59 protein-coding genes and 1 pseudogene (2 of these 60 only partly in view) are annotated in these 54,673 nt (G+C 59.0%); 23 read left to right on the top strand and 37 right to left on the bottom strand.

Features of this window, described 5'->3' with window-relative positions; genetic code table 11:
• Together AC0NIH_RS23840 and AC0NIH_RS23835 are read right to left on the bottom strand one after the other, a co-directional pair.
• Window positions 1-345 carry the 5' portion of a hypothetical protein gene (locus tag AC0NIH_RS23840; protein ID WP_473466764.1) on the bottom strand. 471 nt of this gene lie to the left of the window's left edge, so 345 of the gene's 816 nt are visible here — the first part of the coding sequence; its start codon is at window positions 343-345; its stop codon lies beyond the left edge, outside the window.
• Between the two features lie 86 nt (window positions 346-431).
• Window positions 432-1,127 carry a MarR family transcriptional regulator gene (locus AC0NIH_RS23835; RefSeq protein ID WP_473466766.1) on the bottom strand — a complete coding sequence of 232 codons (696 nt, stop codon included), beginning with the start codon at window positions 1,125-1,127 and terminating at the stop codon, window positions 432-434.
• 268 nt (window positions 1,128-1,395) lie between these two features.
• Here AC0NIH_RS23835 and AC0NIH_RS23830 point away from each other — a divergent pair, with 268 nt between their 5' ends.
• From AC0NIH_RS23830 to AC0NIH_RS23805, 6 genes are all read left to right on the top strand, one after another.
• A complete protein-coding gene (locus AC0NIH_RS23830) occupies window positions 1,396-1,656 on the top strand; it encodes a hypothetical protein (RefSeq protein WP_473466768.1) in 261 nt (86 codons plus the stop codon).
• On the top strand, window positions 1,656-1,988 hold the full coding sequence (hxsD, locus tag AC0NIH_RS23825; protein WP_473466770.1) for a His-Xaa-Ser system protein HxsD: 333 nt from the start codon (window positions 1,656-1,658) through the stop codon (window positions 1,986-1,988). The genes AC0NIH_RS23830 and hxsD overlap by 1 nt, the downstream gene beginning before the upstream one ends.
• Before the next feature lie 91 nt (window positions 1,989-2,079).
• A complete protein-coding gene (gene hxsB / locus AC0NIH_RS23820; RefSeq protein WP_474025076.1) occupies window positions 2,080-3,438 on the top strand; it encodes a His-Xaa-Ser system radical SAM maturase HxsB in 1,359 nt (452 codons plus the stop codon).
• Window positions 3,439-3,511: 73 nt separating this feature from the next.
• On the top strand, window positions 3,512-4,639 hold the full coding sequence (gene hxsC / locus AC0NIH_RS23815; protein WP_473466774.1) for a His-Xaa-Ser system radical SAM maturase HxsC: 1,128 nt from the start codon (window positions 3,512-3,514) through the stop codon (window positions 4,637-4,639).
• Between the two features lie 38 nt (window positions 4,640-4,677).
• Complete coding sequence (locus AC0NIH_RS23810) at window positions 4,678-6,432, top strand: hypothetical protein (protein ID WP_473466776.1); 1,755 nt, start codon at window positions 4,678-4,680, stop codon at window positions 6,430-6,432.
• A gap of 128 nt (window positions 6,433-6,560) precedes the next feature.
• A complete protein-coding gene (locus AC0NIH_RS23805) occupies window positions 6,561-7,136 on the top strand; it encodes a recombinase family protein (RefSeq protein WP_473466778.1) in 576 nt (191 codons plus the stop codon).
• Between the two features lie 35 nt (window positions 7,137-7,171).
• Here the strand turns inward: AC0NIH_RS23805 and AC0NIH_RS23800 are convergent, their stop codons facing one another.
• Complete coding sequence (locus tag AC0NIH_RS23800; protein WP_473466780.1) at window positions 7,172-10,477, bottom strand: N-6 DNA methylase; 3,306 nt, start codon at window positions 10,475-10,477, stop codon at window positions 7,172-7,174.
• A gap of 92 nt (window positions 10,478-10,569) precedes the next feature.
• On the opposite strand from AC0NIH_RS23800, the gene AC0NIH_RS23795 reads away from it, so the two are divergent.
• A complete protein-coding gene (locus AC0NIH_RS23795) occupies window positions 10,570-11,346 on the top strand; it encodes a hypothetical protein (protein WP_473466782.1) in 777 nt (258 codons plus the stop codon).
• 19 nt (window positions 11,347-11,365) lie between these two features.
• Here AC0NIH_RS23795 and AC0NIH_RS23790 read toward each other — a convergent pair whose 3' ends face one another.
• Together AC0NIH_RS23790 and AC0NIH_RS23785 are read right to left on the bottom strand one after the other, a co-directional pair.
• Entirely contained in the window at window positions 11,366-11,725 is a 360-nt protein-coding gene (locus tag AC0NIH_RS23790; RefSeq protein WP_473466783.1) for a sunset domain-containing protein, read from the bottom strand.
• Between the two features lie 717 nt (window positions 11,726-12,442).
• Window positions 12,443-12,652, bottom strand: coding sequence for a DUF3072 domain-containing protein (locus tag AC0NIH_RS23785; RefSeq protein ID WP_473466785.1), 210 nt, complete (start codon window positions 12,650-12,652; stop codon window positions 12,443-12,445).
• Between the two features lie 459 nt (window positions 12,653-13,111).
• Here AC0NIH_RS23785 and AC0NIH_RS23780 point away from each other — a divergent pair, with 459 nt between their 5' ends.
• Both AC0NIH_RS23780 and AC0NIH_RS23775 read left to right on the top strand, forming a co-directional pair.
• A complete protein-coding gene (locus AC0NIH_RS23780; protein ID WP_474025075.1) occupies window positions 13,112-13,507 on the top strand; it encodes a hypothetical protein in 396 nt (131 codons plus the stop codon).
• 231 nt (window positions 13,508-13,738) lie between these two features.
• The gene (locus tag AC0NIH_RS23775) at window positions 13,739-13,894 is read left to right on the top strand and encodes a hypothetical protein (protein WP_473466062.1); all 156 of its coding nucleotides are present in this window, start codon (window positions 13,739-13,741) and stop codon (window positions 13,892-13,894) included.
• Window positions 13,895-14,261: 367 nt separating this feature from the next.
• Here the strand turns inward: AC0NIH_RS23775 and AC0NIH_RS23770 are convergent, their stop codons facing one another.
• The 4 genes from AC0NIH_RS23770 to AC0NIH_RS23755 all read right to left on the bottom strand — a co-directional run bounded on the left by AC0NIH_RS23770 (window position 14,262) and on the right by AC0NIH_RS23755 (window position 18,653).
• Window positions 14,262-14,501 carry a DUF6894 family protein gene (locus AC0NIH_RS23770; protein ID WP_473466059.1) on the bottom strand — a complete coding sequence of 80 codons (240 nt, stop codon included), beginning with the start codon at window positions 14,499-14,501 and terminating at the stop codon, window positions 14,262-14,264.
• Between the two features lie 25 nt (window positions 14,502-14,526).
• Window positions 14,527-15,255, bottom strand: a complete 729-nt coding sequence (locus AC0NIH_RS23765; RefSeq protein ID WP_473466056.1) for a Crp/Fnr family transcriptional regulator — start codon at window positions 15,253-15,255, stop codon at window positions 14,527-14,529.
• A gap of 1,714 nt (window positions 15,256-16,969) precedes the next feature.
• The gene (locus tag AC0NIH_RS23760) at window positions 16,970-17,191 is read right to left on the bottom strand and encodes a DUF768 domain-containing protein (RefSeq protein WP_127808029.1); all 222 of its coding nucleotides are present in this window, start codon (window positions 17,189-17,191) and stop codon (window positions 16,970-16,972) included.
• 1,222 nt (window positions 17,192-18,413) lie between these two features.
• Complete coding sequence (locus tag AC0NIH_RS23755; protein WP_127808030.1) at window positions 18,414-18,653, bottom strand: hypothetical protein; 240 nt, start codon at window positions 18,651-18,653, stop codon at window positions 18,414-18,416.
• Between the two features lie 192 nt (window positions 18,654-18,845).
• Here AC0NIH_RS23755 and AC0NIH_RS23750 point away from each other — a divergent pair, with 192 nt between their 5' ends.
• The 4 genes from AC0NIH_RS23750 to AC0NIH_RS23735 all read left to right on the top strand — a co-directional run bounded on the left by AC0NIH_RS23750 (window position 18,846) and on the right by AC0NIH_RS23735 (window position 20,213).
• Window positions 18,846-19,064, top strand: a complete 219-nt coding sequence (locus AC0NIH_RS23750; protein ID WP_473466053.1) for a hypothetical protein — start codon at window positions 18,846-18,848, stop codon at window positions 19,062-19,064.
• A gap of 51 nt (window positions 19,065-19,115) precedes the next feature.
• Window positions 19,116-19,424 (top strand): DUF1236 domain-containing protein, encoded by a 309-nt coding sequence (locus AC0NIH_RS23745; protein ID WP_127808032.1) that lies wholly within the window; start codon window positions 19,116-19,118, stop codon window positions 19,422-19,424.
• Window positions 19,425-19,642: 218 nt separating this feature from the next.
• Complete coding sequence (locus AC0NIH_RS23740; RefSeq protein WP_473466050.1) at window positions 19,643-19,942, top strand: DUF1236 domain-containing protein; 300 nt, start codon at window positions 19,643-19,645, stop codon at window positions 19,940-19,942.
• A gap of 82 nt (window positions 19,943-20,024) precedes the next feature.
• Window positions 20,025-20,213, top strand: coding sequence for a hypothetical protein (locus tag AC0NIH_RS23735; RefSeq protein WP_473466047.1), 189 nt, complete (start codon window positions 20,025-20,027; stop codon window positions 20,211-20,213).
• Window positions 20,214-20,567: 354 nt separating this feature from the next.
• Here the strand turns inward: AC0NIH_RS23735 and AC0NIH_RS23730 are convergent, their stop codons facing one another.
• The 3 genes from AC0NIH_RS23730 to AC0NIH_RS23720 form a co-directional block, all read right to left on the bottom strand.
• On the bottom strand, window positions 20,568-20,912 hold the full coding sequence (locus AC0NIH_RS23730) for a hypothetical protein (protein ID WP_473466044.1): 345 nt from the start codon (window positions 20,910-20,912) through the stop codon (window positions 20,568-20,570).
• A gap of 1,422 nt (window positions 20,913-22,334) precedes the next feature.
• Window positions 22,335-23,339: a hypothetical protein gene (locus AC0NIH_RS23725; RefSeq protein WP_473466041.1), complete on the bottom strand. Its 1,005-nt coding sequence runs from the start codon at window positions 23,337-23,339 to the stop codon at window positions 22,335-22,337.
• Window positions 23,340-23,347: 8 nt separating this feature from the next.
• Entirely contained in the window at window positions 23,348-23,707 is a 360-nt protein-coding gene (locus AC0NIH_RS23720) for a hypothetical protein (RefSeq protein WP_473466038.1), read from the bottom strand.
• Window positions 23,708-23,814: 107 nt separating this feature from the next.
• Between AC0NIH_RS23720 and AC0NIH_RS23715 the strand changes: the two genes are divergently transcribed.
• Entirely contained in the window at window positions 23,815-24,081 is a 267-nt protein-coding gene (locus AC0NIH_RS23715) for a helix-turn-helix domain-containing protein (RefSeq protein ID WP_127808036.1), read from the top strand.
• Between the two features lie 44 nt (window positions 24,082-24,125).
• Here the strand turns inward: AC0NIH_RS23715 and AC0NIH_RS23710 are convergent, their stop codons facing one another.
• The 15 genes and pseudogenes from AC0NIH_RS23710 to AC0NIH_RS23640 all read right to left on the bottom strand — a co-directional run bounded on the left by AC0NIH_RS23710 (window position 24,126) and on the right by AC0NIH_RS23640 (window position 36,063).
• On the bottom strand, window positions 24,126-24,386 hold the full coding sequence (locus AC0NIH_RS23710) for a DUF3768 domain-containing protein (protein ID WP_473466035.1): 261 nt from the start codon (window positions 24,384-24,386) through the stop codon (window positions 24,126-24,128).
• Window positions 24,387-24,567: 181 nt separating this feature from the next.
• Entirely contained in the window at window positions 24,568-25,182 is a 615-nt protein-coding gene (locus AC0NIH_RS23705; protein ID WP_473466033.1) for a hypothetical protein, read from the bottom strand.
• A gap of 257 nt (window positions 25,183-25,439) precedes the next feature.
• A complete protein-coding gene (locus tag AC0NIH_RS23700; RefSeq protein ID WP_473466030.1) occupies window positions 25,440-26,126 on the bottom strand; it encodes a hypothetical protein in 687 nt (228 codons plus the stop codon).
• On the bottom strand, window positions 26,104-26,682 hold the full coding sequence (locus tag AC0NIH_RS23695) for a hypothetical protein (RefSeq protein ID WP_473466027.1): 579 nt from the start codon (window positions 26,680-26,682) through the stop codon (window positions 26,104-26,106). The genes AC0NIH_RS23700 and AC0NIH_RS23695 overlap by 23 nt, the downstream gene beginning before the upstream one ends.
• Window positions 26,683-27,041: 359 nt before the next feature.
• A complete protein-coding gene (locus tag AC0NIH_RS23690) occupies window positions 27,042-27,788 on the bottom strand; it encodes a hypothetical protein (protein WP_474025072.1) in 747 nt (248 codons plus the stop codon).
• A 169-nt stretch (window positions 27,789-27,957) separates the two neighbouring features.
• Entirely contained in the window at window positions 27,958-28,503 is a 546-nt protein-coding gene (locus tag AC0NIH_RS23685) for a hypothetical protein (protein WP_473466022.1), read from the bottom strand.
• The gene (locus AC0NIH_RS23680) at window positions 28,500-28,748 is read right to left on the bottom strand and encodes a helix-turn-helix transcriptional regulator (RefSeq protein ID WP_473466020.1); all 249 of its coding nucleotides are present in this window, start codon (window positions 28,746-28,748) and stop codon (window positions 28,500-28,502) included. The genes AC0NIH_RS23685 and AC0NIH_RS23680 overlap by 4 nt, the downstream gene beginning before the upstream one ends.
• Window positions 28,749-29,058: 310 nt before the next feature.
• Complete coding sequence (locus tag AC0NIH_RS23675; RefSeq protein WP_473466076.1) at window positions 29,059-30,039, bottom strand: tyrosine-type recombinase/integrase; 981 nt, start codon at window positions 30,037-30,039, stop codon at window positions 29,059-29,061.
• Between the two features lie 54 nt (window positions 30,040-30,093).
• Window positions 30,094-30,345: pseudogene (locus AC0NIH_RS23670) on the bottom strand (Arm DNA-binding domain-containing protein); the annotation flags it as partial.
• A 286-nt stretch (window positions 30,346-30,631) separates the two neighbouring features.
• Window positions 30,632-30,898, bottom strand: coding sequence for a hypothetical protein (locus tag AC0NIH_RS23665; protein WP_224686680.1), 267 nt, complete (start codon window positions 30,896-30,898; stop codon window positions 30,632-30,634).
• A 240-nt stretch (window positions 30,899-31,138) separates the two neighbouring features.
• Window positions 31,139-31,909, bottom strand: coding sequence for an SDR family oxidoreductase (locus AC0NIH_RS23660; RefSeq protein WP_473466017.1), 771 nt, complete (start codon window positions 31,907-31,909; stop codon window positions 31,139-31,141).
• A 30-nt stretch (window positions 31,910-31,939) separates the two neighbouring features.
• The gene (locus AC0NIH_RS23655) at window positions 31,940-32,935 is read right to left on the bottom strand and encodes an ABC transporter permease (RefSeq protein ID WP_473466014.1); all 996 of its coding nucleotides are present in this window, start codon (window positions 32,933-32,935) and stop codon (window positions 31,940-31,942) included.
• 120 nt (window positions 32,936-33,055) lie between these two features.
• Window positions 33,056-34,096: a sugar ABC transporter substrate-binding protein gene (locus tag AC0NIH_RS23650; RefSeq protein WP_013895921.1), complete on the bottom strand. Its 1,041-nt coding sequence runs from the start codon at window positions 34,094-34,096 to the stop codon at window positions 33,056-33,058.
• Between the two features lie 39 nt (window positions 34,097-34,135).
• Window positions 34,136-34,900, bottom strand: a complete 765-nt coding sequence (locus AC0NIH_RS23645; protein ID WP_473466011.1) for an ATP-binding cassette domain-containing protein — start codon at window positions 34,898-34,900, stop codon at window positions 34,136-34,138.
• A complete protein-coding gene (locus AC0NIH_RS23640; RefSeq protein ID WP_224686682.1) occupies window positions 34,897-36,063 on the bottom strand; it encodes an ROK family transcriptional regulator in 1,167 nt (388 codons plus the stop codon). Before AC0NIH_RS23640 ends, AC0NIH_RS23645 begins: the two co-directional genes overlap by 4 nt.
• 222 nt (window positions 36,064-36,285) lie before the next feature.
• Here AC0NIH_RS23640 and AC0NIH_RS23635 point away from each other — a divergent pair, with 222 nt between their 5' ends.
• Window positions 36,286-37,464 carry a M24 family metallopeptidase gene (locus tag AC0NIH_RS23635; protein ID WP_473466008.1) on the top strand — a complete coding sequence of 393 codons (1,179 nt, stop codon included), beginning with the start codon at window positions 36,286-36,288 and terminating at the stop codon, window positions 37,462-37,464.
• Here AC0NIH_RS23635 and AC0NIH_RS23630 read toward each other — a convergent pair.
• The gene (locus AC0NIH_RS23630; protein WP_352715193.1) at window positions 37,454-37,810 is read right to left on the bottom strand and encodes a hypothetical protein; all 357 of its coding nucleotides are present in this window, start codon (window positions 37,808-37,810) and stop codon (window positions 37,454-37,456) included. The genes AC0NIH_RS23635 and AC0NIH_RS23630 overlap by 11 nt on opposite strands.
• Here AC0NIH_RS23630 and AC0NIH_RS23625 point away from each other — a divergent pair.
• Window positions 37,722-38,285 carry a M20 metallopeptidase family protein gene (locus AC0NIH_RS23625; protein ID WP_473466074.1) on the top strand — a complete coding sequence of 188 codons (564 nt, stop codon included), beginning with the start codon at window positions 37,722-37,724 and terminating at the stop codon, window positions 38,283-38,285. The genes AC0NIH_RS23630 and AC0NIH_RS23625 overlap by 89 nt on opposite strands.
• Before the next feature lie 60 nt (window positions 38,286-38,345).
• On the opposite strand, the gene AC0NIH_RS23620 is transcribed toward AC0NIH_RS23625, so the two are convergent.
• The 6 genes from AC0NIH_RS23620 to AC0NIH_RS23595 all read right to left on the bottom strand — a co-directional run bounded on the left by AC0NIH_RS23620 (window position 38,346) and on the right by AC0NIH_RS23595 (window position 43,610).
• Complete coding sequence (locus AC0NIH_RS23620; protein WP_473466005.1) at window positions 38,346-39,101, bottom strand: ABC transporter permease; 756 nt, start codon at window positions 39,099-39,101, stop codon at window positions 38,346-38,348.
• Window positions 39,098-39,871 carry an ABC transporter ATP-binding protein gene (locus AC0NIH_RS23615; RefSeq protein WP_023776312.1) on the bottom strand — a complete coding sequence of 258 codons (774 nt, stop codon included), beginning with the start codon at window positions 39,869-39,871 and terminating at the stop codon, window positions 39,098-39,100. The genes AC0NIH_RS23620 and AC0NIH_RS23615 overlap by 4 nt, the downstream gene beginning before the upstream one ends.
• Window positions 39,871-40,899, bottom strand: coding sequence for an ABC transporter substrate-binding protein (locus AC0NIH_RS23610; RefSeq protein WP_473466071.1), 1,029 nt, complete (start codon window positions 40,897-40,899; stop codon window positions 39,871-39,873). The genes AC0NIH_RS23615 and AC0NIH_RS23610 overlap by 1 nt, the downstream gene beginning before the upstream one ends.
• Before the next feature lie 91 nt (window positions 40,900-40,990).
• Window positions 40,991-41,434 (bottom strand): VOC family protein, encoded by a 444-nt coding sequence (locus AC0NIH_RS23605; RefSeq protein ID WP_032927439.1) that lies wholly within the window; start codon window positions 41,432-41,434, stop codon window positions 40,991-40,993.
• On the bottom strand, window positions 41,431-42,174 hold the full coding sequence (locus tag AC0NIH_RS23600; RefSeq protein ID WP_287268673.1) for a FadR/GntR family transcriptional regulator: 744 nt from the start codon (window positions 42,172-42,174) through the stop codon (window positions 41,431-41,433). Before AC0NIH_RS23600 ends, AC0NIH_RS23605 begins: the two co-directional genes overlap by 4 nt.
• The gene (locus AC0NIH_RS23595; protein WP_473466001.1) at window positions 42,171-43,610 is read right to left on the bottom strand and encodes an FAD-binding oxidoreductase; all 1,440 of its coding nucleotides are present in this window, start codon (window positions 43,608-43,610) and stop codon (window positions 42,171-42,173) included. Before AC0NIH_RS23595 ends, AC0NIH_RS23600 begins: the two co-directional genes overlap by 4 nt.
• Before the next feature lie 148 nt (window positions 43,611-43,758).
• On the opposite strand from AC0NIH_RS23595, the gene AC0NIH_RS23590 reads away from it, so the two are divergent.
• On the top strand, window positions 43,759-43,926 hold the full coding sequence (locus tag AC0NIH_RS23590) for a hypothetical protein (RefSeq protein ID WP_023764138.1): 168 nt from the start codon (window positions 43,759-43,761) through the stop codon (window positions 43,924-43,926).
• A gap of 63 nt (window positions 43,927-43,989) precedes the next feature.
• Here the strand turns inward: AC0NIH_RS23590 and AC0NIH_RS23585 are convergent, their stop codons facing one another.
• Window positions 43,990-45,294 carry a M23 family metallopeptidase gene (locus AC0NIH_RS23585; protein ID WP_473465998.1) on the bottom strand — a complete coding sequence of 435 codons (1,305 nt, stop codon included), beginning with the start codon at window positions 45,292-45,294 and terminating at the stop codon, window positions 43,990-43,992.
• 300 nt (window positions 45,295-45,594) lie between these two features.
• On the opposite strand from AC0NIH_RS23585, the gene AC0NIH_RS23580 reads away from it, so the two are divergent.
• Together AC0NIH_RS23580 and AC0NIH_RS23575 are read left to right on the top strand one after the other, a co-directional pair.
• Window positions 45,595-46,590, top strand: a complete 996-nt coding sequence (locus AC0NIH_RS23580) for a sterol desaturase family protein (RefSeq protein WP_473466069.1) — start codon at window positions 45,595-45,597, stop codon at window positions 46,588-46,590.
• A complete protein-coding gene (locus tag AC0NIH_RS23575) occupies window positions 46,587-47,729 on the top strand; it encodes a GNAT family N-acetyltransferase (protein ID WP_473465995.1) in 1,143 nt (380 codons plus the stop codon). The genes AC0NIH_RS23580 and AC0NIH_RS23575 overlap by 4 nt, the downstream gene beginning before the upstream one ends.
• Window positions 47,730-47,805: 76 nt before the next feature.
• On the opposite strand, the gene AC0NIH_RS23570 is transcribed toward AC0NIH_RS23575, so the two are convergent.
• Window positions 47,806-48,273, bottom strand: a complete 468-nt coding sequence (locus AC0NIH_RS23570) for a peroxiredoxin (protein WP_473465992.1) — start codon at window positions 48,271-48,273, stop codon at window positions 47,806-47,808.
• A 95-nt stretch (window positions 48,274-48,368) separates the two neighbouring features.
• Between AC0NIH_RS23570 and AC0NIH_RS23565 the strand changes: the two genes are divergently transcribed.
• Window positions 48,369-51,749 (top strand): hypothetical protein, encoded by a 3,381-nt coding sequence (locus AC0NIH_RS23565; protein ID WP_473465989.1) that lies wholly within the window; start codon window positions 48,369-48,371, stop codon window positions 51,747-51,749.
• Between the two features lie 7 nt (window positions 51,750-51,756).
• On the opposite strand, the gene tyrS is transcribed toward AC0NIH_RS23565, so the two are convergent.
• Entirely contained in the window at window positions 51,757-53,010 is a 1,254-nt protein-coding gene (gene tyrS, locus AC0NIH_RS23560) for a tyrosine--tRNA ligase (RefSeq protein WP_473465986.1), read from the bottom strand.
• A 309-nt stretch (window positions 53,011-53,319) separates the two neighbouring features.
• Between tyrS and AC0NIH_RS23555 the strand changes: the two genes are divergently transcribed.
• The 3 genes in view from AC0NIH_RS23555 to AC0NIH_RS23545 are tightly spaced (at most 42 nt apart) and all read left to right on the top strand, a layout consistent with a single transcriptional unit that may run on beyond the window.
• Window positions 53,320-54,054, top strand: a complete 735-nt coding sequence (locus tag AC0NIH_RS23555; RefSeq protein WP_473465983.1) for a glycosyltransferase family 2 protein — start codon at window positions 53,320-53,322, stop codon at window positions 54,052-54,054.
• Window positions 54,047-54,379, top strand: coding sequence for a lipid-A-disaccharide synthase N-terminal domain-containing protein (locus AC0NIH_RS23550; RefSeq protein ID WP_202360125.1), 333 nt, complete (start codon window positions 54,047-54,049; stop codon window positions 54,377-54,379). The genes AC0NIH_RS23555 and AC0NIH_RS23550 overlap by 8 nt, the downstream gene beginning before the upstream one ends.
• A gap of 42 nt (window positions 54,380-54,421) precedes the next feature.
• Window positions 54,422-54,673, top strand: the 5' end (the start) of a protein-coding gene (locus AC0NIH_RS23545) for an ArnT family glycosyltransferase (protein WP_473465979.1). Its footprint extends 1,398 nt past the window's final position; the window shows 252 of its 1,650 coding nt (coding positions 1-252); its start codon is at window positions 54,422-54,424; its stop codon lies off the right edge, out of view.

Raw genomic sequence — 54,673 nt, 5'->3', positions numbered from 1 at the left:
GGTCTCCAGACCTGTCATTGCCTCCATTGGATGATCGTCGGACAGCAGAGTTGTAAACATCAGTTCGCAAGCTCTTCTTCCAGTGGAACGGGCGATGTCGATAAAAACTCCCGCATCCTCGTTGGCTACCGCCCTGATCCGGATCGCTGCGGCTTTAAGGAAGACCACCTGTTTAAGTGGAGAGATGTCTGCATTTAGAGGCTCAACCAGCCACTTCACTGCTGGCCACCACTCCCTTTCAGTGCCGTTGGAAATGGCTCCGGCGCCGATCAACTCGCGACGCTTTACCTCTCGCCCAACCTGACGAGCGAAAATGCGGCCTTCAGTCGTAATGGATTTCGACATAGATACCCCTAGGCTGTCACGAACGAGCGCTGTTGGAGATGCCGAATAGGTCAAGCGCCCTGCTGCCCGGCCTTTCGCAATCGGCGCTAAAGTCCGATTACTTCTACTTGGCCGCTCTCAGCTACAAACAGCGTGACGATGGTGAGACGGACAAGGGCCGAAGCCGTTTCGTTGAACAGAGACCGATATCGCGGGAAGTCAGGGAGCGCGATTGCGACTTGAGCGGTCGGATACGCCGACTGCATGCGTAGCGCCTTGAGAAGCGCGTGAGAGTACCAGTGCTGCGCCTGTAGAGAAGGATTGGTAGGCTTGGTTTCACCGCTCCTATTGGGGTCGCGATAACCACGTGAAGGATATCCCTTCACCTCAATCATGATCTCTTTGCAGAGACGCGTGGCATGGATATCCACGCCCCGTTCTTTCGTGGCTGTGTCCGCCTGTGAAATGATGGCCCAGCCTTCTTCGCTGAGATAGTTCGCGACAGCGCTCGTCACGTTACCTTCCCAAAACCAATCAAGGGTGGCGTCGAGAGATCCTGTCGGGAGCCGCTGTTCTCTCTGCTGAGGCGGTTGAACGGGAACCTCTAAATTGTTTCCCAACGGGAAGTTTCCGAGTTTGCCAGTCGGATTCGGGCGTCTCTCCACGACGCCAGCCGCAGCCAACAGTCGGCAGATCTGGTTCACCGTCTGGCGCGGTTTGATTTGAAGGGCCATTGAAATCTCATCGTCATCTCGGCCCGGAAAGCGGGTAACAAAATCGGCGATACGTTCACGATGATCCATCGCCTGACAATGACTAAGCGCTCACCGCAAATCAAGATATGACCTGCCGACTCAGCCTACCTGTCGCGCCTCTGCCTCTGTTGCCGGGATAGTCGCCGAATTTGCTAGGCCACGGCCGGTGAGACGCCGAGGAACGGCGGTTCCGTTAATTCTACAATACAGTATTTGGCTCGAACATTTAGTGATCCATTAAGCACTTCTCAACAATCGGCACTTGCTCGGCTTGCCCCGTTTTGCTAATGAGTCTGTACAAACGGGGGTTTGAATAATGTCGAAGCGCAATTTTCTGTCACCAATGGCCTTGTCGGCCACGATGATTCTCGGCGGCCAAGTTCAGGCTGCAGTCCTTGTCGAATCGGCAAATCAGCCTTCGGCCAAGCTCGCTGAAGCTGGCACTGTTCCGGCGGACCTCGGCTACGGTGAGGTGCTCGACCGCTCAAATGGTACGGACGTTATGATGGCGTACCACACCAGCCATTCGAGCCACGCGAGTCATGCGTCGCATTGCTCTAGCTACAGCACTTGCTGATGACGGACACCCCTCGCGATAGCGAGCTCGTCCAGACTGCCCAAGTCAAGTTTGATCTGTCAGTCTTCAGCCTCGACTGTGTGAAGCGCGCAGCGTATCGGGTAACTGGAAACGCTGCGGTTGAGATCACGATCGAAGGCGGCTTCGCAGTATGCACGATCAACTTCAGCAAGGCGGCCGCGCGAGCTGCGGCCGACGCAGCGATAGAAAGGCTGCGGCTAGAGGTCTTGGATCAGGACCTGCGTAGCAGCATCGCCGCCGAAACCGCGACGGTTAGAAACGCTATCCTGGCGCTGGCGTTTTCCAGATCGGGCCTACAGTCCGATGACTAAGTTTGCTCCGGCAACTGAGTTCCAACGACCGTTGGACGACACATACCAGCTCGCGTACTTTCGTTTTTCCCAGTTGGATGACGAGCGGTATATGCTGACCAACCAAGCGGGCGAATATCTGGTATTGCCGCGCGCCGTGCTGGCTTCGTTTGTCAAGCACGAGCTTCCCTGCACACACCCCGCTTACTCCCGCCTGCGCAGCAGGCAGTTCCTCTTTGATGCATCCTCCAATATCGGCAAGGAGCTGCTGGCGCTTAAGGTTCGGACCAAGGCAAAGAGGCTAGAGAACTTCACCTCGCTCCACATTATGGTCGTATCCCTGCGTTGCGAGCACTCCTGCCCCTACTGTCAGGTATCCCGTCAAAGCGAAGATCGTTCAGCCTTCGATATGTCAGGGGAGACTGCCGAGAAGGCGTTGGCGCTCATTTTCCAGTCTCCAAGTCCGGCTATCAAGATCGAGTTCCAAGGCGGTGAGCCGCTTCTGAATTTCCCGTTGATTCAACACGTCGTGCATCGGGCTGAAGCGATCAACAAGGTCGCCGGGCGGTCGCTGCAATTCGTTATCACGACGAATCTCGCTGTCGTTACCGACGAAATCTTAAAGTTTTGCCGCGAGCACAGCGTCCTAATTTCTACGTCGCTTGATGGTCCGGCCACTCTTCACAATGCCAATCGACCGCGGCCGGGAAAGAACAGCTATGAATTGGCTGTGGCAGGTATCCGCAAGGCCAGACTTGCTCTCGGCCATGAACGCGTCAGCGCACTTATGACGACGACCAAAGCCAGCCTTCCACTAGTGCGCGAGATTATTGACGAATACGTGCGGCTAGATTTCCCCGGAATATTCCTTCGGCCGCTGTCTCCTTATGGCTTCGCGGTCAAGACGAAATCGTACGCTGCCTATGACGTGGACCACTGGCTCGACTTCTACTTCGACGGGTTGAATTACATTCTGGAACTGAATCGGAACGGCATTCCTTTCAAGGAGTTTTACGCGGCCACCATCCTTACAAAAATGCTCACGCCTTTCGAGCCGGGATACGTAGACCTGATGAGCCCCGCAGGTATCGGTATCTCCGCCGTTGTCTATAACTATGACGCCAGCGTCTACGCATCCGACGAAGCGCGCATGTTGGCTGAGATGGGCGACAAGACATTTCTGCTCGGGAGCGTCCACGAGAACACGTACGCCGAGATTTTCGGGTCTGACGCTCTCCTCGATCCTATTGAGCAATCCTTTGCCGGGTCCGCTCCAATGTGCGCCGAATGCGCCTACGAGCCTTTTTGTGGGTCTGATCCCGTGTTCCACACTGCAACGCAGGGCGACTTTGTTGGCCTCAAAACGCGGTCGGGATTCTGCAATCGTAACATGTCGATCTTCAAGAGGCTGATCGACCTTATGGAGAGGGACGTTACCGTCCGAGAACTCTTTCTAAGTTGGGCGAATTAGGATGTTGCGACTAAGCGGGTTCGCTGCATCAGCAAGCGTCGGTGATTTCTCACAGCGAGTGGTACTTAGACTCGTGACGGGCCAAGCGGATCAAGCGCCTAACCCAGAACATGATGCGTATCTTTTCAAGGGGCAGGCGTTTCATGGTGAATGCCCGTGGGTTGTCACCTTTGAGCGGCATCGGCCGGAGGCTGAGCGACTATTTTCAGACCGACGACTAGTCGTTCTGCCCCACGAGTTCGACTACCTCAGCGAAGGAGACATTATCCGCTTTGTGCCGGATCGGAAGGCGGTGCGTGTCCTGTTCAGAAAGGATGCCAACGCGAACTATTTCCTCGTAACGGAGCGGTGCAACCACCTGTGCTTGATGTGCTCCCAGCCACCCAAAGACGTTGACGATCGCTGGTTGGCGCGCGAGATTTTGGAAGTGCTGCCCTTGCTGCCCGCAACGACACCGTTTCTCGGAATCACTGGCGGTGAGCCGACGCTGGTGGGTGAGGACTTTTTTGATATTTTGTCATCAGCTCGTGACCACCTTCCTTCTACGCCGGTTCATATTCTTTCCAATGGACGGACATTTAAGGACAAGGCCTTTTCGCATCGCTATCAAGCAATCGGGCATCCTCGTCTTTCCATTGGCATACCGATCTACTCGGCGGACCCGGAAGTGCACGACTATGTGGTTCAGTCCAAGGGCGCTTTTGATGAGACAATCCGCGGGATCATGAATCTGAAGGCCGTCGGGGCCGAGGTCGAGATACGAGTTGTCGTTCACAAGCAGACCTATGAAGGTCTCGCCGACCTGTCAGATTTCATTTTTCGGAACCTGACCTTCGTCGATCACGTAACTTTTATGGGGCTTGAGATCACCGGGTTCACAAGAGCAAACATGGATAAGCTCTGGATGGACCCATACGATTATCGCAGCGAACTGCGATCGGCCGTGCAGTATCTCGCTGCGGCAAGGATCAACGTTTCGGTTTACAACCATCAGCTCTGCCTTCTAGATGGTTCAATCCACAGATATGCAAAGCGGTCCATTAGCGACTGGAAAAACGAGTATGTGGAGGAGTGCGCAATGTGCTCGAAGCGGGAGGAATGTGGCGGCTTCTTTTCCTCCAGTCATCTAGCGCGGAGCGCTCATATCTCAGCATTTCAATATAGCAACGCTGCGGGCAAATTCGATGATCTTGCTGTCTGATAGCAGTCTCAGCTCCCGACAATAAAGCAGGGCGCATTGTGAAAATAAAGCGCATCGAGTCGATCAGCCTTCAGCATGTTAAGGGGATCGAGAAAACAACTTTTACCCTAAATGCGCTGCCCAATAAACCAACCCTACTGGTTGCCCCGAATGGGTTCGGCAAAAGCTCTTTTGCTATGGGGTTCGACTGTCTAACGGCTAACAAGCTTTCTATTCCCGAAGATCACCATTACAAAGGCGACGAAAGCAAGCCAGCCAAAATTCTACTAAATATTGTCCTCGAAGACAACAGCAGTGAGTCTCTGGAGGCCAATGATTCCAGCAACGATATAAACAGCCGCTTTGATGTAGCCGTAATCAACAGTCCATTGCGGCCAAAAGCGAGAAAAGCGAAAATCGGTGGAGCAATTGTCGCTTCAGCTGAGATTGAAATTGATCGAGTTGTATTAGTAAAAAACGTTCCTAACAAGCAGTCGCTATCTTACAAATATTCAGACGCAAAGGATATTTTGGGGCCGAATGGAAAAATACTACCAAACGTATCATCTCTAGTCTCTAACAAACTGCTTATGAGTCAGATCTACGAGGATGTAGACTTCTCCAAGGCTGGTCAGGTTGGTATCACGTCGCGCATCGAAAATTTGCGCCTTTCTGTCACGGCCCAACTTGGCTCAGCGGCCGATATCATCGCAGGGGTGAGTCAGGCTCTTCTCGCTCCGGTTTTGCAGATAGAGTATATTTCAAAAACAATCCAAGTGCTCAAACAATACAATGTTGGATTGAATTCAGATCTTGAATACGTGCTGGCCGCGTTGCAGATCGGAAATATTTATACGTCGGACAAGAAGCGGTTTAGAGATGTAATCTCTCGCTATCGTTACGAAATATTCAAGGATTCTCTATCGGAAGATTTGTCGATGTTGAACATGACTTGGAAATCAATCAAAGCCGTTGAAGATAAAAACATCGGCTTATACATGAATTTTCCACCGGCGAATCAGATATCAAATGGCGAAAGAGACATAGTTTCATTTTTGGCTTCGCTCATTAAGGCGCGCCGTCACTTCACCAAACGTAGCTGTATTCTGGTAATTGACGAGATATTTGACTATCTCGACGAAGCAAATCTTGTAGCCTGCCAGTACTATGTTACGCATATTATTTCAGCGGTCAAAGAAAGGGGCGATCAGATATTTGTCTTTATAATGACACATTTAGATCCAGCCTACTTCCGAGGCTTTTGCTTCAAAGATCAGAAAATAATATTCTTAGACAAGACAAGTGTTGTACAAGATCGACCGGTAGAGAAGATAATATTCAATCGGGAGGATTCCTTAATTAAAGATGCTATTTCAGAGAATTTTCTTCATTATAACCCGGTCTTCGTGGACCTCAGCCCGGATTTTCAGCGTCTCTCTTTGCGAGCTGACTTGGCGAAATCCGACTCTTTTTATGCTCACCTCGATGCCCAGCTGGATAGGTATCTTGCTGGTAACTCCTATGAGCCTGCGGCCGTCTGCTGCGCAGTTCGCTTGGCTGTGGAGAAGGCGACCTACCTTCAACTGGTAGTCGGTGATCGTACCAGCTTCATTCAGACGCATAAGACCTCAGCAAAGCTTCAATTCGCTGAGGAGAGGGGGGTTCCTGTTCTTGAAGTCTTCTACATGCTAGGGATCATTTATAACGAGGCAATGCATATAACGCCAAACTTCGATTACGTCACGCCTGTAATGTCCAGACTAAGAAATCTCACTATTAAACGGATGATACGGGTCGCTACGGGTAAGCAGTGACAGGCCGTCACTTCGCGGTATGCCCTGAGGTGACGTAACACGACCTATCCCGCACCATGTAACATCGGAGTTGACACCGAGTATTTGTGACAATGTAGCCTCAGGCGTAAACCTTGAGGTGACACCTAATGAGCCGGATTGGCTACGCCCGCGTCAGCACCATCGACCAAGATCTCGATACACAAATTGCCAAGCTGAAGGCTGAAGGCTGCGGCATCATCCGCTCAGAGAAGGTCTCGGGGGCCAGCCGCGATGGCCGAGCTGAACTCGAGACCATTCTCGATTTTCTTCGGCCCGGTGATGAACTGGTCGTAACGCGGCTTGACCGGCTCGGCCGCGACACGCGCGACGTTCTCAACTTGATTTACGAATGCGAGCAGAAAGGCGCATTTGTCACTGTGCTCGACCCGCACGTGTCAACGCGCGGCGAGATGGGCCACGTTGTGCTAACGGTCCTAGGCATGGTTGCACAGATGGAACGTCGCTTTATCAGAGAGCGGCAGCGCGAAGGCATCCAAAAAGCGAAGGGCGCGGGCATCTACAAGGGAGGCAAATCGAGGATCGATCAAAAACGCGTCTGCGAGATGCATGACGCGGGTGGGGGTGTGTCCGACATTGCGAAAGCAATGGGCTGTTCGCGGATGCAGGTCTACCGGATCCTACATGCGGGCGCGGCCTCAAAATCTGGGGCTCATCTCCTGTAAAGACATCGGATCGTCCCAATCCATTCTTGCGGGGGCTATTCGAAAAGCCCGGTTGAGGCTTTGCGCTTCCGCGAGATGTCGAGACGTTTTTCACCAGTTTTCACCTTGCTCTGGCCCCGTGACAATTTTTCGACGATCACGTCTATTGCGTCCAGTTCTGTTGCCATGCCGTTTCGAATTTTTGATCGAAGACGTCCGAGCACCCGCGGCTCCAGATCCGTGTCTCCCTCTCTGAGGATTACTTTGTCGGAACTAGTCGCACAAATTTGTCCCAGCCGCGCGAGCTCGTCGTGATCCGGGTCACCTATCTTAAATCGGGGGAACGGCACCTTTACAATGGTTTTATGAATATCTCGGGGGCCAAAAAGGCCACGAGATTGAAATTGTTTAATAGCTCTGTTGGCATAGCCAGAATTAATGAAAGACGCGAGATAGAAAGCCTCCTTTCGCGTTCTCACCTCGCACCAGTATGCCTTGTGGTCTACTATAAATGGATGGTCGAATGATTGGCGATCCACTACGGCAGCGGAAGCATCCGTCGCGGACGAAGTGTATAGTACGAGGTAGCGAGCCCGTGGATTTTGGCCCGTAAGCTTGGACTGCCAATTGAGATAGCTACTGAGAGTGTTTCCGCCATTGCGTTCGGTGCGGTTGGACTCCCAAAGGTCTTCGGCTCGTCTAAACCACGCACTCGCAAATCGGTAGCCTCTCGCCAGTAAGGAGTCGGCTTCGAGCACCTCAAATTTTCCATTGGATTCAACTACAGGCAGAAGGACCAGCGGCGGCGCTATTAGTGCGAAAGGAACGATGTTCCGAGAGATTGCGGTCCGGAAAAATAGAGCGCTTTCGGCTCGCTCTTGTATCTGCAGCCCCTTCCATGGCTTCTTCGCCTCACGCTCTGCGGCAATAGAGGTCTTGAGGGCAAGGACACGATCGCGCAAATCCTCGCCAGCGTCGACGCGCTGGTCGATATCGACGAAGAAGAAATTCCGAGGGACGATTGTCGCGCCCTGAGTGAAACTTGATGTGTAAGCGTTTGCACCAGCGAGCGAGTCCCCTGTGGTCGCGGTGATCGCCGACTTTGTACGCTTCTTCGTGCTTTGTAGCCGCGAGTAGAACCAGCGCTTCTTTTCCCACGTTAGGCTACGTCGCGCCTCCAACAGATGAACCTGCGCCTTACGCAGGCGGCCTGAAACAGAGTACCCATCAATACCAAGTTCCGGCAGGGCGTTCTCGCCTTTCCCCTCCTTTCCGTACTGCGCGAACAGGACGCAACACGGCACCCGAAAAAGCGGCGCGACACCATCAAGATCCCAAACGGCAGATAGGCGCAGGCCTGAAACGTTCCCGGCGCGAGTAGCCTCGTGCTGATCGGCAGACATGAAGCTCCGCGGCAGGACGAACGCTAATCTGCCGCTGCGCTTCATAAAGTAGTTGACGGAGTGGGCGAGGAAAATCGCCGCTATCTCAAGGTGTGGAAAGTTTGCCCTATTTTCGGGCGTTACCCGATAGTGATCTGACAGCGTCCTCAACAGGTTCTGGTAGTCACCGTTGGACACTCCCGCGTATGTCAACCATGGTGGGTTACCAACAACGAAGTCGAATCGTCCCATTAGGAAAATCGGCTTGTAGGAGTTCTGCAGGATGAACTTCCAAATGCTGTCCCGGCCCTCGTTGTGTGCACCCCACATTGCGCTATAGATGTCGTACAGTTGACTTGGAAGATCTCGCGATTGCGACTCGTCAAACAAGGAGGCGCCGAGCTGAAAGAAGCGCTCTCGCGAAAGTAGCTCACCGTATCTGTCGACGAGTTCATCACAGAAAGTGATTAGGGCATCGAAGGCTTCCGGCGCGGACACTCCACGAGTATCGATAGCATAGGACCCATTGTCGACGGTCACATTGAACGTGGACTCAAACAAATCTGCCGTCCCTCGCGGCACGAGAAGACTGTTTGCAAGGTAGATGTGCAGCGTCACTGGGCGGCGAGCTCGGCGGACAGTCTCACCGAGGGACAAAAGGACGGTGGTCTTCGCAATGAGAACCGACAGTGGATGGATGTCGATGCCAACCACTTGCTCGGCGAGTTTCTCAGCGCCGAGATCAGGGAATTGTTCCCGAAGTCGCGCGATCCCTGCGCGCAGAAAAGAGCCGCTGCCGCAAGCGGGATCGAGGATGGATGACGTGCGTTCGAGGGGTAGCTCCTCCATCACTCGTTCGCAAAGCCAGTCGGGAGTATAGTACTCGCCGAGCGCGTGACGGGTCTCGAGGTCGATCAGTTCTTGATAGACACCCTTGAGAATGTCTTCCTGCACTTCTGAAAAATCGTAGGAGTCGATCTGGCGTCCTATCTCGCGGAACATTGGGCGAAGCGTCGTTAGGAACTCGTCTGAAGCGACCCAGTGAAAGAAGTCATCTTCTACAAAGCGTTCCACGTTCAGGCGGTCGAAGATCCGGCCGGAAAGGACGTCACGAATCGTACTGTCGTCGGTCGCCGTCTCCTTCGTAATGACCGAATAGGCTATGAATTTTGCGAAGACAGAAAGGTAGGTGTGGACGAGGAACAGCTTGGGTGAGTTATCGAAATGGCCGTAGGCAATTGAAAGGAAGCGGTTCCATTGCTCGAATGCGACCTTGAGTTCGCTTTGATGCTCCAGGGCTGGCAAACACCGGTTCAGCGCGGTTATGGAATTAATAAAGGCCCTAGACGTATCCCCGAAGTTCGCCCTGATGTTTTCTAAGGTCGCAGTCTTACGCTCGTCGGCAAACAGAACCTCGTCGAGGAAGAAAGGGAATTCGGCGAACGTGCTAGGAGAAAGATCAAACGCTTGGACCTCACGCAACTCAAAGCTGCGTCCCATTAGTTCATCGACCGCGACGTGAGACCAGTCGGGTGCGTAGCGACGCCAGCGTATGCCATCGGTGGAGAGGAGTGTGAACTTATACTCCTGACCAGACCTCCAGTTGCCTTCTAGATATTCTTTAAGCTGGTCCCGGGCATGGTCCCCCGTTCGGCCGAGATCGCGCTCCCATTCAATAATTACGGCATCGGTCTGGCTATCCGCCCGCCCCCTTGCCGTACGGCCGTCCCTGAGGATGTTTGCCACCGAGGTTTCAGCCCCCATCGCCATATCGCGTATGAAGCCTTGCACCTTTTCGTCACTCCGGAAGATGGAGGTGACATAGGTGAGGAATCTTTCCTTCTTGGCAGCCTCAGAGTTGGCTCGCCGCAGGTCGTGATAAAGATGCTCAGTTTGGGCAGAATCGAAGAGTGTTTCGAGCACGGCAACCTCGAGAAACGGAAACGGCAGCCCTAACACGATAGTCAGGTGCGACGCCATCCTAGCTTGGCCCGTGCCGTTGGCACGGGACGACATTTGGAGTCAGTGTTGCCCGCTGGGAATCTTGGCTTCAAACAGCTGCGGAGGGGCACGTGGGTGCGTATTCGGAAGAAACGATCGGACTATTTGCAGAAGCCTATGAAAAATGGACCCTGCGGCAAGAACAATTAATGACGGACTATATGACTCGGGCTTATCGTGGTGAAAGGGCATCCGAGTATGCGCGGCATGGTTTGTCGAGGCGATTGCAGAGCCTTCGTCACGGCATCGATCGGATGTTTCAATTGATACCCCTGGAATCGGATGAGCCTCCAAGCCGCGATGAGCTCATGGATGCTACAGCCTTCATTCACTCGTTTCTGGTGAGCGTCTACGGCGGTTTGGACAACGTCGCTCGTATTTGGTGTTGGGAAGCCGAAGTGAAAAACGGGAGGGGAAAACCTCTCGCAGACGGGCAAATTGGTCTTGGCCCCAAGCACATCACGGTTCGCGAGAGCTTGTCACACGAGTTGCGAGATTACCTAAAAAGCGCTGATCCTTGGTTCGAATATTTAGCAAACTACCGTCATGCAGTGGCTCACAGGATACCTGTCTACATCCCTCCAAAAACGATTAGCGACGAAGAGGGCAAGGAGTGGCGAAAATTAGAGGAAGGGATTGCCCGAGCTGCGAAAGCTAGGAATTTCGATGAGTATGACTGGCTCTTTGCCGCCCAGAGGGCTCTTGGTCGCTTTGAGCCTGTAATGACACATTCATTTGGAGAAAATGCGAGGCCTGTCTGGCTTCATGGGCAAATGCTTTGCGATTTCTCAACTGTCGTTGAGATTGGCGAACACCTGCTGAAAGAGTTGAATGGGCTAGACATCTGACAGAAACAAACGCATTCGACTATACCTTGGCCTTTCGCCAGCCAGCCCACCAAGCTTCCCATTCGGAGCAGAACCAACGCTCTCCTCGCGCCGGGTTAATGCGTGTGGCCAGATAATACTCTTGACCCGGCACGTGATAGATATGCTCGCCGCGATCGTTGATGTTTCCTTTGATGTCGCAGCCCACTCTGCGCACGGCGACGGAGGTCGTTGATCTGCCGGGATAATGAACGTTTGGAAGAGAGTGGCGGGTGTCTATCGCGACATAAGCGAGGGACGCCGTGCCAAGCAGCGCCAGAGAAACAGGAAGACGAACTCGCAGAAGCGAACGCCACCAAGGTGTTCGCCGTCTAGCCCACGGATGAACAGAATTGCCCATGCCATCTCCCCGAGGGGAGAATGCTTCTGTCAGGCGGAAGAGTCTAGAGAAGGGCTTCATCGTCTGGCGCTGGCTGTTGCTCCTCAACGTAAGCCTGACAACCTTCATTGAAGGATTGGCTATTGCCATCGCAGTCGTTGGCGTCCGAAATACCATTTCGTTCGGCCCAATCGTATCCCGCTTGATGGCCGGGGCAGCCCGCTGTGCAGTCGTAGCCTCGAGCGTCTGCTGCGTCACGGCAGGACAGTCCACAGGCTTAACAACACGATAGCGTCAAAGGCGGCCCACCTGCTCATCGAGGTATACCCGATTGGCGTTTAGAGGGCCCGCACCACTGGGGGGTGATGCGGGCCCGGCCAAGGGTTGCCTTTCCTTGACCAGCGGCGCTAGGCGCTGCCATCGCTGGAACGAGTTCTTGAACCTGAGGTTCTACAAAGGACAAAAAAGCCCGCCATTCATTCACGAGGTCTTGCTCAATCGTGCTGACCCCGGGCGCGGGCAATGCGCCACAGCCGGTCACTTCAGGGTTTAGGCCCGAGGCTACACTGTCACAAACAGTCGCTGTCAACCCAGATGTTACATCGCGCGTGATGGATTATGTTACATCACCTCAGGGCATACCCTGACGTGCAGCTATGACGGTGAGAACGGCACTGGTATTTGCATAAGCGGCACATGGTTGCTCGCGGGGCTCGGAACGGTCGCTCCCAAGTTCCGTTAAAGCTTCAGCTTCGCCCTTAGGGCATCAATTCGCTTGGAGGCCTCTGCTTTGCTGAGATCTTCGACGTAACTTTTGTCGTCGTCCGCCTGTTCACACAATGTTTTGAGGTAGGAAGCCTGCGACGGAGTCATTGGCTCGTCACCAGTCGTCCATTCGTCAGGATCCTTGTTGATGTTATCGCTTTTTTCTCGGGCCGAAGCTTGCATTTCGTTCCTCCATGCGCAGAACGGCAAAACGCGTTTGATCTCCTTTTGTTCCCCATATTCATCAGCGTTATATATTCGACAAGGCAGATTAGGAGATAGCCTGCGAGGCGTGCTATATGGGGGATGAAGATTTCCCCAATGGCCGTTTTTCCGGCCATGCTTGCCGACCCCCCCCCCCACGCCTTCAATGAGATCGTGCTCGCTCGCGCCCTGCGGTCGAGCCTAGCGCAGCAGCGGGCGCTAACGCGTGCTTTGCTTGAGGAACTTGCCTGTGTTCGCATGGAGGTCAGGGACGCCTCTGCCTTCCGCTATCACGTGCGCGCAGACTTCCTCAGCAGCTTTGCTTCGGGGGCACGACAGGCCGGGCCTCCTTCACTTGGTAAAGAACGCACTTTGAATCATTTTGAAACGCGCTTCCAAACAGTGTAGCAATTACCCTTCGCTGGAAGGGACGCCGCGATGGTTTCAACGCAAACAGACATCGCCCGAGCGGCTATCGAAGCCAGCTTCCTGTCGCGACACAATTCCTTGGTCGGAGCCGCCGCACTCCGCCAGGATATGGATCGAACCAGACGGACGATTGCGGTATCACGAGAACTGCTGAAAAGGCTTCGCCAGCGCCAGCGCGATGATGCTCACAAGGTGAGGGCAGATGCAGAACCGGCCCCCACAACCGTGTCCGCATTCGACGCCGACATTATCCGCAAGGTGTTCCACGATATGGTATTGGAAACGGGAGTGCCTGACTGTCAATGGCGGGATCTGGCTAAGAGCTTGGTATTCGAGTTCACCGGGTGCGAGCAGATTAAAGCTGGCTTGGTTGACTGGATTGTCTCAGGCGCTACCCAACTGTAGGGATGAACGGGCAGTGCACTAGCCAACTATTACCTAGTGTGACCTGTCGGTTCCCAGTTTGCGCGCTTTTTGGCCGCTACCAGTCCCGCCAATGGCGTGTGCTGCCGCCGCCGCGAGGTCGACCACTGCAGCATAGACGTTCCATCACTCCATACGATGCGCAAGATTCCTGAGTGCGAAGAGGGAACTCTTCCAGCGTCTCGAAGTTCGGGCTCGCATTGGAGAACCGAGATGCCCATCAATCCAGCTGCCAACGACAATAATCATTCGAGCAAGAAGCCGGTCAAGGCGACCGAAACCACGCTTAAGGATCAAATAGAAGAAGCCAGAGCGCGGCTCAGATACAAAATGGCACGGCGGGCGATGAAACTTAGGGCGAGACACTGAGATGCCGTGGTCGAGCGATGACGGCCGTAACGAGCAGGCAACAGCGGCTGCGGCACTTATTGTAGAAAAAGAAAGGGCCGAACGTGCTGCCAAAACTGCGCGGTTGAAAGAAGCCCGTCTGGCACAGGAGCCAACCGTGCCCTCGCCGATAAGGCGCAACTCAAAAGCTACGAAGAAGGTGCGCCGGATTTTTGTGGCAGGCTAGGAGGTGCATGACTCGCAATCACAACCGCCCAGCAGGAGATATATCTGCGCACCCACGGCTGACCCCGAAAAAGAAGAGCGCAGGTGGCGGCCTGTTGGCAGGCCCAACGATGCCTATGGCGGCTTCACGCGCTCGCACGACCTAGAATGAAACGGGGTAACCTCAAAGCCCGCTCAGCTTCTTCTGAAGGGTGATGCTCAAGCTCAGCAGCCCTTCACCAGTCTCGTCCCTGACGTAGATAGCTAATTGCTGGCCATCGAGATCCTTGAGGGATTCTCGCGCCAGATCTCTGAGTCCTTCTATGCCCTCACGACATGCTCCCTCGATGCCGTCACATTCAATTCCCACCTCGTCTTTCACGAGCTCGTCACGGTCAGCGCTGTCAAAGAAATATCTCGCCATGGAACACCTCTATTGCCACAACGCTTCAGCGGCCCTTTTGGTGCAGATAGGTAGGGTCAAAATCTCCGGCGCGAATGAGCCCTGACCAGTCGGTTGCATGAAAACGCGAGCCCACGGTGGAGATCAGACCGTCGCGTCTAAGGTCCTGGAGCACTCGGTTCACGTGCACTGTGGAAAGGCCAAGCGCATCACCAAGCGCAGCCTGCGTTATCGGAAGGCGGGCCACATGATCTTCAATGCGGCCGACCGCCCGGAGGCGGACAATGAGTTCGCACAAAATGTGAGCCATACGAGTACAGGCATCGCGTCTTCCAACGTTGGTGACCCACTCTCGATAGATCGCCGCATCAATTACTGTCGAGCGCCAAAAAACCCTCATGATGGAGGGGTGCTGGTCGCAAATAGCGCGAAGGGCGTCATGCCGCATGAAGCCTACGCGAGAGCGCATTAAAGGTGTAAAACTGCAGTCCATGACCGACAGGTGCAGTCCATGAAGGTCGGGAATATCGCCGGGAACGAAAAACGAGGTGATCTGGCGTTTGCCATCACCTGTCATTTTAGTCGAGCCTATCAGGCCGTCTAGAACAACAAAGGAAAGCGTCGGCTGGTCGCCGTCGCGCAGAATGTCTGCGTTGGCCTGATATTCCTTCTCCTGAATTGCCACGTTTCCCAAGATCGTAGTGTCTGATGGTCCGAGGTCAGAGATCGTCTGGAGCTTGCGGATCAAAATGTTCGAGGAAGGATTCTGTGCCATCGAGGACCTTATTGGGGTTGGAACCCAACTTACAGCGGGCGCTAATGTTCCGCTGCGCTGCCGAGCAGATGACGGCCGTGGCCAGAAAGCGCGGCCATTCTTGCGACCGAAGCCTTTTTTGCGACAATCGAGATGTCACTATCATAGTTGATTGTGGCTGCTGGTGACCTTGCGTAAGGGACAGCTATCGTAACTGTCCAACAGGGAAACGGTATGTTGTATCCGGGTAGGTTTTTGAGCCGAGCGATATTGAGATGCTGGCCCGAGTTTGTCACATGGTCTGCAAAGAGCACGGCGTATCTCTTAGTTCGCAGAACGGAGAGCGCATAGCTGCGCACGTGCTCAGGCTTTTTATGAATGGTTTGACTGGGCAGAGTGAACTGCTCGACGCTGAAAGGAACTGGGCCAAGCAGCGTTCGGTCCAGCAGATCGATGTCAACTACGCAAACATGAGAGAGGCCGCGTGATACAGCACGGTTGTGGCAGCCGAACACCCGCCGCTACCCGAGATATACGGCGGGGTTGTTCTCCTTCAAGGATGTAGCCGGTTGCTGCAAGGATGAGACGAAGCCCGCCGCGCTCTTAATTGTGGCGGGTTCTCGTTGTCCGCGCTACCCAGCGGTAGGATAGCCGTGCTACATGGGGGATGACATTCCCGCAATGGCCGTTTAGTCGGGCGTGATTCCCGATATTCCGGACGGCTTCAACGAGATCGTGCTGGCGCGCGCTCTACGCGCCAGCCTTGCACACCAGAGGGCGCGAATGCGTGTGTTGCTTGACGAACTTGCCCGCCTGCGCATGGAGGTCAGGGACGCCTCTGCGGTCCGTTACCATGTACGGGCAGACTTTCTCAGCAGCTTTGCTTCGCGGAGCAGCGAGGACCAATTGAGCCCAAGCAAAAATATCAGTTCTCGGGCTTGATCCTCGGTGATCCCGGCCTCTTTGACCAGCCTTTCAATCCATGCAGTAGCCGTGTCGTTTTTGGTCTCACCCATAAGCGAACCTTCGATTTGGCCCGCCTAACAACCACGTAAGTTGAAGGGCGTTCCACCCCTACGATTGACTGTCTGAAAGCGTACGAAGATGAGCCGACAGTTGGAAGTGGCCTCATTGGGGTCCCAGCGCGTGACCGCGCTAAGCGGCTTTTCTAGAAAAGGCCCTGAACGGTTGTGCGAGCGTGAAGGCGTCCGGCCGGACCTAAGTCCCGCCGCCCAAACGCATTGGTCTGAGCTTGGCTTCCGGTAAGGAACTGTCTCGAGAGATCGATGTTGGGTGCGCAGCCGCAGCTACGTCCCTTCCTGCGTCGATTAGGTTCGCTCGTCGTTTCGCTCAGGGGGCGAACCCTAGGCTCAAAAGGGATGAGCGGTAGCGTGGGATGGACCTATGATTTTCTAATCTTCGACCATGGTCACCGGGCTTACCCTGACCGCAGTTTACCGGATGGATCAAAACTCCCCAAAAAGGACTTTCAATGCCCATACCTGACGAGTTGGGGGATGCGGAGCTTGTTTTCGACTGTCCCAAATGCTCACATCCTATTGTAAGGCGAGGGTCATGGTTCAAGGTAATATCCATGTTTCGCTGCGAGACGTGCGATGCTAAGATTCGTCTCGGCTACCCAGACAAGCTAGTGTTGTTCGAACGGCATCGCCATTTGATAAAAATCCCACCAGCGGATGCATCGGCTCTTTGAATGAGATCATAGATCGGTGGACTATTCTGGAATTCCGGCGTCGAAGTGGGCGATGGCTTCCACGAAAATGCGGTAGAGGCTCTCCACATCCTCATCTAGCTCTATCCTCTTGATGCCGACCGCTTTGGCGTCGGCCAAGAGCTTGTGGGTGAGTTCTCCGATTGAGACCGCATCGGGAGGCGCTGTCTCTGGGATGTCGTTAGCAATCCATTTGTGCAGAAAGTTGATGCCGCGTGTGCTCATCTAAAGATCCACCAGCCGCCAAGAGCACAGAACGCGAGCACAACGACTGCGGCCGAGATCAAAATTCCCTTCCGGTTCTCCCACTTTGGTGCAGGGCCGGGTCCCAGCTTCTCGGCATGATCGTTCATATCGAGACAAGCAACGCCGGGAGATTAGGTTCCGCTAATTTGACGCGTTCGGCGAACGGCAGGTGCCGGAGAGGTAAGCTGGACCGCAGCTAGTCGGCTTTGTGCCTATCGCTTAACCTTTGTTATTGCGGTGGTTCTGCCCTGCGGTATTTACGCTGCGCCGCTGCGTCCTATGATCGGTCACCGAGAGCTTCCGAAATTGAGCACGTGAAGGAATCGACCTATTTTGGGTGATGCCGATGCTCGTCATTGTCCATCTTTCGAGTGTCGCGAACGCCGCAGATCAACAGGATGCGATTTGGCCGTGAAAGGAAGCCGACCGAGTATTTCGTTGTTCGATTCTGACATACTCTCCCGGGCTCTTACGTCAGCCGTCCGGGATAGCCCGGACTCCGATTGGAAGGTCCAGGCGCGCGAGCTTGTGCGCCTATACACCGGCAAAAAGTCAGCCGACGGAAATTTGATCGCAGCATTGCTTCATGCCAGTCGCGCCCAGTTGGACTTGGAGGAATCCAAGGCCGGTCGGCCCGGCAAGATTGACTGAATACCTGCACCTGCTCGACGTGCTCTCACCGGGTTCTAGGTGGCGGTTTGATGCGAGGATTGAAATTCAGTGCGGCGGAATTTGACCTCGGGCATCTGAGTCACGAGACAACGTCTTTCTCAGCTGAAAATACGCTCAGCACCAGCGGGTGCACATGGAACAGTTCCAGCAAATCGAAGTTCGGCTCCGAACGGAGACGGACGTGGCGGTGACACAAAATTCCAACGACAATCGAATGCCAGAAAAGAAGCCGTATGGCCGCGCGGGAGAGATGTCGCGCGAGCAGGCGGAAGAAGCAGTCAGATCGCGACGCAGGTACAAGATGGCGAGACGGGCACGGGAGTCGAAGCGAGGCTCGGCCATGCCTCGCATCGTTCCTGTCAGAAGCCAAGAATAGGCCGTTGCCGCTTCCGCTGGTCTGGCTAACTAGAACGCCGCATCAGCCAACTACAGTTCAGCGGCGACAGAGCTACGAGCACGAACCACTCGCTGACGTGCAAACAGTCGAGGGCGCTTGGCTTAAGAAGGATAGCTCGTGAAGAGGACCGTCTTATATTCCATAGCTCAGCGCAAGCCATAGCGCGGGGACAAAGATCAGGCAGATCGCCATCCCAACTACCAATGCGATGGCCTTGCGCTCGGTCCGCCTGACGAGGTCAGCAATGGCTTCATCATCGTCTGCCAAATAGATGCCGTCGAGAGCCGAAAGGAATGCAGGAGCGGCATTATCGTTATCATTTGCAGGGCGGTTTGCGCCGTCACCGGCATCGGATCTCTGGATCAAGGTCAACGCTTCTTGCTCCCACTATTCATGACCGAAACTGGACCTACGGTCGGCGGCCCGGCGGTAACGCATCCGGTCCATACAGGTTGCACCGTAAGACCTCAGTCGGAGCGCTCCGCAGACCTTAGCCCCCCGGCGGAACGCAACGCGGCGGGCAACGTTGATGATCCGTAACCGATTGAAATAGGAGAGGAAATCATGGCCGATGGCCCAACTGTTGTTAATTCGGGAGGTGGCGGCGGCACTGCGGTCGCCGTTGTTCTCGGACTGATCGCAATCGTTGTCTTGCTGATTTTCACCGGCGTCATCAACATTCAAGGTGGAAGCAGCAAGGACATCAACGTCAAGGTTGAGGCGCCAAAAGTGGAAGCGCCAGCCGCACCCTCCAAGCCCTCAGCTCCTGCCCCTGCTGGCTAACGCCACTTGGCACCGCTGAGTTAGCTCCAAATCCTGAGAAGGACTTTCCAAATGAAAAAATTTGTCGTCAGCGCAACAGGCGCTCTCATGCTCATGGCCGGTATCGCCACTTCGTTTGCCGGTGACGTGCTGATCCTCAAGCCTGAGCAGCAGACGGTCGTTCGCGAATATATCCACAAGCAAAAGCTCGCATCGGTCAGCCTCCTAGGCGTGGAACTCAACGTCGGCACCGCGCTTCCTGATACCGTTGAGCTTCACACAATCGACGTCCCCGACGTGAGATACAAGTACACCGTCGTTGGCGATCATGCAGTGCTCGTAGATCCCGATACGCGCAAGGTCGTGCAAATCATCGAGTGATCCTATCCACCACGTGGAGGCCGCCCGCCGCTTGTTGAGGAGCGGCGGGCGTACTTTGTGAGGCAGCCGCCGGTGCCATTGGGTAGACAGCTCGAGGGGCGCCTTTGGTCCCGGCTCAGACTGAAGTCCTGTAGGGGAACATTTAGCCTAGCTCCCTGTTCGGTCGGCTGGCGCACAGAAGATCATCGCTGTCGCCAGATCACTTGAGGAGATAAACTATGAGGATGCACCTTTCCAGCGTCGCTGCGGGGCTCTTGCTGTTAGCCAGCGTCGGTTCGGTTGCGGCACAAGATGTTGTTATCACGCCGGAACAGGACACCGTCGTGCGCGAGTACGTGAAAAAGCAACCGATGGCTTCTGTTAAGGTTCCGGGTGTGGAGTTGAATGTCGGCACGGCCCTGCCAGACACGGTCGAACTCCACGAGGTTCCCAATGTTAAGTACCGGTATGTGGTGATCGACAACCGCACCGTTTTGGTAGACCCGAGCACCCGCAAAATCGTGAAAGTCTACGACTGAAAATTGAACTGGTCGGCAACCCGCCGCTCGCCATGGCGGCGGGTTGCGCATGTCAGCTTGCCACTCACCGGGACAATGAAAGATGATGAATCTTGAAGCCGAGACGTCGCAAGCCCTCTTTGCGCGCCTTGCTGATCTCCAAGCAAAAATGCGGGAAGGACGTAAAGCGAAGGTGAAGGCCTCCCAAAAGGTCGCAGCGGACGAAGATCGCAGCCAGACTGATGGTGACAACCTGAAGGCGAGGGTAGACCGAGCAACACCGCTGTCCTGACGAACCAAAGTCATCGAGTACTCTTCAAAGAGATAGATCGCGGACGATGGTGGCAAAATGTCTAGCTCGCGCAGCCGCGACCGATCAGTCGCTGACGGAGGTTCCATGGTTGGTAGCGGTGAAAGCAGGGGCACGAAGCTGAAACGGCTCGCCTCGTCCGTCCCAAAGCATGAATTCGAATTTCTGATGAAGCTTGGCAAAATGACCCGCGAGGAAACCTTGGCGTTGATCGAAAAATACGACGGCGACCGGACTGAAATTTACGCCGATCTGGCGCGCAACGCCGCTCGGCGAGCTTAACCGAGCCGTTGCTGCGCGGGATTTCCTAGCGCGTCAGGTCCAATGTCCGACCTGTCAGTACGGGCAAACCCGAACGCGTTCCTGCACCCGGTGGTGATGACGCCAATGCCTCACCCACCTCACGTGGCAACGGCCATAGTGCCGATGCCGGTAGTAGTAGCGATGCGGGTAGGGGGCAACGTAGCCGGGATAGTAATCGCGATAGCGGGGGCCGTAATAGCGGCCGCCATAATCGTAAAACGGGCCGCCGCCGTAGAAGGGGCCACCGCCGAATGGGCCGATGCCGCCGAACGGACCAAAAACGCCCATGCCGGGGCCGAAGAACTGTGCATCCGCAGGCATGACCGTGACTGCGGCCGAGGCGACGGCAAGCACCGAAGCAAGTAGCAGGTTTCTCATAGCAACCTCCCCAGAGAGCCGATCACCCGGTAAACCTCCGTAGGAGCCGTATGTTCCCAATCGCTAATATTCTCTGCGCGAGCTAATCTCACTTGCGGACTTCACGCAAAGAAAAAAAGGCCTAGAGCAAAAAGGTAGACCGCCGAGACGCGCGCCACGCCTGGATGCCACCTTCAGCGAAGTCTGCAGCTGTTCAAAGCGGCGCCGCTCCGGGTGCCCCGTCCTAGGAGCAACCCGAAAGGATGATGCCCGGCTTGCCTCGATGGCGGCGTAGGATTCGGCTCTTGCTTTAGCAAGCCGGGCTATGCGTCGGCTATGGGGCTAGTTGGGGGTATTTCAGCCGAGGCGACTGAAGAATGTCCGATTTGCAACATCCTTAGCAATTGGGACCGAAGTCCGACGTCGCCGCGCCATTGGTCCCAACCCGCAACAAAACACCGGCCTAGCGCATTGGCCATATGGACTGGCGACTATGAGTCCCTTCGTCGTCAGTTTGGTCATGAACACCCGCCGCATCGGCGGCGGGTGTTCGTTTGCCAACGGAGCGAGCGATGCAGATCGGCGAAATCATCGCAGACCTATTAGCCGCCGTTCTGTTGATATGCGTGATCGCAGTCATATTCCTCGTAGCCGGAAAGCCGCTATGGCCGATTCGCGAGGCCAAGATGGTCATACTGCTGCCACCGGACGCAATCGCGACGGCTTCCATCAAAGCGCCGACCCATCCCCCTCTGCCCGATAGAGTCGATACCAGAATCTTGCAACCCAGACCCCGACAGCACTAATTGCTTTTAGGCTTGGCTTCCGGGGGTTCTTCTCTTTTCGACGTCTGAGTTGAATCACGATCTTCCCCAAAAACTCAAAGCATTTCGTCGGCGAAGAGCAGAATGCCTGTCTCGTCGCCTGATAGGGAACAAACCTGAATTTGAAGAGTTGGTAGAGCCATTTCAGCGGGCGACAACCGAAATGCTCCTTGCCGTCAATAATGCTACCTCTGCCGCCGTTTTGGCTGGTAGGAGCACCACTGCGGAAGTGTTCGGTGTGGTAGACCTCACCACTAAAGCTGAGACCAGAATCGGTGCCATTACGTCGGGACTGGCCATTCAGTTCGTGGCCAACGCATCGGTCCTTGGATACGACGTCCACGCAGCGATGGTCTTTTATGGCGAACCGGGCACCCCGAGCCTAAGAGCGAGAGAGTGCGAACGCTTGTGGGCGCAGTTTGGCGGCGCGCTCCTACGACCGTAGGGAAGCGACAAGCCAATTCCGCGATGCTTGGAGCATGAGCAACCTCTACGACATCACCACGTGGCACGAAGCGTGCGCCAATGGACCCGCGCCTTTCGTGACATCCTTGGCAACCTTGAGCCATCTAGATGTCTATCCCAATACGCTGGGCCCTGTGGTGCACGATGCATCTGGTCAGTGAGCCCAGCAATCGGCTTCGGTTATGTTCTTGAATTGCTTTCCATCGGCATCTGCAAAGGTCAGCCTGCTGTTCGCTACGTCGTAGATCGCGAACCTTCTACGACCATTCAATGCCCCTTCAATGAACATCTTTTGCATTGCATGAAATTGCATACCCTCATCATCGCTGAGGCCAGTTGAAGCCCCCGTGGTCCCTGCGAGATAGTCTGCCACCGCAATCATTGAGAAGGCGATTTTATCACCGCTCCGGAGGACATCGAAAGCCTTGACCTCTCGTCCTTCGATCACGAAATTGCCTGTCGACGTGAGTGCGACCTGCACAATGCTCTCGGGGTCTTCTTTTCCCATGTTCACTACCCCCAGCACTGCTGTGCCTCTTGCTGAGCAAGTCATTTCTGATATGCGGGCCTCAGAGGAACTTTGGTCGGCGAAATTCTGAAGGCTTGGAGGTTCTGGTGTGGTGGAATCTGCTGTTCCGCCATTTTCGGTAGGGGGCGCTTGTTGCATCTGACCCGTTTCGATGGCTTGCAGTTTCTCAGTGGTGACGTTGTCCAATTCGTTCCATTCTTTGGATTGCCAGACCTCGACCGACTCGTTGCGGATCCTAATCATGTCGGCTCGGATCTGGTTCAAGGCGGGCCGTGACGAAGGATCTGTTGGAAGATCTCGAGCTTGTTCTGTCAGTTTGGCGAGTTCTTGTTCGGAGGCATTCGCCTTGGCTTGGCTTGCCTCAACCATTGACGCTTGTACTCGTGCGTCCTCAAGTCGGCTCACTCGCACCCCCAAAATTACGTCGTAGTTTTCGATGGTTGAAGCCTCGGAGCTGCACTTACCGGCAATCTCCAGCAGAGCGTCAATCTGGGCTACGCTTAAATCTTCGAAGGCTTTTCCCTGAAAGTAGTTGCCGCCTTGCACCAATTCGTCGCACGTGGGCTGCGCGGCGACTGCGGGATGCGACAAACAGAGGATGGTAGCGGCGGCGATGGCAATCGCCTTCATCAGAGGTCTCATTTTGTCTTGGTCTCCGCAGCCGACCCCGCCCGGCCACGCCGCGCGCTTCTCCATGCGAAATACGCCATGGCGGCGAGGATCAGGTCGGCGAAGGCCCAAATCTTCATGTCGGTGAATGAGCTGGCCGCGATGAAAGCAAACAAGCTGCCGACGACGAAAATAATCGCCGAGACCAGCGGCAGGCCGAACGCAAAGGCGCCGCCGACAAAGAACAGCAAACCAACGAGAACGCCAACCGAGCCAGCGCCCGCCAGATCATGATTGGCCGCAATGCTTCCGCCCGTCGCCACTGCGCAGGACTGCAGCATCGAAATCAAGCCGAGCAGAATTCCGATAATCCCAACCGCAATTTTCATTTCACTCCCCCAAGCAAGCACATGAATCGTGCAATCCCCCGAAATTGGAAATAGGGGACTATTGGTCCGTCGATTGTCAAGCCGTTTGTACTGCCTTCTTGCCCACGATGAACGTGCGCAAGATCATTGGTTGGAATCTCCGCAAGCTGCGTGTCGAACGCGGGCTGTCGCAAGAGCGGCTGGCGCTGGCGGCTGAGATCGATCGTTCGTATGTCGGTCGCGTCGAACGCGGTTCTGAAAACGTAACGACCGATACGCTCGAAGCTTTGGCGAAGGCACTTGCCGTCCCGGCCGCGGCTCTTCTGACCGAACCTCCGAAGGGGGCTCATGAGCCGCCGCCGCTTTCGTCGGGAAGAAAGCCAAAGGCAGGTTAGGCGAGCGGGGAACTGCGCCCCTGTGCCCTGTGCAGAGGAAAACATCAGTATTCCTCCGGCAGCATGACCGTCATCACCCGAATGGTGACGGCCGGGTCGGAGGCATCTGGCGACAGGTTCGCGAGAGCGCGGTCATAGTAGTCTATCTTGAAGAATAGCTGCCGATCGCCGACGTGCAGAAGAGCGCAATCGTGCTGGCCCCACGGATCGTTGTCCTCGTCGAACGCGTCGAAGCTGGCGATGGCCAGCAATATGGCGCCGATCTCTTGGGCAGGCAGTGCGGCGACACCGGCGGTCATCACCATGCGCCCGCCAGTACCGGTCTGGCGCAGTTGATCGTTGAGGGTTCGAATACGCGCGGTACGATCAGCCGCTGATAGCCGACCGACGCGCTCTGGTGAGCATATCATGGGGTGGTTCCTTCGAATTAATGTTTGATTGTGGGGGTGACGGGCCAGGACGAACCCGGCCCGTTTGCAAGGCCACTTATTTCTTCGCCAGCTGACGCGGGTGGATCAGGCCGAGCTGGTAGTAGCTGCGGTCGACCTGCGGTGCGTCCGGGTAGTCCCTGAACTTCAAGGTGAAGATGCCCTTGGCCTTTGCCTTCATGATCCGGGCTTCGAAGTATCCCTCGTCGGGACCCTCTGACGCCAGCACCATGTCGCCGACGGCCAGCTTTGCCCAAAGGTCGCCACCGTTACCGCCAGCGGCATCGCCGCCACCGTCGCCCCCGCCATGGGCCGCCACCGGCGCAGGCGAGCCCGCTGAAGCGTTTTCGGGGCTGTCGGCGGCCTTGTCGTCGCCCGGCTCGCTGTCGCGCTCGTCAGCGACCCCCGCAAGGGTCACGATGCGGGTATACAGATCGCCCTTGACGAACGGCACGAAAGCCTTGCCGCTGTCGAAAAGCTTGCCAGCCGGAAGGCGCATGACGATCTCGGGCACTTCGCCGGGATCAACGCGGTGCGAATGCATCCCCATCAGCCTTGCAGCGCTTTCTGCCGCCTCGACTTCCGGCAGCAGAAAGACCGACGCGTGGGGCTTGCGTGTCTCGTCGCGTCCGAACACGATCAACGATCGGGTGGTTTCGGAGGCGACATTCATTGTCTTGCCTCCAGATATGACAAAGGGCCCAGAGGGCCCCTTAAGGTGTGATTTGAGCGGTGCCGACACGGCGTGTCGGGTGTATCTGTCAAAGGCATGTTAAGGCTCCTGTTAGGGTCTGGCCGAGCCCGTCGGGCGACGCAGCTTGCCGCAAGCATACTAGCAGGAATATGTTCCTATGTCAAGAAATCTCAGTTTGCTGAGCCCAAAGGTCGTCCTGACGGGGCTGCGAAATTGGTCCCGTCAGGACCGAGCGTTTAGAACTCGAACTGAGCACCGAAACGCTTAACGACGTTCCCGAAATCATGTTCGTGCGGGAGGCTGTCGGCGCTGCCGGTGAAGGGCTCGACGAGGAGATCGTGGCCGAGGTCCACAGTCACCTTGCACTTGCAGCGCTTTTCAAACTTGCGGGAGCTGCGAACCCAGAGGCGGTTGCCTACATAGCTGGGCAGCAGGCCACGGTCGCAACCCAGCGCCGAAGTTGCAGCATCGACAACGTCCATCTTCTCTACCCGGTCGCATGACGCGATGATGCCAGCGATCCTCTTGAGGAACGTGACGCTTGGACGGGTCATCTCGATGGGGGAGCTATCCTGCAAGACTTCCTGATTCGAGTCGTCGAGCACCCGAAACATACACCGGCCGACGAGAGGCTCGATGCAGGGTGAATCGATGGTCGCATCCAGCCGCAGGAAAATATCATCGAGCAAGTCGACGAAGGCACGAGGCAGGCTGTAATCTCGATTGCCGGACGTCAGCAAGCCGATCAACAATTCTCGGAGATCGGCGCAGGTGGAAACTTCGCGGGGACTACGCATATTCTTGGCTCCTATGATCAATCCACGTCGGTGTGGACGCAGCGCTTTACCGAGCGATTTTTGTTGGTCTGCGCCTTCCTGATCGGCGGTCGACGGAGGCGGCTTACACGCCTTGGGCATCGCCATCTCTCATAGGCTTCGTTTTCACGGGAATCTCTGATGTGCTGCGGGGCAGGATGATAATTTCATCGTAACCGATGCGCGGGCTCTTACTGCCCTTGAGGGCGTAGTCCGTAACGAAGAACCCACGATGGGTGAGCGGGACGGCTTCGATGCGAAACAGGGGCTTATCATTGCCGGTGTACTGGTTCTGATGTTCGTAGAAATGATCATCCAGCGTCCCCTTCATCCTCGACCACGGTGGCACCACGGCGATGGCATGGACGTGCCGTCCATTGTTCACCACTGCGTCTCGGAAGCTATGCTTCTCGGTCTTGGCGACAGGGAAGTCCGGGCAACAAACCCACAGCGGAAGAAGGTCTGGCGAGACATTGCGAGGCTTGCGCTCGATGCGAGTGAGCACCTTCGCGTAGACGCGCTCGAGCTCGTCACGCATCTGCCACGCAACGTTGCTCGGCGATCCCCGGAGATGGTTGAACGTGAAAGTTAGGAAGGTCGGCCGCCAGCCTTGCTGGACCCGTTCTCTGAACATGTAGCCGTACCCGGCGATCAGGTATTCCATATCGTGGCTCAAAACCATCTTCGAACCTTCCTTGAGTTGTGTGTGACTGGTGTCGGTGTGTAATGATTGGTGCAGTGACCAGCGTTGCTGCGAGTGCACCGTGGTTTCGTACGATTTCAGGCATAGGTACCCATATGCAGGCTCCTAGAAACCGGCATCTGGCCTTGTGAAGAGCAGCACTTCCTGCGCGGCGAATCCGACGCCTTTCATGCTGCTCGATTGTTTGAAATTGGCATCCCAACTGATAGGGAACATGGTGCTTTACGCAACGCATCTAGTGTTGCGATTTGACGCTCTGCAGGTAGCCCTGAGAAGATGAATGGTGACCGGCGCACCGACAACGGCGGTCACCATCATTCCTAGCTGTCACGTGGCTTCAACTTCACCAGCCTCTGCACACGGATCTCAGTCATAGCGCCCAGTTCTTCGATGGTGCCGATCAGTTTGACCTTGCAAGGAACAGTCAAGCTGGTCAGGGCACGGACATTGTCGGGAAAAACCGCCTTCAGAACACAAGAGACGGCGGTCTTGTCAGGCAAGCCAGACGTCGTGCCAGAACCGACACTGGACGGCTTCGCCCTGACGGTTTTGGCCGCTGACTCGACGAAACTCTGACCTTCGCGCTTGGACCGGTTGATGCCTCGATATCCGCCGCGCTGCTCAAAAGCCTTCATCATTCGGCTTGGCGGGATGTCCTCGTCAAGCAGCACTCTCACGGCTCGCCAACGATCACTCGCTTGCTTGGACTGCAATTCAGAGGAGCCTCGATAGCGACGCAACATGTACCGGATCGCTTCTGGTCGGTCCTCCGGTTTCGGTCTGCCTTTCTTCACCTCAACCGTCCAGAAAGGCAGGGTGATGAATTCCTGCCAAGCTTCCTCGTCTTCGGCTAGTTCCTGGCCTTTGCGAACGATTTCAGTTACCGCTTCATAGTCCAGACTGACGGCCGCTTCTTCCGCTCCTGCAACCATCTCCCCTTGCTGCGCGGCAAATTTTTCAAATTCCTTGGCCCTTACGAGGGCGGCTTCATTCTTCGGGCCGACCGAAGAATCGACCTTCGATTTAGCTGCCTTTCTTCTCAAGACAGCATGGTCCTTTCTCCTCACGTCAACACCTCCAACCGATTCGGCTGATCGCGCCGGACTAACCGATGGAGGAGAAAGCGCAACGACCCTTTAAGTCGCCGCGCGCCGTGATGCGAACGTTTCGGGGACTGGGATAAACGGGGTGCACGCGGCTTCGAGCCCCCGGGATAAGCTCCGAAGGATGCCGAATTCATTTGGCACCCCTGTTTGCTCTGCCCGCGCGCCGCTTAGACACTCCTTCGGCGCGGAGCGGATCTTCAATAGTTACGCTGACCCTCGCGCCGTACTTCTCTTCGAATTTGGCGTCGCTAGCGATAAGGATGACATCCGACGGTTTCCCGGTTGGATCGACAATTCTGTTGAACGCGAGGGTGCTCTCTGCTCCCAAAGCGACAAGAGCAATATGCGCCAACTGAGTGGTCGGTAGAGGCCGTTTCCATTCGTCAGCGACTCCATGTACGAACGCATAGAATTCGAGGAGAGCCCGCCCGCAATGAACCAAATTGCCCTCTTCGCAGCAAATGGATCGCATCAATGTGATGTTTGATTCGAACGGCGGCTGGTAAGGGTCGTAGATCCGAACCTCGGCCAGCATTCGGTCAACGTCGCTGAAGACCGACTCGAATATGAATACCTCTGGCAGCGATTCCCGAAGGCGGTCGATCAGGAAATCCATCAGACCAGACTTCGTCTTGATTAGGTCGAGTTCTATTTTGTTTGGATACGGGATGATCATCGCACCACCTCCAAGGATATGGAGGTAGACGTGCGAGTCCTCGACTGTACGAATAGCACGAGTTCAGCCGTAGAATAGACAACACGCGAACCAAGTTTAACGTACTTCGGGCCGAAGCCGCTTACCCGCCAGTTGGCCAAGGTTTTGGCGCTAATTCCCAAAACGTTCGCAACATCGGCAGGAGTGAGGAAGACCTCGAGGCTCGGTTCCAGCACTTTGGCATCTAAGTTTTCAAGTTTCGACATCCTGTTTTTCCCTTGCTCACGGCAAGTCAGGATGTGATCGACGCCTCTTAGGAAGCCCCGCAATATCCTGATCTCACCGATCGGTGAAATTTATTTGCGGCCGAGAGCAAACATTCGAAGGACGCGTTGCAACGCGTCTACGATGCTATTTTCTCGAGCCTGTCAGGATTTGTGAGGAACTACGCAAGCTGCCATGTAGCAGCTCCGTATCAGCACACTGGATCAAAAATGTTTGACGGTCAAGTGACCAAGTCGATGCTCCCAAACAGGAGCACCCCAGTTATTTAACAAGTTAAAAAAGTCCAAAGGGTTATGCTTCTGGCGCCACGGCAGCAGTAGTAGCTATGTCAACTCCGAGAGCGCGGACACCCGAAAGGGCCGCATAGATATCGACGCTCACTGCTTCCGCAGCTGACGCCAACGCTTTGTCCGGCAAATGAACGTACCGTGAGGTGATTCCCCTGCCTTTGTGCCCGAGCAATCCCGCTATCGTGCCATCCGAGTACCCCAGTGCAGAAGCGAATGAAGCGAACGTATGACGCAGACTATGCGGCGTCGCGTTTGCAACTTGAGCAGCTTCAAAAATTCGCCGGGCTTCCTTGCCGATACCTTGGTAGGCAGCGTTCCCCTTTGAGCCGGGGAACACAAACGACTTACCTGCCACACGCCGCTGTTCCTTGAAGACAGCCAGTGCAGCCTCGCCGATTGGCCGGAGGCTCTTGCCCGTTTTCGTGTCGGCCAGTCTCAGGCAGCTAAGAGACATGTCAAGCTCGGTCCAACGAAGCCCTGTAATCTCTCCGATCCGACATCCAGTGAGACAAAGCAGCTTGATGATGGAGAGAGCGTAGGGATGGATTTCTTTGTCTTGCGCATCCCTGCCTCTAGTCAGCACCGTGCCGAGCCGACCAAGCTCCGTCAGGTCAAGAAACCGCTGTTTTGCCTCGCTTCGAAATCGCCGGACTTTGTGCACTGGGTTGCGGTCAATGAAACCTTCGTCCACCGCCCACGTCATGATGCCGGACAACAAGTCCGCGACCCGAGCTGCCGTGGCTGCGCCTCCCGTCACGTTCGCTCTGCCTCGCGCCTTGGTCTTAATGCGCGCTTTCGTCTTTCCGACTGTAATGTCCTCGATCAAACGTTTGACAGCCCGGCCGTCGATATCCGTCACTGCCATGGTTCCAATCAGAGGCTTGATGTGGCGGTCAATCCGGCCTCTATCGATTGACAGGGTCGATTGCTTCTTCGGCCGATTAAAGCGCGTTAGGATCGCCCCGGCCTCGGCAATTTCCATGTACCGATCGCAGAGATCGCCCATGGTTGGCGGCTTGGGGCGATCCCTATCGGCCGCCGGATCTTCACCCGCCGCGACCAAACCGAGAAACCGCTTGGCCTCATTCCGTGCTTGATCAACTGTCCAAGGAGATCCATAGCGGCCTATCGTAAGCCACCTTTGCTTGCCGCTCTGGCTGTACTTCAAGCAGAACGTGGGGTGCTTGCGCTGCCGTCTAACCCCGAAGCCCGCAACTGACCCGCGCCCAGAATCCCAAAGTGTGGAATCGGCAGGCATCGCGTCAATGTCCGTTTTGGTAAGAGGCACTGGTCACCGCCCTAGCTACAGCTTAGCAACAGCTAGTATGGGAACTCGGGTGATTTAGAAAGACGCCACATCGCAAAAAGTTCAGTTAAAACAATCAAATGATGATCTGCCGGGCATTGAAGGGATACTGTAGTTGTACGTTTACACCGAAGATGTCGGCGGTTCGAGCCCGTCATCGCCCACCATTCCGGTCACATAGTCCCTTCACCACTGCGTCGATGTCAGCAGCACGGACTGCAACGAGATTGACCGGCATACATGTCCGCTGGAGGGTCGGTCGCCAGCGTCAAGGATTTTGAGCGCTCTTCAGGTCCTGGATTTCCTCAAGCAGGTTTTTGACCAATATCTGGTAGACTTGCGTGAGTTCCGCCGGTGTGAGTTCGACCCGGATATCGTACGAGCCGGCATAGTTCACTTGCAGTGTCGCCGTCCCGAACAGCGTCGTGGTGCCGTCGCGAATATCAGTCGCCACGATCAGGTTTTGGACAGGTTGGTCGAGCAGGATGACGCCAGCTTCGCCGGGATGGTTATGGGTCGTTGTCCTAATTCTCATATCAGCCTCCTGTTCACACACAGCAGCGTGCGGCACCATTGTCTTCCGCGATCGCACCATAGGCTAATACGATCAGGCAGTTCACAATACACCTACAAGCGGTCGATTCCTCCGGGATGTAGCCACTCCAAAAACCCGTCACGGGTCGCTCCCGTGGCGGGTTTTTCATCGATCAGGGGGTTACGGGCCACCGGTGCGAGCTTCCTCACGCCTCGTCGGCGTGATTTCGCACCTGAGGGGTCACGGCGGCACCATCCGAAAGTCATTGCCCTCGGGCAGCAATTGCCCGCCATCGACGACGATGGTCGTGCCGGTGATATAGCTGGCGTCGTCCGAAGCCAGGAACAGGAAGGCGTTGGCGACGTCGCGCGGGCTGCCGAGCCTGCCGAGCGGGATGGAATCCTCCATGTTCCTGATATAGGCGGCGCCGCGATGCTGCTGGATGGCTTCGGTCAGGATGTTGCCGGGCTCGACGCCGTTGACGGTGATGCCATAGCCGGAGAATTCCAGCGCCGCCGCCCGGATGAAGCCGTTGATGCCGGCCTTGCTGGCCGAATAGTGGCCGTGGCCGGGGCTGGTCACGTGCGGACCGGTTATGGAGGAGGTGTAGAGCATGCGGCCAAAACGCTGCGCCTTCATCGGCACCAGTGCGGCGCGGCTGGCATTGAAGGTGCCGCGCAGATTGACGGCCATGACGCGGTCCCAGTCGTCGGCGCTCGTGTTCTCGATCAATTGCCAGGGATAGATGCCGGCATTCTGCACGATGATGTCGAGCCGGCCGTGCTGCTTCAGCGCCAGAGCCACCGCGGCCTCGGCGTCGCTCATCCGCGAGATATCGGTGCGGATGAAGGGAATGCCGAGCTCGCTGGCGGTCGCTTGGCCGGCCGCCGCCTCGGTGTCGGCGAGCACCAGCCTTGCGCCTTCCTCGGCGAAACGCTGCGCGATGCCTTTGCCGATGCCGCGCGCGCTGCCGATGATCAGCGCCACCTTGTCTTTCAGTCGTCCGGTCATGCCCGCCTTCCTGTCATGCGAATCGTCCTGTCATGCGAGTCTTTGGCGAATGGTTTGCTTGAAGGCGTCGAGTAGCACGGCCGCCAGCACCAGCAGGCCGTGGATCACCTGTGTGAAGTTGGCCGGCAGCCCCATCAAATTGATCGCCGTGTTGATGGCCGAGAGCAGAAGCACGCCGGCATAGACGCCGGGCAGGGTGCCGACGCCGCCCTTCAGGCTGACGCCGCCGATGACGACCGCGGCAAAGGCGTTGAACAGCAGGCCAACGCCGAGATTGGCGGTGGCGCCCGAGGTGCGGATCGCCAGCAGCCAGCCGGCTAGGCCGGCTATGGCGCCGGCGAGCACGAAGGCGATGACCAGGTTGCGGTTGACCCGGATGCCGGCGCGGAAGGTCGCCGTCTCGTTGCCGCCGATCATCACCAGGTGCCGGCCGAACGGCGTCTTGGCCATGATCAGCGAGAAGACGACGAAACAGGCGATGGCGATCCAGGCGGTGAGCGGCAGGCCGGCCAGCCGTTGGATGCCGAACCAGCGAATGGCCGGCGCCAGGTCCTGCGCTGAGCGGCCGCCCGAAATGACCAGCACCAGGCCGCGCACCCAGATGTAGGACGCCAGCGTGATGATGAAGGCGCTCATCTTCACCTTGACCACCAGATAACCGTTGAAGACGCCGATGAAGCCGCCGACGGCCAGCGCCAGCAGCAGCGATACCGGCACCATCAGCCATTCCGGATGCAGTTGCACGCCAATGCCAATGCCTGACGAGCAGAACAGGATGCCGACCGCCATGGCGCTCAGCGCGGCGACGGATTCGACCGACAGGTCCATGTGGCCGGCGATGATGACCAGCGCCAGGCCGATCGACATGACCCCGAGCACGCTCGAAGCCTCGATGATGTTGGCGAAGATGCCGAGCTGAAAATAGTTCGGCACGAAGATGGAGAACACCACCAGCACGAACAGCAGCATGAACCAGACGAGGTTGTCGAGAACGAACTCCAGGGCATGGCGGGTGCGGAGGTTCATGGGCTGATCCGGCTGGCGCATGCCTCCGAAATCAGTTCGATTTTCGGAGGCATGCGCGGATTGGAATTGCGAAGGATTGGCTCCGGGCCGAGAGGGCCCGGAGCGTGTCAGGCGAGATGCCTATTCGACCGACTTGACCGTGTCCGTCGGCGGCTTCTGGTTGCCCCAGAAGGCCGGGTTGTCGACGTTTTCCTTGGTGATGGCCGCACCCGGGATCTTGATGTTCGGGCCCCAGCTTTCCTTGGTGACCACCGATTTCAGGCCAAGCACGTCATAGTCGCCAGGCTTGATCTCTTCCTTCTTGACCACCTTGTCCATGAACATGGCGACCGCCGCGGCCTGTGCGTAGAGCGGCTGCTCGACTTCGACGTTGAGCCAGCCCTTGCGGATCAGGTCGAGGCCGACCGGAGCGCCGTTCGAGCTCATCAGCATGACGTCGCCCGGCTTCTTGCCGGCGGCCTCGAGCGAGGCGACGGCGGCGACCGACAGGTGCGCGGCATGGCTGAAGATCAGGTCGATGTCGGGGTTGGCCAGCATCTGGTCGGCGACGATGGTGCCGGCGTTGCTGGCTTCCCACTGCATGGCCGGAAGCGAGATGATCTTGACGTCCGGAAACGCCTTCATCTTCTCCTCGAAGCCCTTCTGGATGTCGAGCGTGTAGGGATCGCCGGGGTCGCCCAGCACTTGCAGCACCTTGCCCTTCACCGAGCCGTTCTTGGCTTTCAGCAGTTTCTCTGCTTGGTCGGCCGCGACATGGCCGATCTCGACGGTTCCGGCGACCGATGTGAAGTCGGAAGGCGTCGAGGTGATCTGGCGGTCGAACTCGACCACCGGGATGCCGGCCGCACGCGCCGCCTCGATGGACGGTTTCAGTGCGTTGAAGTCGACCGCGGCCAGGATGATGGCCGCCGGCTTCAGCGCGATGACATCGTTCATCTGCGACTGCTGCGCGTCGGTCTTGTTGTCGGCATTCAGCGTTTTCACTTCATAGCCGACCTGCTTGAGGAACAGCTCCAGCGCGCTCACCGAGCCGGTCTGGAACTCGTCGAGCAGTGTCGGCACCATATAATAGACGGTCCCCTTGGACTGGGCGAATGCCGGCGTGAGCGTGGCAAAGGCCAGTGCCAGGATACCGAAGACAGCAAGAAGTACTCGCTTCATGTTGTTGGCTCCCTGTTAAGCCGGACCCCTCTTTGTCCCTCAGCCCGCCGGTCCGGCACCGGCAAGCGTCTCGCCGGTGATCATGTTGATCACCGCATCGGGACTTGTTTTGTTGCGTGCGACATCGCCCGCCACGACGCCTTGCCGGATCACCACGATCCGGTCGGCGACCTGAAAGGCCTGCTGCATGATGTGGGTGATGATGACGACGCCGATGCCCTGGCTCGCCACCTGGCGGATCATGTCGAGGCCGCGCCGCGTCTGTTCGACGCCGAGGGCGGCGAACGGTTCGTCCAGAAGCACCAGCTTGCCGCCCCAGTGCACGAATCGGTTGAGCTCGATGGCTTGCCTCTGGCCGCCCGATAGGTGCTCGACATCAGTGCGCAGAGACGGAATGCGGGTGCCGGCGCTCGCCAGGGCCTTCCCAACGACGGCCTCCATGGCGCGCTCGTCGAGCACGGGAATGCCGAAAACCTTCCGGGTGATCTCGCGGCCCATGAAGAAATTGGCCACCACATCGACATTGGTGCACAGCGACAGGTCCTGGTAGACGGTCTCTATGCCCGCCGCCTTCGCTTCGGCGGGCGATTTGGCGAGAAACTCCTTGCCCTCGAACAGCATGCGGCCCGAGGTCGGCTCCAGTCCGCCCGCTATGATCTTGACCAGCGTCGATTTGCCGGCGCCGTTGTCGCCGAGCAGCGCCACCACCTCGCCCTTGCCGATCGAGAAGCTGATCCCCTTCAGCGCTTCGATCGCGCCATAGTTCTTGGTGACGTTGTCGAGCACCAGCAGAGGTTCACTCATGCGGCAATCTCCTTGGCCGCCAGGAGATCGCGGCCACGCTCGCGCTCTGCCGTGAACATCTGCCCGAAGCGCGGCGACAACACCCCTGAAACGGCAAGGGCGGCGGCGCCGCGCAGTACGGATTGCTGGCCCCCGCCCGCGACGACCACGCGGGGCGCCTTTCGATCGCCGCGGGCCGAAACCGAATTGAGCAGCGGCGCCGCCGCGTCCGCCAGACGTTGCAGCAGGTCCGGCGCCGCCAGCCCGCCGAGCACGATCGTCTCGGGATCGAACAGGTTCTCGATGATGGCGATGGCATTGCGGAAGATCGGGCCGACCTCAGCCACCCAATCGGCGTCGTTGCCGGCCCAGCGCCCTCGTGCTTCGAGCGAAAGATAGCGTTCGAGGCAGCCCCGGTTGCCGCAAGGACAGGGCTCGCCGCCGGGAACGACGGGAATGTGGCCGATTTCGCCGGCATTTCCCCAGGCGCCGCGCATCACGCTGCCGTCATGCATCATGGCGCTTCCCAGCCCGACGCCGAAATAGAGATAGTAATATTCGGAATGGTGGGCCCCGATGCCGTAGAGGCGTTCGCCCATCGCCGCGGCGGCCATGTCGCTTTCGAAGAACGCCGGCAGTCCCGTCGCGGCCGTCAGCCGCTCGCGCAGCGCCACGTCCTTCCAGCCAGCCATCGTCGTCGGCCCGACGAAGCTCATGGCCTCCACGCCAAACGGTCCGGGAAGCGCCATGCCGATGCCGATGACGCGGCCGCCGGCCCGCTTCCCCGTCAGGTCGCGGACCATGCCGCCGATCTCATCGAACGCATGATCGGGCGCCGCGTTGGGCGCTTCGCGGTGCGAACTCTCGATCACGTCGCCGCTGAGATTGATTAGTGCTGCATCTATCCCGAGCGGCGTCAAATGGATGCCGACAGCATAGCCGCCCTCGGGATTGATACGCAGCGTCGCCGGAGGCAGGCCGCGCCCCTTGGGTTCCTCTCGCAGGGACAGGATGTAGCCCTGTTCCTCCAACTCGCGGACGATGGTCGATACGGTCTGCACGGTGAGCCCGACATGCCGGGCGATATCGCCGCGGGCGATGGGACCGTTACGGCGGATCGACTCGAGCACGATGCGCCGGTTGTACGGCCGCCCGAATTCCTGATTGGTCCCCCGCAACGCCATGCCTTGCACTCCCAACGGATACAAGTTTGCATCAAAGATTTATTCAGTCAAATGGAATTCAAAAATAAATCAGCAAAAAGCCCGGGGCAAAAAGGGGCTGGAATGGACGTCGCTGGTTTAGACTAGGACCTGTTCAGGTGCCGCCCTTGGCCGATTGCCGCAATCGCGAAGCCGCTTCAATGGTAGCCAAGCGACCGCTATCCAACACAGCAAGGAGCAAAGATGATCGAATTGCCGTTTGCCCGCGAAGAGTACCAGCAGCGGCTTCGCAAGATCCGCGCCGAGATGGCCAAGCGCGGTCTCGAGCTCCTGATCGTCAACGACGTTGCCAACCAGCACTATATCACCGGCTATGACGGTTGGTCTTTCTACACGCCGCAGGTGGTGCTGGTTCCCGTGGAAGACGTCGAGCCGGTCTGGATCGGGCGCGCCATGGATGCCGCCGGCGGTCTTCTCACGGCCTGGATGAAACCCGAGAACGTGGTCGGCTTCCCGGAAGATCATGTCCAGCGTGTCGATCGCCATCCGATGGACTGGATCGCCAACTGGATAGTGGCAAAGGGCTGGGGCATCAGGCATATCGGCATCGAGCTCGAAGCCTATTATTTCTCCCCGAAAGCGCATGCGCGGCTCGTCGCTGGCCTTCCCAACGCAAAATGGCACGATGCCGATCTCCTGGTGAACTGGATCCGTGCGGTCAAATCGGCGCCCGAGATCACCTATTTGCGCAAGGCGTCAACCCTGGCCGAAGCGGCGGTGGCGCGGGCCTTCGAGGTGATCGCGCCGGGTGTTCGCGAGTGCGATGCGATTGCCTCCATCCAGGCGGCGCAGATCGCCGGCAGCCCGGATTTCGCCGGCGACATCACCGCCCTTCCGCCGACAATCCTCGGCGGCGAGAACGCCTCGGCCCCGCACATCATGTGGAGCGACCGGCGGTTCGGGGACAACGAGACCATTGCGCTGGAACTCGCCGGCGTCTGCCGCCGCTATGCCGCCGGGTTGGCGAGAACGATGCAGCTTGGCAAGACGCCGACGCGTGTCGCGGACACGGCAAGGGCGGTGATCGAGGGCATGGACGCGGTGCTCGATGCGGTCCGGCCAGGAACATCGGCCGAAGCGGTCGAAGGTGCATGGCGCAAGGTCATCCAGCGCTACGGGCTGAAGAAGGAGTCGCGCATCGGCTATTCCATCGGCGTCGCCTATCCGCCGGATTGGGGCGAACACACGATCAGCCTCCGCCCGGGTGACAAGACGGTGCTTCAGCCCGGCAACGTCGTTCATTCCATCCTCGGCATGTGGATGGACGGCTGGGGTATCGAGATCAGCGAGACCATCCTGGTCACCGAAACCGGCCATGAGACGCTGACCAGGTTCCCGCGGGAGATCCATGTCAAAGCCTGAGGGATCGGTCATGGCCGACGGTGGCGCGATTTCCGGCGCGGTCGAAATCGACGCCGGCATGCTCGATCGGATGATCGAGATCCGCCGCCATCTGCACCGCAATCCGGAGCTGTCCAACCACGAGGCGAACACGCAGCTTTATCTCAGGCAAATGCTGGCCGGGCAGGGAATTGCCGACATTCGTGACGTCGCGGGCTTTGGCCTTGCGGTCGACATCGTCGGCACCGGCGCGGGTCCATACTGTCGATGCGCTGGCCGTGGCCTGCTCCCTGGTGACGGAATTGCAGAAGATCGTCTCGCGCGAGATCGATCCGTACGACCCCCTGGTGATTTCCGTGACGGCCATCAATGGCGGCAACGCCTACAACGTGTCCGCCGGCAAGGTTGCACTGAAAGGCACCATCCGCAGTGGCAGCGATGCAACCCGCGAGCGGGTCTGGCGCCGCGTTCGCGCGATAGCCGAAGGGATGGCGGCAAGCCATGGGGCGCATGTCGAGGTCGATATCCACAGGGGTGAACCGGGCGTCGTCAACGATGTCGAGATGGCCGAGTTGATTGTCGCCAGCGGCAAGGCCTACATCGGTGCCGACAACGTCCTCAACACGCCTGGATGGACCGTTGCGGACGACTTTGGCTACTACAGCGAGAAACGTCCTTCGGTCTACTTCCGGCTCGGAATCCGCAACAAGGAAGCCGGATCTGTCTTTCCGCTGCACCACGCCAGGTTCCGCGTCGACGAAGCCGCCTTGAAGGTTGGCGCGGCCACCCTGGTTTCGGCGGCGACCCGTTTTCTGTCGATGCAACCGGAAAATGCAGACTAACGGAAGCGGTCTAAGGACCGGCTCGTGCGGATTGCACGAGCCGGCAAAACAGTCGCCTTTTCAGTATTTGATGACGCGGCGCTCGACCATCACCACGATGCAAAACACCGCGATCGACAGGCACGACGACAACACAATTGCCGCGTAAAGCCGGTCCGACTGATAGTTGAAGCTCGCCTGGATGATGAGCGCGCCGAGGCCCTTGTCCGAGCCGATCCATTCGCCGACGATGGCGCCGATCACGGCTGTCGCCGAAGCAATCCTGAGCGAGGAAAACAGCATCGGCAGCGCGCGGGGCAGGCGCAGGTCCCAAAAAATCTCCCAGCGCGTCGCCGACAGCACCCGAAACAGCTCGTGCTCGTTGTCGCTGGGTGAATCCAGGCCGCGAATCATGTTCACCAGCGTCGGGAAGAAGCAGATCACTGCCGCGATGACGATCTTCGGCGTCATGCCGAGCCCGAAGATCAGGATGATGATCGGCGACAGCGCCAAGATCGGAATGGTGTTGAAGAATAGCACGATCGGGAAATAGGCGGCCTGCAGGATGCGGCTGTGCACGAAAACCACGGCGAGCAGCACGGCGGCGAGGTTGCCGATGACGAAGCCGGCCAGCGCCTCGATCAGCGTCGGCCTCAGATTGTCCATGAGCAGAGCGAAATTCTTCTGGAAGGTTCCGAAGATCGCCGTCGGGGTCGGCACGATATAGGTCGGAACGCCGAGGAAGGGCAGAAGATACTGCCAGGCAACCAGCAGCGAGACCGCGCCGAGGACGGGCAGGGCTATCGCCAATTGCGGAGAGAGTGGCGCCGGCCTCACGATGCGCGCTCCAATGCGGTGCGTAGTTCGGCCATGGCGGCGACGATCGCCGGGTCTTCGCGCGAGCAGCGGTTGCCGTCCTGCTTGATCGGCCGCATGTCCAGGTCCTTGACCAGCCGTCCCGGATTGGCGGCGAGAACGATGACCCGTTCACCAAGATAGGCGGCTTCGGCGATCGAATGGGTGACGAACAGGATCGTCGTGCCGGTGCGCCGCCACAGATTGAGAAGCTCATCATTGAGGCGGTCGCGGGTGATCTCGTCGAGCGCGCCGAACGGCTCGTCCATCAGCAGCAGCTTGGGCTGACCAAGCAAGGCGCGTGCGATTGCCACGCGCTGGCGCTGGCCGCCGGACAGCTGGTGCGGCAGACGCTCACCGAAGCCGGCAAGCCCCATGAGCTCCAGCAATTCGTCGCTGCGGTCTTCTATCTTGCGCGTCAGGCTGCCTTGCCCGACGCCAAGCGGCAGACGCACATTCTCGCGCACGGTACGCCACGGCAGAAGCGTCGAGTCCTGAAAGACGAAACCGACATCGCGGCGCGAGCGCACCGCGTGCGGCGTGTCGCCGAGCACGCTGATCTTGCCGCCGAGCGGATCGAGCAGGTCGGCGACCACGCGAAGCAAGGTCGACTTGCCGCAGCCGGACGGTCCGAGGATCGACAGGAAGGAGCCGGCCTCGACGGTGAGGTCGAGGCCGGAAAGCACTTCGACGGCCGCCTGGCGGCTGCCATAGCCGACATCCAGCCTGCTGGTTTCGATCGCGTTCGCCATCAGGCGGCGGGCGCGTCGAGCTTCGGCCGCTCGGCAGCCGAAAGTTCGAGGATCTTGGTGGTGTGGACGTCGGCGGCCGCGGGCCGGCCATTCGGGTACTGGCCGACCTTGTCGAGCAGCGCCAATTGCTCCTCGATTGACGCCGGGTCGAAGGTGCCCCAGCCGTCCTTGGCTGTTGCGCCATCGAAGGAGAGCTTCAGCACGAGGTTGACGGTCTTTTCTTCCCAACTGAGGTCCATTTCGGGATAGGCGGCAACCATTTTCTTCACTGCCTCCTGCGGGTTGGCGTGCACCCAGCCCCAGCCCTTGGCGACCGCGCCGATGAACTTGGCCAGTGTCTCCGGATCTTTTTCGATCGCGGCGTCGGTGGCGAAATAGACGTCGGCGTAGGAATTCAGGCCGAGGTCGCGCACCAGAAGATCGATGCGGTCGTCGCCGACGACGCTGAGCGCCTGTGTGTTGGTGATCCAGCCGCCGATGGCATCGACATCGCCGCGCACCAGCGGTCCCTTGTCGAAGCCGACATTGATGACGGTGACATCGGACGCGCTCATGCCGTTCTTGGCCAGGATCTCGTCGATGACGAAACGCGCCGTCGGCTGGATGCCGATCTTCTTGCCCTTGAGGTCGGCAATGCCACGGATCGGGTTTGCCGCCTTCGACGTGAAGGCATAGGGGCCGGTGCGGAAACCGCAGGCGATGATCTTCACCGGCACGCCGCTGGCGCGCGCTGCAAACAGCTGCGGCGTTTCGGAGAACTGGCCGAGCTGTGCTGCGCCCGAGATCACCGGCGGCACGGTCGAGGCGTTCGGGCCGCCCGGGCTGAATTCCACCTCGAACCCGGCATCCTTGAAGTAGCCGTTGGCGACGGCGGCGATGTCGCCGATCTGTCCGTTGGACATCAGCCAGTCATACTGGATGACGACCTTTGCGGCGGCCTTCGCTCCCGGCGTCAGCGCCAGCTGCATCCCGGCCGATGCGGCGGCGACAGCCGCCACGCTGGATTTCATGAAGCTGCGGCGGTTCATGTCGTAATGTCTGTTCCCATTCATTTTTCGCTCCTGTTGCAAGACTGTCTCGTCTCTTCATTACGCGCCGTTCCCTTTGGCGCGGTGTCGTCTACGGCTGTTCGTCGTGGTAGTCGCCCGGGCCGCCGTCGAGCCAGGCGTAGAGTTCCCAGAGCGTGTCGTCCGGGTCGGTGAAATAGGCGCAGCGCGCATTCCAGACATAGTTTTCGGGTGGCCCGTAAAACGGCACGCCCTTGGCCGTCAGCTCGGCATGCAGCCGGTCGATCTCGTCTGGCGTATCGAGCCGGACGGCGACGCAGACCTTGTGCGCGTGGCGTGGCGATCTCAGTTTCGAAACGCCGGCATGCTGGCCGATATGGTCGATCTCCCAGGCTGCCAGTGTCACGCCCTCGCCATGGAAGTCGGCGAAACCCTCGGCGCGGCGGCGCAGGCGGAAGCCGAGCTTGTCGACATAGAACGTCACCGTCCGCTCGATGTCCTCGACCAGAAGGCAGACGTCGGAAATCCGGCTGATGCTTGCGACGGCCATGCTCATCTCCCTCCGCCCGTACGTTCGCCGCGCACGAGCGGCAGATTGACGCCGACACGGTTGGCCGCGCCGATGATGTGCGCGCGCATCGCGGCCTCGGCTTTTGCCGCGTCGCCGGCGACCAGCGCCTCGTAGATGCGCACATGCTCGCCGACGTTGACTTCCACCAGATCGTGTAAGGGGTTGGTCTGGCGTGCGTAATAGATCGAGCGCCGGATCTGTTCGCAGACGAAGGAGATGAAGCTGTGGATGTAGCTGTTGCCCGTCGCCCGGGCGATTTCGCGATGAAACAGAAGGTCGGCGTCGATGCTGCCGTCCTCCCACCGCTCCTCGCCGCTCATGCGGTCGAGCGCCGCCTTGATGGCGTCGAGATGCTCCTGGTCGCGCCGCTCGGCGGCAAGCGCCGCCGATTCGGCCTCGAGGATGCAGCGCAGCTCAAAGAGCCGCTCCATGTTCTGCCCCTCCTTCAGCGTCTCGCGGTCAATGCGGATCGCCGCCCGCTGCTCCGGCGCCAGGACGAAGGAGCCTATGCCTTGCCGTGCCTCCACCATGCCGTCGGCGCGCAATTGCGCGATCGCCTCGCGCACCACATTTCGGCTGACGCCGAATTTTTCGGAAAGCTGCTGCTCCGTCGGCAGCAGGGCGCCCGGATTGAGTTCGCCGGACTCGATCTCGCGGCTGAGGAACGCAGCGACCCGGTGCGGTAGCGCCTCGACGGTGCCGATGGCGGCCAGTCGTTGTTTCATGAACAGGTCTCCGTCACAGGGAACAGGCAGCCGGGATTCATCAGTCCGGCCGGATCGATGGCATTTTTCAGCGTGCTGACCAGACGGCGATGGACGGGAGACATGCCGGTCCAGTAGACGCGTTGGCGGGTGCGCCCGATGCCATGCTCGGCGCTGACCGAGCCGCCAAGTGCGTTGACGATGTCGTACAGCCGGGCGGTGATGGCGACGCCCCTGGCGCGGGCGTCGGCCTCGGCAAGATCAAGCGGCGGCAGGACGTTAAAATGGATGTTGCCGTCGCCGGCATGGCCATAGGCCTGTGAAATCCAGCCCGGATGCTCCAGCGCCACAAACCCGCGGGCCTGGGCGATCAGCGTGGGGATGTCGGAGATGCGCACCGAGAGGTCGGTGCGTACGTGATAGCCGCGCCTGGCCTGGCCTTCGACCAGCCCTTCGCGAATGGCCCAGAATGCCTTGGCCTGTGCGCCGCTCTCGGCCAGCACGGCGTCGGCCACGAGATGCCTTTCCATGACGCCGGCAAGGAAATCGACAAGCAGCGAGCGGAGTTCGACGGCAGCGCTCGACGACAGCTCGATCAGCACATGAACAGGGGCATCTACCGGCGCGACGATGGTCGGGTCGGCCAGGCGCGCAAGCTCCATGCATTCCGAGCCGATGATCTCGAAGGCTGATATCAGGTCCGAGCAGTCGCGCCGGGCCTGCCTGAACAGGGCGATCGCCGATTCGAACGAGGGAAGGCCGAGATATGCCGTTTCGATCTGGCCCGGTTTTGGAGAAAGCTTGACCTCGACGCCGGTGATGATGCCGAGCGTTCCCTCCGCGCCGATGAAAAGCTGCTTCAGGTCGTAGCCGCGATTGTCCTTGCGTAGGCCGGAAAAGCCGCTCCACAAGTCGCCGTCCGGCAGCACCACTTCCAGGCCGACGATGAGATCGCGGGCCATTCCGTAGCGCAACACGTTGACGCCACCGGCATTGCTGGCGGCATTGCCGCCGATCTGGCAGCTTCCCTGGGCGCCAAGCGCCAGGGGAAACAGGCAGTCCTGGTCATCCGCCGCGTCCTTGATGTGCTGGAGGATGCAGCCGGCGTCGGCCTGCAGGGTGAAATTGTCGGCATCGACAGAGCGGATCCTGTTCAGCCGCTCCAGGCTGATGACCACAGCGCCGGGCGTCGTGCCGATGTCGATCGCACCAGCGACAAGCCCGGTGTTGCCGCCCTGCGGGATCATCGCCAGACCGAGCGTGCCGCATAGCCGCACGGCAGCTTGAACCTCGGCGACCGAGGCTGGCTTCAACACCGCAAGCGCGCTGCCGTGATGATCGCCGGACCAGTCCGCGAGGTATTTTGCCATGCTGGCAGGATCGGCAGCCACGCCGCTCTGCCCCAGGACACGCTCCAGGGCAGCGAGAATGTCAGGCGAGATGCCGTGGAAGGTCATTGTCCGGCCGGTTTGGGTGCGGGTGCGTATAGTTATACATATCATCCTACAACTGGCGTGCTGTCAACGGCCAAGCCGCCTGTCACAGGGACTCGTAGACAGAACGTCGACCGGTGTCCGGACGGTCCCCTGCGCACTAATAGAAGATATGAATACGATCTATGCCTTGCTGGTCTTCGCGGCGGCCATTGCAATCATCTATCTGGGCGGCCGATGGAACACGTCGGATACCGACCACTATATGGGCTTCGAAAACCTACGTTCGCCCCACAAGGGGAAAGCCCGCAACGATGACGAGGATCCGAAAAAGGAATGAGGAGCCGGACGGCGTTGCCTGACCGGTTCTGGCGTATCAGCCCGCCGATAGGCGCCTGGCACCTCAGAGAAACTGGGCGACCTTCTTGCCGACGGTGAGAAAGCGTAGCGGATCGATCGCTTCGCCATTATGGCGCACTTCGTAGTGCAGATGCGGGCCGGTCGAGCGGCCGCTGCTGCCGGTCTTGCCGAGGACGGCGCCGGCATCGACCTTCTCGCCGACGGTCACGTCGATTTCGCTGAGATGCCCGTAGCGGGTCGCAAAGCCGTTGCCGTGGTCGACTTCCACCATGCGGCCATAGCCGCCGTTCCAGCCGGCCTTGGTGACGACGCCGGGCGCCGTGACCTTTGCCGCCATGCCGATCGGCGCCCTGAAATCCATGCCGGAATGCAGCGCGGCGGTGCCGAGGAGGGGGTCGGTGCGAATGCCGAACGGGCTGGTGACGGAGTGGCCGGGTGCGGGGTTGGACAGCGGCAGCTGGCGCGCTTCCTTCTTGAGATGGTCGAGCGCATCCAGGGCTTCGTCCAGTTCCTTGACCTTGCTGTCGAACATCATCGAGCTGTCGAGCGGGACCAGCGGTCCGCCGACGTCGCTTTCGTTCTTGCCGAAATCGCTGTCGACCGGCAGTCCGGCCGCTTGCAGCGCCTGGGTGATCGCGTCGGCGCTCTTGTAGGCATTGTCGGCGAGCGCGCTGATGCGGGTGAGCTGTTCGGTCTCGATCGATTTCAGCGACTGGTTGATCGAGACGAACAATTTGTCGGCGCGATCGGCGGCTGAATCGTTTGGCAAAGGATCGGAGCGGGTCGACCACAAGGAGAACGGCCTGGTGTCTGCGGCCCCAAGGTCCGCGCTCAGGCTGGCGACCGCGTAATTCGGCGCCGGCTGGCTGATGCTGCCGGTCACCTCGGCGGGTTTGTCAGGCTTCGCGGCTGCTGCCGGGGCCTCGCCTGGCGCTGTTCCGACGTCATTCTCGGCGCGTTCGAGCAACGGGCCGAGGCGGCCATGACGCTGGCTGAGCTGCGTCTGCCGGTCAAGCAGCTCGCTGACCTTGGTCTCCATCAATTGCTGATCGAGCAGCTGGCGGCTGGTGATGCGGTCGACCTGGGCGCGCAGGGCCGAAATACGGTCCTCGTAAGCCTGCTGCATGCGCGCCTGGCGCGCGGTGGTGGCGCCGATCAGGTCATCGCGCAGCACCAGATAGGACGTGGCCAGCAGGTAGCCGACGGCAATGGCGGCGAGTGCTGAACCGATGAATGCCGCGAGCCAGGGTCGGATCGTGAAGTGCCTGATCTCGTTACCCCGGGCAATGATGACGGTGTGGGGCTCCTTGCGCCTGCCGAAGACTGCGGACTGACCGGTTACGTTCACGGGACCAAGCTTTCGTTTACGACACCACGACGGCTTGATTACACATTATTAGGGTTAACAAAGGCTTGCCGGATCGATCGCGCGGCAACGAATACACGCGGCGAGGGCAGTGGGTTGCATCAAAACTGCCAAAGGAGCGGCCATCGTGCGCCGTGCCGCGCACCATGTTTCAACCAGAGGAGCGGGTCGGTCGCCGATTAAGGTCAAGAATCCTTAACTCTCTTTGATTGCATTTACTTGACGGTTTCCGGCTAAAGGCGTGATGGGTTTGGGAATCTATTGAAGATGGCGGTCCAAGGGATGCTGAGCGATCTGGTTGGCAAGGTCCTCGACAAGCTCTCCGGCACCAGTCTGCTGGCGACCGGGCTTCTGCTGCTGACTGCCTTGGTCAGCGCGCTCGTGGCCTATTGGCGCACGGTGGAGGAGAAGAGCTGGAAGGAGTTTTTCGAGTTCGCCATCCCGCATGAGGTCATCACCCATCCCTCGGCAAGAGCCGACCTGCTGTTCTGGGTGACGAAGAAGGCCCTGATGCCCTTCCTGATGCTGCCCGCCGGAATTGTCTTCGTCACGGCGGTGGGCTACGGGACCAACTGGCTGTTCTCGACACTGTTCCGGTTCCAGCCGCCGCTGATCGAGGGGCCGGCGGGCCCGGTAACGGTGCTGATCTTCACCATCACCATGCTGCTCGCCTACGACATTTCCTATTATCTTTATCACGTCGCCCAGCATCGCTATCCGGTGCTCTGGGAACTGCACAAAGTGCATCACTCGGCCGAAGTGATGGTCGGCATCACCAAGGACCGGGTCCACCCGCTCGACGAACTGATGAACCGCGCCTGGGACGGCATCGTGGTGGGCATTTGCTTCGGCATCTGGTCGTTGATTTCGCTGAACCTTGTCGAACTGACGGTCTTTGGCGTCAACGTCTACGTCATGCGCAACATCCTGATGATGGATTTCGTCAGGCATACGCATTTCAAGATCTCGTTCGGCCCGCTCAACAATTTGATCCTGTGTCCCCATTGGCACCAGCTGCATCACAGCACCGACCCGCGCCACTACGACAAGAATTTCGGGCTGCTCTTCTCGTTCTGGGATCGGCTCTTCGGAACATTGTGCGTGCCGAAGCCCGAAGAGGATTTCAAGTTCGGCCTGGTCGATCGCGATGTGCGCGACTACCAGTCGCTTGCCGGCCTCTATGTCATGCCGCTGAAGCGAATGTGGAGGCATATCGCGCGGCGCGTCCGTCCCGGAAAGCCGGAGACAACGCGGGCATCGCAAAGGGCTCAGCCGTGAACGCTCCCATGGCACCTACGATCCCGCGGAGCTTCGTCTTCGAAGTCGTGACATCGGCGGCGCGTTTGGACGAGATCGCCCCGGCCTGGACTGCGCTTTGGCAGCGAGCCGGCGGGCTTGTCTTCCAGCATCCGGCCTGGATCACGGCCTGGTGGCGCACCACCCCCCATCAGGAGCGGCGCACGCTCAGGATCGGGCTGGCCTGGAACGGCGACCGGCTCGAAGGCGTGATAGCGCTCGCCACCTTCAAGCGCTCCGGCATCCGCATTCTCGAATGGGCGGCGAAGGATCACAGCGACTATGGCGACGCGCTGTTTGCCCCCGGCGGCGACCCGCAACAACTCTCCCGGCTCTGGCAGTATGTTCTCGACCAGGGCGGCTTCGACCTCATCTATCTCAATCGTCTGCTGCCGGATGCCGGTTTCCGTGCCCTGCTGGATCCGGCCTCGCGCCAAGGCAAGGCGCTTCGGCGCAACCACCGCTGCGAAATCAGCTACCGTGTCGAGGGTCCCTGGCCGCGTGGCGCGGACTGGTTCGAGACGCTGTCCAAAAAGGCCCGGCAGAACTACCGTCGCGGCCGCAAGTTCATGGAAGAAGGCGGCGCTTTGCGTTTTCGCCTGATGGATGCCGGCGAACCGCTCGAGCCGGTGCTCGCTCGGGTCGCGGCGCTGAAGCGGCTATGGCTGGTGCGGCACGGCCGCGTCTCGGACCTGTTCGATGAGGGCTCGCCCGTTCTCGCCGCCCTTGTGTCGGTGCTGGCCGAGCTCGGGCTGTTGCGCATTTTCGTCTTGGAGCTCGACGATACGATCGTCGCCGTCTCGATCAATTTCGAACAGCACGGCACCATGATGGCTTTCGTCACCACTTACGATCCCGAATACGAACGCGCCTCGCCGGGTATGGTGCTGATGGTGGACTATATCCAATGGTCGCTCGACCGTGGCCTTGGCAAAATTGATTTCCTCTGCGGCGGCGAGGATTTCAAGCGGCGCTTCGCCACGCAATCGGTCAGGCTGTCATCGGTGATCGGCGCGCGCGGCTTGCGCGGTCGCCTCGCCGCGCTGGCCGATCATCTGAACCATGTTTCGAAATCCTGGCGGGCGCGACAGCAGCCGAAGGCGGAAACACCTGAAGAATAAGCACGCCTGATTACAGCATCAGCCGGATTTTCGTGCGCCGACATGAAGGCCGTATCGCCGTCGGCCTTCGTGGCGCTCAGAGCCCGCGGACGGCCTCGAGAACTTCCTCGGCATGGCCCTTGACACGGACCTTGCGCCAAATCCTGGCGATCCGGCCATCGCGGCCAATCAGGAACGTGGCACGCTCGACACCCATGTACTTGCGGCCATACATCGATTTCTCGACCCACAGATTGTAGGCATCGATCACCTTGCGCTCCTCGTCGGCGGCGAGGTCGATGGTAAGGCTGTATTTCGACTTGAACTTGTCGTGTTTCTTGACGGGGTCGGGCGACAGGCCGATCACCACCGCTCCGGCCTTCTCGAATTCCGGCTTGAGCTGTGAAAAGCTGATCGCCTCTTGCGTGCAGCTTGTTGTGTCGTCCTGCGGATAGAAATAGAGCACCACGGGCTTGCCGAGGGATGCGGCAAGGCTGATCGAGCCGCCGCCGTCTCGCGGCAGGTCGAATTGCGGCGCAAGATCGCCCACGACGAGGTCAGCCATACCGATGCCCTTGTTTGAGGTTACGCGCGAAGCCACACCGATATAGTGTCGACCGGGGATTCGTCCACGAGCGAGTTTGTACAACGGAAGATTGCGTGGATCAGGAGCAACCGCAGCACGAGAAGATCAGGTTCAGGCGGGATGAGATCGCCGACCTGGGGACCTTGCCGTCCGCGTGCCGGGTGCCGCCGCTTGGCCAGGCCCGGATTGGACGTGGCTTTCGCATCCTTTCGCGCGTGTTCGCCGGCATGGTCGCGCTCATGCTGCTGGTCGCGACGGCTGTCTATCTCGTCGGTCTTTCCGGCATTGGGGCAGACCGGCTGCGCGTCGAGGCGGAAACCGCTATCGAGAAACTCGCCGGCGTCGATGTCCATGTCGCGGTCGGGCCTGCTCGCATCACACTCGACAGTTCGAGTTTCGTTGCGCTCCAGGTCAGCGACGTCAGCCTGAAGACGAACGACGGCAAACCCATGGCCGATGCCGGGCGTGTGCGCTTCGGCGTCCGCCTCGTGCCGCTGCTGTGGGGTGAGGTGCGGCTGACCAGCGCCAGGATTTCCGATGCACGCATCGTCATGGCGGCGATGCCCTCCGGCGGCGACTGGACCGCCGCGCTGCGCAATGAGGACGGCCTCGTCGATCCCGAGAAACTGTCGGAGGCGGTGTTCGGCAACATTCATCGCGCCCTCGACGCCGTGCGGGAAGATTCGATGCGCCGGATCGATCTCAGCAATGTCGAATTCGTGCTGCCCGATACCGGATCGATCAAACTGGTCAAGATCGCCGACGCCACCGTCGTTCAGTCGGGGCCGGGCGGCATGGAATTTTCGTCACAGGCCGATGTCGACGGCAGGACGATCAAGGTTGCCGCTTCCGCCACACGCGATGTCGCGGCGCATCGCGTGACGGCGCTGGACGCGAGCATCGATCTGGCGGCTGCAGCCGACACCACGGCCGGCGCCGGGAAGCTGGGCGCCGTCGCGTTGAAGCTGAAGGGATCGGAAGGAGCCGGCACGAATGCGTCCCAACTGACGGCCGCGGTGTCGTCGACCGGGTCGGTGCTCGATCTCGGCACGCGTGGATTGCTGCCGGCGGACGTCGCGGTCGATGCGACGCTTGTCGCCGGCAGCAACAAGATCCAGGTGGACAGGATGCTGTTCAAGACCGGCCGGTCGACATTCGATTTCGCCGGCTCCATCGGGCCGAAGCCGGCGTCGGGAGCGGCCGGCGAGGAACCCGCCTACCGCTACGACCTGACCAGCGACGGTTCGTCGCTGGCGCCATCGGAGTCACCCGAGCCCGCGTTGAGCTTCCTTGCGCGAATAGCCGGCGTGTACCAGACCAAAAGCCACAAATTGGTGGCCGAGCAGATCGCGCTTCGTTCCGATACCAGTGGCGAAGTGCTGGGAACCGCGGCCGTCGAGTTCGTCGAAGGCAAGGCGCCCGGGATCAACCTCGCCTTCAACATTCACAACATGCTGGTCTCCCACGTCAAGCAGCTCTGGCCGTGGTTTTCAGCGCGCAATGCGCGGCTCTGGGTGCTGAGCAATCTGTTCGGAGGCCGCGTCGTCGACGGCAATCTCCAGTTCCAGGTAGTGCCCGATCGCCTCGGCAACGGTGTGCCGCTTTCCGCCGACGAAGTGTTCGGCCGCTTCCAGATCGACGGGACGCGTTTCGACACGGCCGGCCGCATTCCGCCGATACGTGATGCGGTCGGTGTCGTCGCCTTCCATGGCAATGACGTCGACGTCTCCCTGTCCTCGGGCACCGTCTTCATGCCCAGCGGCCGCACCGTGGCGGCCATCAACGGCACGCTGGCAGTAAAGGCGGCGAACCGCCCGCCGGTCATCGGCGCGCTCGATATTGACGTTGCCGGTGACGCGGCGGCCGTCGCCGAACTGGCCTCCTACGAACCGATCAATGCCATGCGCCATGTCGGCTTTCTGCCGGATGACCTGTCCGGCAGCGTCACCGGCCATGTCAAGGCCGATATCCCGCTGCAGTCCGGCATCGACAGCTCCAAACTCGACTGGCTCGTATCGCTCGACTACACCGGCCTTTCATTGGCCAAGCCGTTCGAAGGGCAGACCGTGACGGATGCCGACGGCTCGATCACGGTCGATCCCGAAAAGGCGGTGATCTCGGCCAAGGCATCGCTGAACGGTATTCCGGCCGAACTCGACCTCGTCGAGCCGCTGGCCGATGATGGGCCGGCGCGCAGCCGCAAGGTCGCCCTGGTGCTCGACGACAAGATCCGCGCCGCCGCCATGCCCGGCCTGACGCCGCTGCTTGCCGGCACGGTGAAGGTCGCGATCGACAAGAGCGGCAGCGGCGATCAGAACGTCTCGGCCGACCTGACCAATGCCAGGCTGGACATTCCCTGGGCCGGCTGGAGCAAGGGGGCAGGGGTTCCCGCCACCGCCACATTCGTCATGACAAAGTCGGGCGAGACCACGACGCTGTCCGACTTTGAGCTCGACGGCAAGACCTTCTCCATCGACGGTAACGTTGTCCTGCTCAACGGCGCCCTGTCGTCGGCAAAGTTCAGCAAGGTTACCCTGAACCGAGGCGATGACGTGGCCGTGTCCGTCAGGCGATCGGGCAAGGGCTATGCGGTCAACGTCAGCGGCAACGCCCTGGATGCCCGCTCGCTGATCAAGCAGTTCACCTCGGACGTCGACACCGCCACCAAGACCACTGGCGCCGACGCCATTTCGGTGAGCGCCGACGTCGATCGGCTCACCGGTTTCCACGACGAGCAACTGTCCAACCTGAAGCTCGACTACAGCGCGGCCGGCTCGCGGGTGAACGGCCTCAAGGTCACTGCGACGGCAAGTTCTGGCGCCGCCATCACCATCAGCAACACCACCGGTGGCGGCCAGCGCGCGCTCAACGTGCAGTCCGCGGACGCCGGCGCCATATTGAGGTTCCTGAACGTCTACGAGCACATGGAAGGCGGGTCGATCATGCTGGCCCTGTCGGGAGCCAGCGACGGGCCGATGAAGGGCAAGGTCGACACCAGCAATTTCTTCGTCGTCAACGAACCGAAGCTCGCCTCCATCGTCTCGACCACCCCGGCCGGCGACAGCCGCAGCCTCAACCAGGCGGTCAAGGGCAAGCTCGACACGTCGCGGGTCAAGTTCGAGCGCGGCTATGCCGAGATCGAGAAAGGCAGCGGCTATCTGAAGCTGGCCAACGGCGTGCTGCGGGGGCCGCGCATCGGCACGACCTTCCAGGGCATCCTGTACGACCAGAACAACAACATGGACATGACCGGTACCTTCATGCCGGTCTACGGCCTTAACCGCATCTTCGGCGAGTTGCCGATCGTCGGTGCGCTTCTCGGCAATGGCCGCGACAGGGGCCTCATCGGCGTGACCTACCGGCTCAGGGGCAATGCCAACAAGCCGGTGCTCGACGTCAATCCGCTCTCGGTGATCGCGCCGGGGATATTCAGGTCGATCTTCGAATACCGGTGAAGCGGCCTTAGATAGGCCGCACCAGAATATGTTTTTTCCTGCCGAGTGAAAGCTTTACGACGTTTTCCGGACTCAGATCCTGAAGCGTCACCAGCCGGCGCTCGTCGCTGACAGGCTGGTCGTTCAACCGCACCGCGCCGCCTTGCACATGCCGCCGCGCTTCGCCGTTCGACGCCGCCAGTCCGGCGGTCACCAGCAGCGACAGGATCCCGACGCCGGCGTCGAGCTTGGCGTTCTCAACCTCGACGGTCGGCAGCGATTCGGCGAGCGCGCCTTCCTCGAACGTCTTGCGTGCCGTGTCGCTGGCCTGTTCCGCCGCCGCGCGACCATGCAGCAATGCGGTGATCTCCGTGGCGAGCACCTTCTTGGCGTCGTTGATCTCGGATCCGCCGAGCCGCTCGAGGCGCGCGACCTCGTCCAACGGCAGCGTCGTGTAGAGTTTCAGGAACCGGCCGACATCGGCGTCCTCGGTGTTGCGCCAATACTGCCAGAACTCGTAAGGCGAGAGCATGCTGGCATCGAGCCAGACCGCGCCCGAGGCGGATTTGCCCATCTTGGCGCCTGACGAGGTGGTGAGCAGCGGCGTGGTCAGCGCATAAAGCTGCGCGTCCTCCATGCGACGACCGAGGTCGATGCCGTTGATGATGTTGCCCCACTGGTCGGATCCGCCCATCTGCAGCCGGCAGCCGAGCCGCTTGTAGAGTTCGACGAAGTCGTAGGCCTGCAGGATCATGTAGTTGAATTCGAGGAAGGACAATGACTGCTCGCGGTCGAGCCGCAGCTTGACGGAATCGAACGCCAGCATGCGGTTGACCGAAAAGTGACGACCGACATCGCGCAGGAAATTGACGTAGTTGATCTCCATCAGCCAGTCGGCGTTGTTGACCATGATGGCGTCGTTCGGGCCACTGCCGAATTTGAGGTAAGGCATGAAATTGCGACGGATGCCGACCAGGTTGTCGTCGATGTCCTGCGGGGTCAGAAGCTTGCGCGCCTCGTCCTTGAAGGAAGGGTCGCCGATCATCGAGGTGCCGCCGCCCATCAGCGCGATCGGCCGATGACCGGTCTGCTGCAGCCAGTGCAGCATCATGATCTGGATCAGCGAGCCGGCGTGCAGGCTCTTGGCGGTCGCGTCGAAGCCGATATAGGCCGTCACCGTTTCCGTGGCGAAGAGATTGTCGAGGCCGGCATCATCCGAAGTCTGGTGGATGAAGCCGCGCTCGCTCATCGTGCGCAGGAAGTCGGATTTGAAGGCAGGCATGGTTTCTTTCCCGAAAGCGTCCGCCCGTCCGGCGCGGCCGTATGTGAACGGGCGCGTTTAGCATCCAAGCGCGATCAGCAAAAGTGGTTTCCGATCTTGCGTCGGATTGCCCGCCAACCAAAGGGGTGCGATCAGCAGGGGGTGGATGCGGTTTTGTGGCACGCATGGATGATGTCCGTCATGCTTGCTTCATCGTTTCGGCTGGCGTAATGAGGCGCCGCGCCACAAGGTTCTTGCAGCCCACGACCTCGAGCGGCACCGTACGGCATTCAAAACATGCCATATCCGACGACAGAGCCCCGACGCGACATGCCGGACGCATTGATATCCATTGTCATTCCCTGCCGGAACGAGGCGGCAAACCTGCCGTTGCTGATCGACGAGATCGAGGCGGCGATGGTAGGACGCGACTTCGAACTGATCATCGTCAATGATGGCTCGACCGACGACACCGCGGCCGTTCTTGCCGAACAGGCAGCGCTTCGCCCGTTCCCGGTGCGGGAATTGCGGCACCGGAAATCCGCCGGCCAGAGCCTTTCGGTGCGTTCGGGCGCCTGGGCGGCGCGCGGCGATATCGTCGCCACGATCGATGGCGATGGCCAGAACGATCCGCAATACATTCCCGTGCTGGTCGACGCCTTGCGGCAGGCCGGCCCCGATTTCGGCGCGGCACAAGGGCAGCGCCTCAAGCGCCGCGACAGCAAGGTCAAGCAACTGGCATCACGTTTCGCGAATTGGCTGAGGAACGCCATCCTGCATGACGAGACGCGCGATACCGGCTGTGGCCTGAAGGCTGTTCATACCGACATCCTGCGCAAACTGCCGTTCTTCGACGGCACGCATCGCTTCGTGCCGGCTCTGGTCATCCAGGAGGGGTACGGTGTCGTGCACTGCGACGTGGTCGACCGTTCGCGCCGGCACGGCAAGTCGAATTACGGCATTTTCGATCGCGGCCTGCAGGGCGCGCTCGATCTTGGTGGCGTCTGGTGGCTGCGCCGCCGGCGCCGCAGAATGCCAAAGGTAGAGGAAATCAAGCGTGTTTAGCGTGCTTCAGGAATTGGGGACCTGGCTTCACCAGGTCTTCATCAAGCAATTCGATGCGTGGATCCTGCTCGGCTTCGTCGCGCAGTTCTTCTTCACCATGCGCTTCGTCGTGCAGTGGCTCGCCTCGGAAAAAGCCAAGCGCAGCGTCGTGCCGGTGGCGTTCTGGTTCTTCTCGCTGTTCGGCGGCGGCCTGCTTCTGATCTATGCCATCCAGCGCCAGGATCCGGTGTTCATCGCCGGCCAGGCCATGGGCATGTTCATCTACATCAGAAATCTCTGGCTGATCGCCAATGAGCGCAAGGCGGCGATGACCAAGGTCGATTGAGCAGCCCGTATACGTGAAGAACATGATCGGAGAGGCTCAAAAATGGCATTGAACAGGAACTACATCCTTCTCTTCCTGTTCAGCCTGATGATGACGGCCTCGGGGCTGGCATCACTGCCGCCGATCGACCGCGACGAGTCGCGCTTCGTCCAGGCGACCAAGCAGATGGCGGAAAGCGGCGACTATGTCGACATCCGCTTCCAGGAGGCGTCGCGCTACCAGAAGCCGGTCGGCATCTACTGGCTGCAATCGGCAGCCGTGACGCTGAGCGGCAAGGGCGCTGAAGCACCGATC

The organism is Mesorhizobium sp. WSM1386 (assembly GCF_055901595.1).
The sequence above is the reverse complement of the archived record's forward strand: the minus strand, read 5'-3'. Positions and strand labels throughout refer to the sequence as shown.

Coding starts and splice junctions, on each gene's coding strand:
- AC0NIH_RS23835 (WP_473466766.1), bottom strand. CDS start 1,127: ATGGATCATCGTGAACGTATCGCCGATTTTGTTACCCGCTTTCCGGGC.
- AC0NIH_RS23830 (WP_473466768.1), top strand. CDS start 1,396: ATGTCGAAGCGCAATTTTCTGTCACCAATGGCCTTGTCGGCCACGATG.
- hxsD (WP_473466770.1), top strand. CDS start 1,656: ATGACGGACACCCCTCGCGATAGCGAGCTCGTCCAGACTGCCCAAGTC.
- hxsB (WP_474025076.1), top strand. CDS start 2,080: ATGCTGACCAACCAAGCGGGCGAATATCTGGTATTGCCGCGCGCCGTG.
- AC0NIH_RS23805 (WP_473466778.1), top strand. CDS start 6,561: ATGAGCCGGATTGGCTACGCCCGCGTCAGCACCATCGACCAAGATCTC.
- AC0NIH_RS23800 (WP_473466780.1), bottom strand. CDS start 10,477: ATGGCGTCGCACCTGACTATCGTGTTAGGGCTGCCGTTTCCGTTTCTC.
- AC0NIH_RS23790 (WP_473466783.1), bottom strand. CDS start 11,725: ATGGGCAATTCTGTTCATCCGTGGGCTAGACGGCGAACACCTTGGTGG.
- AC0NIH_RS23785 (WP_473466785.1), bottom strand. CDS start 12,652: ATGCAAGCTTCGGCCCGAGAAAAAAGCGATAACATCAACAAGGATCCT.
- AC0NIH_RS23780 (WP_474025075.1), top strand. CDS start 13,112: ATGGTTTCAACGCAAACAGACATCGCCCGAGCGGCTATCGAAGCCAGC.
- AC0NIH_RS23775 (WP_473466062.1), top strand. CDS start 13,739: ATGCCCATCAATCCAGCTGCCAACGACAATAATCATTCGAGCAAGAAG.
- AC0NIH_RS23770 (WP_473466059.1), bottom strand. CDS start 14,501: ATGGCGAGATATTTCTTTGACAGCGCTGACCGTGACGAGCTCGTGAAA.
- AC0NIH_RS23765 (WP_473466056.1), bottom strand. CDS start 15,255: ATGGCACAGAATCCTTCCTCGAACATTTTGATCCGCAAGCTCCAGACG.
- AC0NIH_RS23760 (WP_127808029.1), bottom strand. CDS start 17,191: ATGAGCACACGCGGCATCAACTTTCTGCACAAATGGATTGCTAACGAC.
- AC0NIH_RS23750 (WP_473466053.1), top strand. CDS start 18,846: ATGGCCGATGGCCCAACTGTTGTTAATTCGGGAGGTGGCGGCGGCACT.
- AC0NIH_RS23745 (WP_127808032.1), top strand. CDS start 19,116: ATGAAAAAATTTGTCGTCAGCGCAACAGGCGCTCTCATGCTCATGGCC.
- AC0NIH_RS23740 (WP_473466050.1), top strand. CDS start 19,643: ATGAGGATGCACCTTTCCAGCGTCGCTGCGGGGCTCTTGCTGTTAGCC.
- AC0NIH_RS23735 (WP_473466047.1), top strand. CDS start 20,025: ATGATGAATCTTGAAGCCGAGACGTCGCAAGCCCTCTTTGCGCGCCTT.
- AC0NIH_RS23730 (WP_473466044.1), bottom strand. CDS start 20,912: ATGAGAAACCTGCTACTTGCTTCGGTGCTTGCCGTCGCCTCGGCCGCA.
- AC0NIH_RS23725 (WP_473466041.1), bottom strand. CDS start 23,339: ATGAAGGCGATTGCCATCGCCGCCGCTACCATCCTCTGTTTGTCGCAT.
- AC0NIH_RS23720 (WP_473466038.1), bottom strand. CDS start 23,707: ATGAAAATTGCGGTTGGGATTATCGGAATTCTGCTCGGCTTGATTTCG.
- AC0NIH_RS23715 (WP_127808036.1), top strand. CDS start 23,815: ATGAACGTGCGCAAGATCATTGGTTGGAATCTCCGCAAGCTGCGTGTC.
- AC0NIH_RS23710 (WP_473466035.1), bottom strand. CDS start 24,386: ATGGTGATGACCGCCGGTGTCGCCGCACTGCCTGCCCAAGAGATCGGC.
- AC0NIH_RS23705 (WP_473466033.1), bottom strand. CDS start 25,182: ATGAATGTCGCCTCCGAAACCACCCGATCGTTGATCGTGTTCGGACGC.
- AC0NIH_RS23700 (WP_473466030.1), bottom strand. CDS start 26,126: ATGGCGATGCCCAAGGCGTGTAAGCCGCCTCCGTCGACCGCCGATCAG.
- AC0NIH_RS23695 (WP_473466027.1), bottom strand. CDS start 26,682: ATGGAATACCTGATCGCCGGGTACGGCTACATGTTCAGAGAACGGGTC.
- AC0NIH_RS23685 (WP_473466022.1), bottom strand. CDS start 28,503: ATGATCATCCCGTATCCAAACAAAATAGAACTCGACCTAATCAAGACG.
- AC0NIH_RS23680 (WP_473466020.1), bottom strand. CDS start 28,748: ATGTCGAAACTTGAAAACTTAGATGCCAAAGTGCTGGAACCGAGCCTC.
- AC0NIH_RS23675 (WP_473466076.1), bottom strand. CDS start 30,039: ATGGAAATTGCCGAGGCCGGGGCGATCCTAACGCGCTTTAATCGGCCG.
- AC0NIH_RS23665 (WP_224686680.1), bottom strand. CDS start 30,898: ATGAGAATTAGGACAACGACCCATAACCATCCCGGCGAAGCTGGCGTC.
- AC0NIH_RS23660 (WP_473466017.1), bottom strand. CDS start 31,909: ATGACCGGACGACTGAAAGACAAGGTGGCGCTGATCATCGGCAGCGCG.
- AC0NIH_RS23655 (WP_473466014.1), bottom strand. CDS start 32,935: ATGAACCTCCGCACCCGCCATGCCCTGGAGTTCGTTCTCGACAACCTC.
- AC0NIH_RS23650 (WP_013895921.1), bottom strand. CDS start 34,096: ATGAAGCGAGTACTTCTTGCTGTCTTCGGTATCCTGGCACTGGCCTTT.
- AC0NIH_RS23645 (WP_473466011.1), bottom strand. CDS start 34,900: ATGAGTGAACCTCTGCTGGTGCTCGACAACGTCACCAAGAACTATGGC.
- AC0NIH_RS23640 (WP_224686682.1), bottom strand. CDS start 36,063: ATGGCGTTGCGGGGGACCAATCAGGAATTCGGGCGGCCGTACAACCGG.
- AC0NIH_RS23635 (WP_473466008.1), top strand. CDS start 36,286: ATGATCGAATTGCCGTTTGCCCGCGAAGAGTACCAGCAGCGGCTTCGC.
- AC0NIH_RS23630 (WP_352715193.1), bottom strand. CDS start 37,810: ATGGCCGTCACGGAAATCACCAGGGGGTCGTACGGATCGATCTCGCGC.
- AC0NIH_RS23615 (WP_023776312.1), bottom strand. CDS start 39,871: ATGGCGAACGCGATCGAAACCAGCAGGCTGGATGTCGGCTATGGCAGC.
- AC0NIH_RS23610 (WP_473466071.1), bottom strand. CDS start 40,899: ATGAACCGCCGCAGCTTCATGAAATCCAGCGTGGCGGCTGTCGCCGCC.
- AC0NIH_RS23605 (WP_032927439.1), bottom strand. CDS start 41,434: ATGAGCATGGCCGTCGCAAGCATCAGCCGGATTTCCGACGTCTGCCTT.
- AC0NIH_RS23600 (WP_287268673.1), bottom strand. CDS start 42,174: ATGAAACAACGACTGGCCGCCATCGGCACCGTCGAGGCGCTACCGCAC.
- AC0NIH_RS23595 (WP_473466001.1), bottom strand. CDS start 43,610: ATGACCTTCCACGGCATCTCGCCTGACATTCTCGCTGCCCTGGAGCGT.
- AC0NIH_RS23590 (WP_023764138.1), top strand. CDS start 43,759: ATGAATACGATCTATGCCTTGCTGGTCTTCGCGGCGGCCATTGCAATC.
- AC0NIH_RS23580 (WP_473466069.1), top strand. CDS start 45,595: ATGCTGAGCGATCTGGTTGGCAAGGTCCTCGACAAGCTCTCCGGCACC.
- AC0NIH_RS23570 (WP_473465992.1), bottom strand. CDS start 48,273: ATGGCTGACCTCGTCGTGGGCGATCTTGCGCCGCAATTCGACCTGCCG.
- tyrS (WP_473465986.1), bottom strand. CDS start 53,010: ATGCCTGCCTTCAAATCCGACTTCCTGCGCACGATGAGCGAGCGCGGC.
- AC0NIH_RS23555 (WP_473465983.1), top strand. CDS start 53,320: ATGCCGGACGCATTGATATCCATTGTCATTCCCTGCCGGAACGAGGCG.